This is a genomic window from Streptococcus sp. CM6 (assembly GCF_000526095.1).
Classification (GTDB): Bacteria; Bacillota; Bacilli; order Lactobacillales; family Streptococcaceae; genus Streptococcus; species Streptococcus oralis_BW.
In genome coordinates this window covers 57,672-109,429 of record NZ_JATS01000012.1, presented here as the reverse complement: position 1 = coordinate 109,429, position 51,758 = coordinate 57,672, and the positions used below count along the sequence as shown (strand labels likewise).

The window sequence follows — 51,758 nt, the reverse complement described above, 5'->3', positions numbered from 1 at the left end:
AGTACAAAAAAGACTGGGAAAAATTTTCAAAATCAGAAAAACGCATAAAATCAGATCTTCAAAAACCTTGATTCTATGCGTTTTATCATAGAAATATTTACTTTTTTCTTCCGAATACTCGTCAAAGATCTCTTTAAACCACATCAGTTTTATCAGTAATCTCAAAATAGTGTTTTGAGCTAATTTTGCCAGTTTTGTCTGCAACATCGAAGCTGTGTTTTACCAATCTGCGACTGGCTTCCTAGTTTGCTCTATGATTTTTATAGGGTATTAAATTGCGATTTTGCCAAGTTTCTTTATTCACTTAAAAGTAGAGTCTGTTCTAAGCGTCTAACGTACGAATTAGGTTGACCATTTCAATAGCTCCTTGTGCACACTCAGAACCCTTATTTCCTGCTTTAGTACCAGCTCGCTCTATGGCTTGTTCAATTGTATCTGTCGTTAGCACACCAAACATAACTGGGATTTCGCTATTTAAACTGATTTGGGCGATTCCCTTAGATACCTCGCTACATACATAATCATAATGACTTGTACTACCTCTAATGACAGCTCCCAAGCAGATAATTGCATCATATTTGTTACTTTTTGCCATTTTTGATGCAATCAGTGGTATTTCAAAAGCTCCTGGAACCCAGGCTACCTCGATATCTTTCTCGTTTACATTCTCTCTTTTGAGATTATCTAGTGCTCCAGATAATAATTTTGAAGTTATAAATTCATTAAATCTCGCTACAACAATGCCTATTTTAATATTGTTCGCTACTAAATTACCTTCATAAGTCTTCATTTATTTTTCCTCCATATTTAAAATGTGCCCCATTCGATTTTTCTTTGTCTTTAAATAAAAACTGTCGTAAGGATTAGCTTCTATTTCGATTGGTATTCTACTGGAAATGGTAATTCCATATTTTTCTAACTGTTCAACCTTGTCAGGATTATTTGTCAGTAAATGCAGTGACTGTAGTCCCAGGTCTTTAATCATTTGTGCTCCAATGTGATATTCTCTTAAATCACCTTCAAATCCTAACGCAAGATTGGCATCAAGCGTATCCATTCCTTGATCTTGTAAATGATAGGCTTTTAATTTATTGATAAGTCCAATTCCTCGTCCCTCCTGTCGCAAGTAAAGTAAGACACCCGAACCATTCTCAGCAATCATTTTCATAGCTTTATCAAATTGCTGTCCACAATCGCACCGTAAAGAGCCTAAAACATCTCCTGTTAAACATTCAGAGTGGACCCGACATAATACATTGGTTCCATCCTCTATATTTCCCATAATAAGAGCAAGGTGATGTTCCCCATTTAGTTTATCTATATAGCTAATTGCTTTAAAATTACCGTATCTAGTAGGCATATTGACAGTTGAAACTCGTTCTACCAGCTGATCATATACTTTTCTATATTCTTGTAATTCTTTGATGGTAATTAATGGAATGTTGTGTTTCTTAGAGAACTGAATTAAATCATCTGTTCTCATCATTTTGCCATCATGATTCATTATTTCACAACATAGGCCACACTCTTTTAGTCCTGCTAATTTTAATAGATCAACAGTTGCTTCTGTGTGTCCATTTCTTTCTAGAACACCACCGTTTTTCGCAATTAAAGGAAACATGTGTCCTGGCCTGCGAAAATCAGAGGGTCTTATATCTTCGGAGACACACATACGTGCGGTCAATCCTCTTTCCTCGGCAGAAATACCTGTGGTCGTTTCCTTATAATCAATTGAAACTGTAAAAGCAGTCTTATGATTATCTGTATTGTTTTCAACCATAGGTGAAAGCATTAATTGATTAGCTAAACTTTCGCTCATAGGCATACAAATTAATCCTTTGGCATAAGTAGCCATGAAATTAACATTTTCTGTTGTAGCTGCTTGTGCGGAACAAATTAAGTCTCCTTCGTTTTCTCTATCCTTGTCGTCTATAACAAGAACAAGTCGTCCCTTCTGCAATGCTTCTAATGATTCTTGTATTTTTCGATATTCCATTGACTGATCATCCTTTCTGCTAAAATCCATTTTGGTATAATAGTTCCTTAGATATCTCTGACTTCGGAGAGTTATCCATTAGTTTTTGCACATATTTACCTAATATATCATTTTCAAGATTTACTGTACATCCGACTTGTTTACTCTTAAGAATAGTTTGTTCCAAAGTATGAGGGATAACAGATACTGAAAAGTTTAGTTTGGAGACTTTAGCGACAGTCAGACTAATGCCGTCAATTGTAATAGATCCTTTTTCAACTATTAAATCTAAAATTTCTTTTTGTGTGTTGATTTTATACCATACAGCATTATCATCTTTTTTTATTGACGAGATTTTTCCTGTACCATCAATGTGTCCTGTAACGACGTGACCTCCAAGTCGACTGTTGACAGATAAGGCTCTTTCTAGATTTACCTCACTTCCATGTTTTAATAGTGTAAGAGCTGTTCGGCTCCATGTTTCATTCATTACATCAACTGTAAAGGATTGATGATTGAAATGAGTAACTGTAAGACAGATACCATTTACTGCTATACTATCGCCTAAATGGATATCCGTTAATACTTTTGAGGCTTTAATTGATAGTTTGCAATTACGAGAGTCTTTCTGTATTCTTTCAACTTTTCCGATTTCTTCAATTATTCCTGTGAACATGGATAAATCACCTCACTTTCTATGAGATAGTCATCTCCTATTTGAGAAAAAGCATAAGGCTTCAAGCTAATAGCGTCATTTGGCAAAGAAATACCTTCACCTCCGACAGGAAACTTGGCACTGCCTCCAAAAATTTTTGGTGCAATATATATTTTCAGCTCATCAACAATTTGTTGTTCCAAAGCACTCCAATTCATTAGACTGCCCCCTTCTAGAAGTAGGCTATCAATCTGCATATTTCCTAGATGTTGCATTAAACTTGATAAGTCTATATGATTGCCTTTTTTCTTTATGGGAAGTATTTCACAGCCATGATTTTGATATAGCTTCATTTTATTTTTGTCTTCAGAGGAAGTGGCAATGTAAGTTTTAATATCATTTGCTGTTTTTACGATTTTAGAGGTAAGAGGAGTTCGTAAATGTGTATCGCATATGATACGGATAGGATTTTTCCCTTCCTCCAATCTACATGTCAGCAAAGGATCGTCTTGAATAACAGTATTGACTCCCACCATAATCGCACTAACATGGTGTCGTAACTGATGTACATGCTTTCTTGCCTCTTCTCCAGTAATCCATTTGGATTGATTTGTTTTAGTGGCTATTTTTCCATCCATTGTCATTGCATATTTCATAAAAACATAGGGTACATGCTGGGTAATATACTTTCTAAAACTTTTTATTAAGTTAAGACACTCATTTTCTAAAACTCCAACAGTAACTTGAAGATTATTTTCCTCAAGTATCTTTACTCCTTTTCCAGATACAATAGGGTTACAGTCTAGGCTTCCAATGACTACTCTTGTAATACCACTATCGATTATAGCGTCTATACAAGGAGGTGTTTTCCCGAAGTGACAACAGGGTTCAAGTGTTACATAAAGCGTTGCTCCGACAGGGGATTCTCTACAGTTTTTTAGAGCATTTCTCTCAGCATGTGGGCCACCAAAAAACTCATGATAACCTTGTCCGATAATGTGATTATCTTTTACAATAACTGCGCCAACCATAGGATTGGGATTGACGTAACCAGCTCCTTTTTGTGCCAATTTTATTGCTAATTTCATATATTTTGAGTCGCTCATCTCACTACCTCCAAAAAAAATACCTTGAATAGGGGACTATTCAAGGCATACAAAAGAAAACTTATGCGATTAACAAAAATGCTCTGAAATGACAAGTAATCATTTCAGAGCACGCAAAAAGCACAAATATACTTTTATCTTCTTTCATCCAGACTATACTGTCGGCTTTGGAATTTCACCAAATCATGCCTTTCGGCTCGTGGGCTATACCACCGGTAGGGAATTTCACCCTGCCCTGAAGATAGTTATTCAATTACAGGTGATTATAGTACTTAATTTTCAATATGTCAATAGATAAGCATAAATTATTTTTGATATACTGTATTTGTGATAGTCGATTCTCACTCCTCGGATAAAGAAAATATGATATACTAGATAAACGAAATAAGAGAAAAGGAAAACTATGTACGAATATTTAAAAGGAATCATTACCAAAATTACTGCCAAATACATTGTTCTTGAAACCAACGGTATCGGTTATATCCTGCATGTAGCCAATCCCTATGCTTACTCGGGACAGGTCAATCAAGAATCTCAAATTTATGTGCATCAGGTTGTGCGTGAGGACGCCCATCTACTTTATGGATTTCGCTCAGAAGATGAGAAAAAGCTCTTTCTCAGTCTGATTTCGGTATCTGGGATTGGGCCTGTGTCAGCTCTTGCTATTATCGCTGCTGATGACAATGTTGGCTTGGTTCAAGCCATCGAAAGCAAGAACATCACCTACTTGACCAAGTTTCCTAAAATTGGCAAGAAAACAGCCCAGCAGATGGTGCTGGACTTGGAAGGCAAGGTAGTTGTGGCTAGTGATGACCTTCCTGCTAAGGTGGCAGTGCAAGCAAGCATTGAAAACCAAGAACTGGAAGAAGCCATGGAAGCCATGTTGGCACTGGGCTACAAGGCGACCGAGCTTAAGAAAATCAAGAAATTCTTTGAAGGGACGACGGATACAGCAGAGAACTATATCAAGTCGGCCCTTAAGATGTTGGTCAAATAGGAGTATAATATGCCAAAACGCTGTGGTTGGGTAAAAATGAATAATCCCTTATATGTAGCCTATCATGATGAGGAGTGGGGGCAACCCCTTCATGATGACCGCGCTCTTTTTGAACTGCTCTGTATGGAGACTTATCAGGCTGGTCTGTCTTGGGAAACGGTACTCAACAAACGCCAGGCTTTCCGAGAAGCATTTCATGGCTATCAAATTCAAGCGGTCGCGGAAATGACAGATGGGGAGTTGGAAGCCTTGTTAGAGAATCCAGCCATCATCCGAAATCGTGCCAAGCTCTTTGCGACACGCTCCAATGTCCAAGCATTTTTACAAGTTCAGGAAGCATATGGCTCCTTTGATGCCTATCTCTGGTCTTTTGTTGAGGGAAAAACGATCGTGAATGATGTTCCTGACTATCACCTAGCACCTGCTAAAACAGCCTTGTCTGAAAAGTTGTCTCAAGATCTCAAAAAACAAGGCTTCAAGTTTACAGGTCCAGTCGCAGTTTTGTCTTTTCTACAGGCGGCAGGCCTGGTTGATGACCACGAGAATGATTGCGAGTGGAAAAACGGAAATTAGTGAGTCCAAGCGTCTAACTATCTGAGAAAATAGAAAAAGCTGAGAAAATTATCTCAGCTTTTTGATTATATGCTAGTAACTTTTATAGTGCAGTAAGAAATGTCAGTCCACCTAAGACAACGCCAGCTGAGTTTGGAATAATTAGTATCCAATCCTTCTTAGGCTCTTTTGTCCATCCGTAAATAACCCAAATTAAACAAGATACTGCTGCGGATAAAGGCTGGAATGGTTGAGCTTTGTTGCCTTGTAAATTGGCAAAAATTTGTGGGATGTAGGCGATAAATACAACAATCCCGATAAAGGCTCCAATTGAACCGACAATTTGATTTATTTTTTGTTTAGTCATATACACCTCCTTTAAAAAGATATCATAGAAATAAGCAAAATGCAATAAATTCAGACACAAATTGTAACGAAAATCAATACCAAAGCACAAAAATGGAGAAATTGTTTATTTTTTGTTATAGTCAAAGCGAATGACTTGCTTCTGTGTATCCACATAAGCGTGAACGCCAAAGGGCACAATGGCTCTTGGAGTTGCGTGACCGACATTCAGATTATAGACAATCGGGATATTGTTATCAATGATATCCAATAGTGCTTCCTTATAGTCGTCATAGAAGGTTTCATCCATTGGCTTTCCGACCAAGAGTCCACTGATGACCTCAAATACCCCAGTTTCTTTCAAAGCCAGCACCATCTTTTTGAAGTTTTCCGGCTCAGGTTTTTCTTCGCTTGTTTCTAACAAAAGAATCTTTCCTTCCCAGTCGGATAAGTCAGGGAAGAGTTTGTACTTTTGGCAGAGCTCCGTGCTGTCTGCGTATCGAGAGTTGTCAAAGATATCATAGAGAGATTCAAGGCAACCACCGAGAATTTCTCCCTCAAACTGAGCATTTCCTTGTAGCAAGTCAAAACCAGTATTTGTATGACTGATACGAGCTGTTCCCAGGGCCTTGGGACTAAAGTCAATCCGTTCCTCATACCAAAGGTCGCTAGGGCGGATTTCTGAGATTCTCCCAGTCTCGATCAGTTCTTTAAAGTAGTGAAAGCTATAGGGCAACATCTCCTTGTCCAATTCACAAATGTCTGCTAGAAAGGATTGCCCATAAAAAGTCTTGACCCCTAGTTTGTGCAACATAAGGTGGTTCATAGTGGTATCCGAGAAGCCAAGAAAAATCTTTTGTTGGATAACCTTTTGAAGCTGGTCGTTCTCAAAAAGGTAGGGCAACAAACGATAGGTATCGTCTCCACCAATGGCACATAGGATCGTGTCGATGCTATCGTCCGAAAAGGCCTGCATCAAATCCTCTGCACGTGCCTCCGGATGGTCCTTGATAAAGTCTAACCCTTTTAGCGAATGGGGCAAAAAGACAGGATTGAGTCCCAAATCCTTGAGACGTTGGAGACCCAAATCGACTTCGTGTTTGACAAAATCCTCTCCGATAACACCACTAGACAAGCTCACGATACCAATAGTAGAAATCATATCTCATCCTCCTGCAAATAGATTTAGCCTATTTTATCATAAAAGATGAGAGAAAACTACAAGAATGAGACTCAGAAGTTCTATTGGATCTCAAGAAAGCAAGTGAAAAAGCAACCGCCTTAGCAGTTGCTTTTCGTTTTTCTAATCTAACCAGATATGAGTTACTTGGTTAACTCTTGATTATAGGAGAGGGCTAAATCAATCCAGTAAGGAAGTTCTTTTTGACCTTCGATATCTAGGTCTATATAGCCATGATAAGGTCGACCTCTCATCAATGTAGTATGAGCTCCTGTTCGGGGTAGAACTTGCTTTTCCATTTCTTTGCCAATTCTGACCATAACCAGCTCGTCCTTTCTGGAACTGACTGTAAGGACCATTTTCCCACGAATCATAAAGGCCAGGCCACCAAACAGTTTCTTTTCTTCTAACTCTTCTTCGAAAATTTGGGGAGGAAGTTTGAGTGCTAGAATTTTTCGAATCTGCTGTGCTAAGGATTGACTATATGCCATAGCGTTTCACTTTTCTTAATAACGTGATGGGCCCGCGCTTGCACTTCGGATATTGAAGCGTTTCTTGAGATAGAAGCGAAGGGCGAGAAGGGCCGCTCCTAGGACAGCCAAAGGCAGTGGAGCAAGAATTGGATTGAGAGCTGCTGGTAGGAAGCTTGTTGCGAAGAAGACAGCCAACCAGAGAACCATAGCAGCGAGGATGACGAGGATTGATTTCCAGAAAGGAGGGCGCTGGCTACGATCTGTGTCTGGTCCATAGTACTGGTAGACAAAGTAGTACATCAAGTAGAAGGCAAGTCCTCCTACAAGTCCAACCAACAAGAGGGTAATCAACCCATAGCCAATAGCCTGATCTGTAGAGAAGAAGGTAGTCAGAGCGCTAACCAATGCAAAGAGACTGGTGATAAAAAGGGCTGAGTCCATAATCATGAGTTTTGGATCATCATTTTCTTTTGGATGCTCTTTTTCATATTGCTCTTTGACAGTGAAGCTATGAGCCCAGTGGGTTGGAGCCCCGTAGAGGGAACGTGCAGTCGTTCCTTTGGCTTGCTCTTCAAGGATTTTAGGAATGACTTCCTCAAAGATAGCCTTGATTTCAGCGTCTGTTTTACCATCTTTGATAAATTGTTGGGTAGCGATGTGGATAAACTCTTGGTTTTTCTTAGTTAATTTTTGTAAATCAATCTGAGACATAGGGATTCCTCTTAGAACCATTTTTTATGGATGAGATAGAGAGTGAGCGAAACACTCAGAGCAAAGGCGATAAAGACGATTAACCAGAAGGCGTGAGGCTCACCGTTTAGAGGGATTTCATTATCCTTAAAGTTCATCCCGTAGGCTGAGAAGATCATGGTTGGGATAGACATAACGATGGTCACGAGAGCCAGGGTCTTCATGATGTTGTTCTGGTTATTGGAAATGATAGAGGCAAAGGTCTCTGTCATAGAGTGAAGGACGTTTCCATAAATATCTGCCATCTCAATGGCCTGTTGGGTTTCAATCAGAGTGTCTTCGAGTAGGTCTTCGTCTTCTAGGTATTTCTTGATATTGCTAGTTGCGCTGGTCAATTTCTTAATCACGCGCTCGTTCGTCTTAAGTGAGGCCTTGAAATAGACGATGGTCTTTTCCAATTCCATGAGCTCGATCAGCTCTTCGTTTCGAGTAGACTTGTGAAGTTGACTTTCGATTTGTTCACTCTTACGGTCGATCGAACGAAGGGCCGTAAGGTAAAGTTCGGCGTTGCGGTAGAGAATCTGGAAGATAAAGCGTGAACGCATGAAGGTGTAAAAGTTGCGCAGTCTACGGTTGATAAAGACATCGAGAACGGGGAGGGATTCCAAGCAGGTGGTGATAATGGTTTCCTCGGTGATGATAATCCCCAGCGGAATCGTAACGTAGTAGGTACGATTGTTTCTTTCCTCTGTGATGGGAACGTCCACGATGATCAAAGTGTACTCATCTTCGATGGTAATACGGGACATTTCTTCCGCATCGAGTGGTGCTCGAAGGTCGGCAATGTCAATGTCGAAGGCGTTAGCGATTTCCAGCGATTCATTTTGTGTAGGATTGACGAGGTTGATCCAAGTACCCGGTTCAAGCGTGTCGATCTCTTTAAATTCAGTTGTTGTTGAGAGAAAAACTTGTTTCATATCCCCTATCCTTTCCTACTATTCAGTGATTCATTTTTTGCACCGTACTATTATACTATAAAAACAGCTTTTTGGGTAATAGAATTTCACATTTTTTGGTATAATGGAAAGCAATAATGGACTAGAAAGAACAAAGATGCAAGATAAAATTGTGATTCATGGGGCGCGTGCCCATAACTTAAAAAATATCGATGTGGAGATTCCGCGAGACAAGCTAGTTGTTGTGACTGGTTTGTCAGGGTCTGGGAAATCCAGTCTGGCCTTTGATACCCTCTATGCGGAGGGACAACGTCGCTATGTAGAGAGTCTATCAGCCTATGCTCGTCAGTTTTTGGGAAATATGGAAAAACCAGATGTAGATGCTATTGATGGTCTCAGCCCAGCTATTTCCATCGACCAGAAAACCACCAGCAAAAACCCTCGTTCGACCGTGGGAACCACAACTGAAATCAATGATTATCTGCGTCTCCTCTACGCACGTGTGGGGACGCCTTACTGTATCAACGGACATGGGGCTATCAAGGCTTCTTCTGTGGAGCAAATTGTGGATAAGGTTTTGGAGTTGCCAGAACGCCAACGCTTGCAGATTTTGGCCCCTGTCATCCGCAAGAAAAAAGGACAACACAAGAGCGTCATTGAAAAAATTCAAAAGGATGGCTATGTTCGTGTCCGAGTGGATGGGGAAGTCTATGATGTGACCGAAGTGCCAGAGCTGTCTAAGAGCAAGCAACACAATATCGATGTTGTGGTAGACCGTATTGTCATCAAGGAGGGCATTCGTAGCCGTCTCTTTGATTCCATTGAGGCTGCCCTTCGTATCGCAGAAGGTTATGTGATTATCGACACTATGGACGATTCTGAGTTGCTCTTTTCTGAGCATTATGCCTGTCCAGTTTGTGGTTTTACAGTACCAGAGTTAGAGCCTCGTCTCTTCTCCTTCAATGCTCCTTTTGGCTCATGCAGTGAGTGTGACGGTTTGGGTATCAAGCTAGAAGTGGATACTGATTTGGTAGTGCCAGACGCCAGCAAAACTTTGCGTGAGGGAGCCTTGGCACCTTGGAATCCTATCTCATCTAACTACTATCCAAACATGCTAGAGCAGGCCATGACAGCCTTTGGAGTAGATATGGATAAGCCTTTTGAAGACTTGTCAGAAGAAGATAAGAACTTGATTCTTTACGGCTCAGATGGCAAGGAATTCCATTTCCACTATGAGAATGAATTTGGCGGTGTGCGCGATATTGACATTCCTTTTGAGGGGGTTGTCAATAATATCAAGCGTCGTTACCATGAGACTAACAGTGATTACACACGCACCCAAATGCGTCTCTACATGAATGAACTAACCTGCGGAACTTGCCATGGCTACCGTCTCAATGACCAGGCCTTGTCTGTCCGTGTGGGTGGGGAGCAAGGACCACATATCGGTGAAATCTCAGACCTGTCTATCGCAGACCACTTGGCTTTGGTGAGCCAGTTGACTCTGTCTGAAAATGAAGCCATTATCGCCCGTCCTATTCTCAAGGAAATTAAGGATCGCTTGACCTTCCTCAATAATGTGGGACTCAACTATCTGACTCTGTCGCGTTCGGCAGGAACCCTTTCAGGTGGGGAGAGTCAGCGTATTCGCTTGGCAACCCAGATTGGATCCAACCTATCAGGTGTCCTCTATATCCTGGATGAGCCGTCGATTGGTCTTCACCAGAGGGATAATGACCGCCTGATTGCTAGTCTGAAAAAGATGCGCGACTTGGGCAATACTCTCATCGTGGTGGAACACGACGAAGATACTATGCGCGAGGCGGATTACCTGATTGACGTTGGTCCCGGTGCCGGTGTTTTTGGTGGGGAGATTGTTGCCGCAGGAACCCCCAAGCAGGTGGCTCGTAACAGCAAGTCTATCACAGGACAGTATCTATCAGGAAAACGCGCGATTCCTGTACCGTCAGAACGCCGTGTTGGCAATGGTCGCTTTATCGAAGTGACAGGTGCGCGTGAGAACAACTTGCAAAATATCACCGCTCGCTTCCCACTCGGGAAATTCATTGCGGTAACAGGCGTTTCTGGCTCAGGGAAATCAACCTTAATCAACAGCATCCTCAAAAAAGCCATTGCCCAGAAGCTTAACCGCAATTCAGACAAACCTGGTAAGTTTAAGACGATTACAGGGATTGAGCATGTAGACCGCTTGATTGACATTGACCAGAGCCCGATCGGACGAACGCCGAGGTCCAACCCGGCTACCTATACGGGGGTCTTTGACGATATACGTGACCTTTTTGCCCAGACAAATGAGGCTAAGATTCGTGGTTACAAAAAGGGGCGTTTCAGTTTCAACGTCAAGGGTGGTCGTTGCGAAGCCTGTTCAGGTGACGGGATTATCAAGATCGAGATGCACTTTTTGCCTGATGTTTACGTGGCTTGTGAAGTCTGCCATGGGACTCGCTACAACAGTGAAACCCTAGAAGTGCACTACAAGGAAAAAAATATCTCGCAGGTTTTGGACATGACCGTCAACGATGCGGTGGAATTCTTCCAACATATTCCAAAAATTCAACGCAAACTTCAGACCATCAAGGATGTGGGGCTGGGCTATGTAACGCTAGGTCAACCGGCTACCACCCTTTCTGGGGGAGAAGCCCAGCGTATGAAGTTGGCTAGCGAACTCCATAAACGCTCGACAGGAAAATCTTTCTACATTCTGGATGAGCCGACGACAGGGCTTCATACCGAGGATATCGCTCGCTTGCTTAAAGTCTTGGCTCGCTTTGTCGACGATGGCAATACCGTCCTTGTTATCGAGCACAATCTAGATGTTATCAAGACAGCAGACCATATTATTGACCTAGGACCTGAGGGCGGTGTCGGTGGTGGAACCATCATCGCAACAGGAACTCCAGAAGAAGTAGCGGCCAACGAAGCCAGCTACACAGGACACTATTTGAAAGGAAAGTTACATCATGAATAAACGTGTACAAGCATTTCTAGCTAAAATGCAAGAAAAAGAACTAGATGGCATCATTATCAATAACCTTAAAAATGTTTACTACTTGACTGGTTTTTGGGGCTCAAACGGAACAGTCTTCATCAGCCGTGACCGTCAGGTTTTGGTGACAGACTCTCGCTATATCATTGCTGCTAAGCAAGAAGTAACAGGTTTTGAGATTGTGGCTGACCGCGATGAATTGGCTGTTATTGCAGGCATTGTTAAGGATATGGGCTTGTCTCGTATCGGTTTTGAGGACGAGATTTCGGTCTCTTATTACCACCGCATGCAGGCAGCGTTTGCAGGGATCAACTTGCTTCCACAGACTCAGTTTGTAGAAGCACTTCGTATGATTAAGGATGAAGCGGAGATTGCGACTATTCGTAAGGCATGTTCCATCTCAGATCAAGCTTTTCGCGATGCGCTTGACTTTATCAAACCTGGAAAGACTGAGATCGAAATTGCCAACTTCCTTGACTTCCGCATGCGGGAGCTAGGAGCATTTGGCTTATCCTTTGATACAATCCTAGCAAGCGGTATCAACTCTTCCAAACCTCATGCTCATCCAATGCACAAACCGGTTGAAGCAGGAGAAGCCATCACCATGGACTTCGGCTGTCTCTACGACCACTATGTCAGCGATATGACACGGACCATCTATCTAGGCCATGTCAGTGACGAGCAAGCAGAAATCTACAACACAGTTTTGAAAGCCAACCAAGCTCTGATTGACCAAGCCAAGGCAGGTCTAGGTTTCCGTGACTTTGACAAAATTCCTCGTGATATCATTGTGGAAGCAGGCTATGGAGAATACTTTACACATGGTATCGGACACGGTATCGGACTGGACATCCACGAAGAACCCTACTTTAGCCAAACTTCCAAAGAAGTCATTAAATCTGGTATGGTCTTGACTGATGAACCAGGTATTTATATTGAAGGAAAATACGGCGTTCGTATTGAAGATGATATCTTAATTACAGATAACGGTTGCGAATTGTTGACTCTAGCACCGAAGGAATTAATTGTTATTTAAGAAAATTATGATAAATCATTGACTTTTATATTTTAAAGGTTTATACTGATAGACGAAAACGGTAGGTGAGGCTACCATAGGGATACGGATGACTACCGCAAAGCAGTGGAGACACTACTCGTTGGTCAACAGTCCTGGTCGCGAAGGCCAAGACTAAGCTCATTTCATTGCCCTATGGAGTTAAAGCTTGAACGAAAAAACAGATAATTAGTTTTTTAATCCTGCCATTTTATGGCAGGATTTTCTACTGTTTTAGAACAGGAAAAGGAGACAGATGATGCAAATTGACGACCACCCAGAACCGCATATACACAGCCAATCGCTGATTTGTGTCGTTCTGCCCTTATAAAGTGATTGGTCTCTGTGTATGAAACACATCATTCATACAGATAGGAGAAACCAATGAAAACTACAAAAGAAAGATTAGCAGCAGCTATTCGCACACCTTTAAACGAAACTCTATCTTTTTATAAGACAAGTCTGACAGGCTTGACTGAGGAGCAGGTGGAGGAAAATCGTGATCTATATGGCGAAAACACCATCACCAAGGGTCAAGAAGACAGTATCCTTAAAAAGATTTACGAATCTATTATCAATCCATTTACAATCATCCTTCTTGTCATCGCTATGATTTCCATGGTGACCAATGTCTGGTTGGCGAAGCCTGGACAAGAAGATCCGACGACCTCTATCATCATCGTTGTCCTAGTCCTCATTTCTGGTGGCATTCGATTTGTCCAAGAACTGCGGAGTGACAAAGCTGCGACCAATCTTTCAAAAATGATTGTGAATACAGCTACGGTTATTCGCGAAGGCCAGAGTTTAGAGATCGCAATTGAAGATTTGGTCGTTGGAGATATAGTCAAGTTAAGTGCTGGGGATATGATTCCAGCAGACCTCCTTTTGATTGAATCACGTGATTTCTTTGTCCAACAGTCTGGCTTGACGGGTGAAAGTGATTCGGTTGAGAAACTAGCCTTGTCAAAAATGAGTCAGTCAAATTTTGATAGTCTGCTAGAAGCAGAAGCGCTCGCCTTCATGGGAACCAACGTGATATCAGGAAGCGCCAAGGCTTTGATTCTAGCGGTCGGTGATGACACCATGATGGGAGAGATCGAGCAGACTCTCAATACTTATGACGAGCCCACCTCTTTCGAACGGGATATGAACAGTATCTCCTGGCTTTTAATCCGTTTGATGTTGGTCATGGTTCCCATCGTATTTCTTTCCAATGGTTTGACGGATGGAGATTGGTTAGAGGCTGGCGTATTTGCTTTGAGCGTGGGTGTCGGGCTTACACCTGAGATGCTTCCCATGATCATCACGGCCAGTCTAGCAAAAGGCTCCATTATCATGGCCAAGGAAAAAGTCGTTATCAAAAAACTCAATGCCATACAAGATCTAGGTGCTATTGATATCCTGTGTACGGATAAAACTGGAACCCTTACCCAAGACGAAATTGTCCTTGAATATCCTTTGGATATACATGGGGATTTGGATTTATCTGTGTTGAGACGAGCCTATCTCAATTCCTATTTTCAAACCGGTTTGAAAAACTTGATGGACCGTGCCATTATCAGTAGAACTGAAAAAGAAGCTAAAGAACACGCTATTCTACAAAATTTGGATACTAGCTTTCAAAAAATAGATGAATTGCCCTTTGATTTTGAACGTAGACGGATGAGTGTCATCGTCAAGGATGAAAACGAAGTTGTTAGTTTGGTAACCAAGGGTGCCCTAGAGGAAATGCTTGCGATTTCAACCCATGTGGAATATCAAGATCAGATTAGCCCTCTGACGGATGATATCCGAGTGGAAATCTTAAAAGAAGTAGACCAACTTAATCAACAGGGATTGCGAGTCTTAGGAGTCGCCTATAAAACAGGCTTAAAGGAAGGTTTTGCTTACTCTGTTGAAGATGAAAAGGAGATGATTCTAACAGGATATCTTGCCTTTTTAGATCCACCAAAACCATCTGCAGCCCCTGCTATCCAAGCTTTATTAGAGTATGGTGTTCAAACCAAGATCTTGACTGGGGATAATGAGAAGGTAACCCAAGCAGTGTGCGAAAAAGTTGGTTTGGACGTTGATCAAATCTTGTTGGGCTCTGATATTGATGCCATGACGGACGAAGAGTTGGCCCAAGCGGTCGAGAAGGTGACTGTCTTTGCTAAACTCTCTCCGGATCAAAAAGCACGAATCATTTTACAAATCAAATCTAATGGGCACTGTGTCGGCTATATGGGAGATGGGATCAATGATGCCCCTTCTATGAAAGTAGCAGATGTGGGGATTTCTGTTGATACAGCAGTAGATATTGCCAAAGAGACAGCTGATGTCATTTTGCTAGATAAGGATTTGATGGTGCTTGAAAAAGGTCTGGTTGAAGGACGAAAAGTCTATGCCAATATGACCAAATATATCAAGATGACGGTCAGCTCTAATTTCGGGAATATTCTGTCACTCTTAGTGTCTGGTATCTTTCTACCTTTCCTTCCTATGGCTCCGATTCACTTGATTGTGTTAAACCTCGTCTACGACCTTTCTTGCATTGCCTTGCCATTTGATAATGTGGATGAAGACTTTTTGAAGCATCCTCATAAGTGGGAAGCCAAGTCTATTACTCGCTTTATGATTTGGATGGGTCCGATTTCGTCTGCTTTTGATATTTTGACCTTTATCTTGCTCTATTTTGTCATTGTCCCAATGACGACAGGTCAAGCCTATGTTCACGGAGCAGAGTCTGCAACGGGCTTTATCATCCTGTTCCAGACAGGTTGGTTCATTGAATCCATGTGGTCCCAAACCATGGTCATCCATATGCTTCGTTCAGCAAAACTCCCTTTCTTACAAAGCCGTCCGTCATGGTTGGTTCTTGGGACAACCTTGCTAGCAGCCAGTTTTGTGACCTTCCTTCCCTATTCTTCAATTGCTGGCCTGCTTCATTTAACCCCTTTGAAACCAATTTATTTCCTCTTTTTGCTTTTGATAATTATTCTTTATATGATAAGTGTTACAGTTGTGAAACGAATCTATATCAAAAAATTTAGAAGTTGGTTATAAATTGAATTTGTCAAGAAAAAAGTACGAAAATCGCGAAAAAAGTTAAATTTTTTTAAAAATAGGTCGCAAGTCGGATGCTTTTTATGGTATAATAGACTAAACTGATAGTAACATGTAGCGAAAGGGGTAGGTACATGATCAAAATTTATACAGTCTCAAGTTGTACTAGCTGTAAAAAAGCGAAAACCTGGCTCAATGCCCACCAGTTAAGTTATAAAGAACAAAATCTCGGTAAAGAAGGAATTACAAGAGAAGAGTTATTAGATATTCTCACGAAAACAGATAATGGAATTGCCAGTATCGTTTCGTCAAAAAACCGCTACGCTAAGGCACTTGGAGTTGACATCGAGGATTTGAGTGTCAATGAAGTGCTCAACTTAATCATGGAAACACCACGGATCTTAAAGAGTCCGATTCTCGTTGATGAGAAGCGCCTGCAAGTCGGCTATAAAGAAGATGATATCCGTGCCTTCTTGCCACGCTCTGTCCGTAATGTAGAAAATGCAGAAGCACGTCTACGTGCAGCTCTATAAAACATCAAGGCTGGGAGTGACTCCTGGCCTTGTTTGCTCTTTTGTTTTAAAATCATGTGAGGAATTATGAAAAAGTTACTAATTGCTAGTTTTGCTCTCCTCTTTTTGCTTGCGGGATGTGGGCAAAAAAAGGAAACCCCTGCTGCTTCTACAACAGCATCTGACCCCATCCAATCAAACCTTCCCGTTTTGGACAATGCCGAAAAGAATACGGTTGTTACCAAGACCTTATTGATGCCGAAGTCAGAAAATGGAACGCAGCAGATTCAGACTATTACCTATAAAGGTAATCAATTTTTGACCTTGACCATTCAGCAAAAACGACCTGTCGGGGATGAACTCAAGAACTTTATCTCTGAAAATGGCCTAGAGGAGACGCAAAAAGCGCTTCAAGAAGCTGAAGAGAAGGATGAGACCATCCAAGAGGCACGCAAACTAGCAGGATTTACACTGGAAACCAAGCTACTCAGCGAGACCGAAATCCAGACAACAACGACTTATGATTTTCAAGTATTGGATGTCAAAAAGGCATCTCAGATCGAATATTTAAAAAATATAGGTCTTGAAAATCTCTTAAAAAACGAACCTAGCCAATATATTGCAGACAGAGTGGCAAATGGGGCGACAGAACAATAGAAAATCCAAATTAATAGACTGACTTATTTGTAGAACGTCAGGGAATGTGCTATAATAGTACTATTCTAAGGAAAGAGGGTGTTAGAATGGGATTTACTGAAGAAACTGTACGGTTTAAATTGGATGATTCCAATAAGAAAGAAATTAGCGAAACGTTGACAGATGTTTATGCTTCTTTGAATGACAAGGGCTACAATCCGATTAACCAGATCGTCGGTTATGTATTGAGTGGAGACCCTGCCTACGTTCCTCGTTACAACAATGCACGAAATCAAATCCGTAAGTATGAGCGTGATGAGATTGTTGAAGAACTGGTACGCTACTACCTTAAAGGACAAGGAGTCGATCTATAATCTATGAGAATTATGGGATTGGACGTTGGTTCAAAAACAGTAGGGGTGGCGATTAGTGATCCACTAGGCTTCACCGCTCAGGGACTTGAAATCATCCAGATCAATGAGGATCAGGGCCAGTTTGGTTTTGACCGTATCAAGGAATTGGTTGACAGCTATAAGGTGGAACGCTTTGTAGTAGGTTTGCCAAAGAACATGAACAATACCAGCGGTCCGCGAGTAGAAGCCAGTCAAGCCTATGGTGCCAAGCTAGAAGAACTCTTTGGTTTGCCAGTAGACTATCAGGATGAGCGTTTGACAACGGTCGCTGCGGAACGTATGTTGATTGAACAAGCAGATATCAGCCGTAACAAACGCAAGAAAGTTATTGATAAGTTGGCTGCTCAGCTGATTTTGCAAAATTATTTAGATAGAAAATTTTAAGACAGAGGAGAAACTATGTCACACGATCACAACCATGACCACGAAGAACGTGAATTGATTACACTAGTAGATGAGCAAGGAAATGAAACCTTGTTTGAAATTCTTTTGACCATTGATGGGAAAGAAGAATTTGGTAAAAACTATGTTCTGCTAGTGCCAGTTAACGCAGAAGAAGATGAAAATGGTGAAGTTGAAATCCAAGCTTACTCATTCATCGAAAATGAAGACGGAACAGAAGGCGAATTGCAACCAATCCCAGAAGACTCAGAAGATGAATGGAACATGATTGAAGAAGTCTTCAACAGCTTTATGGAGGAGTAAAAATGTTCAGTGAACATTTTTACCCTTACGCTAAAAATAAAGACCGTAAGTAAGTCCGGGGGATATTTTTACCCCAGTTCCTTGAAATAAGAGAGAACTGGTAAGTCTGGGAGACTGTATCACCCCAACTCTTAGAAACTAGAAAGAGTTGGAATGTCCGGGGGGTGTTTTTAGCCCACGCTGAAATTCATAGTAGCTAGTGATTAGCTAACCAGGTAAGAGGTCGGGATTTTAGTCCCGACCTCGTTTTTTATTTGTAATCATACTTTGATGCTGTAGTTGATTGAACTTTTGTTAAGGAGACATGTATGTTTGAAGTAGAAGAATGGCTGCATAGTCGGATTGGTTTAAACTTTAGATCTGGTCTTGGACGAATGCAGCGAGCTGTGGATTTGCTGGGGAATCCAGAGAGGACTTATCCTATTATCCACGTAACAGGGACTAACGGTAAAGGGTCAACTATTGCCTTTATGAGGGAGCTGTTTGTTGCTCATGGTAAAAAAGTTGGTACTTTTACCTCTCCTCATATCATCGGCATCCATGATCGAATCTGTATCAATGGACAGCCGATCGCGGAGGAAGACTTTGTTCGTATAGCTAACCAAGTCAAGGAGATGGAAAAGACGCTTTTGCAAACCCATGACCAGTTGTCCTTTTTTGAATTACTGACTCTGATTGCTTTGCTTTACTTTAAAGAGCAGGGAGTGGATCTAGTCCTGCTAGAAGTGGGGATTGGTGGTTTACTTGACACCACTAATGTCGTAACAGGAGAGATTGCAGTTATTACTTCCATTGGGCTAGATCATCAGGAGACCTTGGGCGATAGTCTGGAGGAAATAGCCGAGCAGAAAGCTGGTATTTTCAAGGCTGGCAAGAAGGCAGTCATTGCCAAGCTTGCTCCAGAAGCGGAGCTTGTCTGTCAAAAAAGAGCAAGAGAGTTAGCTGTTGAACTTTATCAAGCTGGGCAAGACTTCACCTTGAAAACTGGAAATTTCTCAAGCAGCCTAGCAAGCTTTTCCCAGCTTGAAATCGGTTTGGAAGGTGTTTATCAGCAAGAAAATGCCGCCTTGGCTTTAGAAACTTTTCTTCTGTTTATGGCATCAAGAGGTGAAAGGGTCGAAGAAGAGTTTGTCAGACGGGCTTTGAAGGAGACACATTGGGCAGGTCGATTGGAACGGATTCGTCCGCAAATCTACCTAGATGGGGCTCACAATCTGCCAGCCTTGACTCGTCTAGTAGAGTTTATCCAGGGGAAAATCCAGCAAGGATACCAGGCTCATGTCCTTTTTGGCGCTCTTAAGCGCAAGGATTACCAAGGGATGTTAGCCTATCTAACAGAGCAGTTGCCTCAGGTGGAACTTAAGGTAACAGGCTTTGACTACCAAGGATCTCTAGAAGAAAGCGATGTTTCTGGTTATAAACTGGTTGACTCTTATCGCGATTTTATCAGCGAATTTGAAGAAAATGCCAACAATCAGGACTTGCTTTTTGTGACGGGCTCTCTCTATTTTATCTCGGAAGTACGAGCGGGTTTGGTGGGAGATCATGAGAATAGTTGACCTTCTAGACTTAAGTTGCTATACTGGGGATAGGAAAACTCGAAAACGATTTCAGAAATACACTAGCACAAAAGAAAGGAAGTCGCTATGAAAACGAAAACATTCACACTTTCTATTGCTTCTTTAGCAATTCTTAGTCTTTTAGTAGCTTGTGGACCTAAGGAACAAGCATCTACCCAGCCATCTGCTCAACAATCATCTACTCAACAAGAATCATCTTCTAGTGCGGCTACCAGTGCTAGTCAACCACAGGCGTCCTCAAGCCAGGACACTACTGCGGCAGCTCAACCGACTAATATTGATGGTACCTATACTGGAAAAGATGAGAACGACCAGATCACTCTTGTTGTAACAGGCAAAACTGGTACATGGACTGAGGTCGAAGCAGATGGAGATAAGGAAATTAAGCAAGTCACCTTTGAGCCAGAAAATCAACGTGTCATTATCGGAGATGATGTTAAAATTTACGCGGTTAATGGTAATCAAATGATTATCGATGACATGGACCGAGAGGCAGCTGACCGAGTAGTCTTAACGAAGCAATAATGATTAAGTAAAAGTTCCAATGAGATGAAAGATATCTTTTTGGAGCTTTTTTTCTTGGAAAAGTAGCTGGCCGTTCTTTACTAACTTTTTACTTAAAACGCTTACAAATATTTGTAAAACTTCTTATAAGGTCGTATACTTATGGTAAATAATCAAATAGCGCAGAGGCGCAGGAGGAAAAGCATATGGCTACATTTTACGTTCCATCAGTTAACCTTATTGGTAAAGGTGTTGTAAATGAAGTAGGTCCGTATATCAAGGAACTGGGGTATAAGAAGGCCCTTTTGGTGACAGACAAGTTCATCGAGGGCAGCGATATTTTACCTAAGGTTCTAAAACCACTAGATGCTGAAGGGATCGAATATGTGATCTTTAGCGATGTGGAGCCAAATCCGACTTGCAAGAACGTCACAGACGGAGTGGCTGCCCTGAAAGAGCATGGATGTGACTTCATCATCAGTCTTGGAGGAGGATCTCCTCAGGATGCGGCTAGCTGTATCTCTATCATCGCTACAAATGGTGGAAAACCACAGGACTATGAGGGTCTCCACAAGTCTGCTGAAAAAGGGTTGCCAGTGGTTGCGATCAATACAACAGCTGGAACTTCTGCAGAAATTACGATTAACTATGTCATTACTGACGAAGAACGCAAGGTCAAGATGGTAATGGTTGATAAGAACAGCCTCGCCCTCATCTCTGTCAATGATCCAGAACTTATGCTTTCAAAACCGAAAGGATTGACAGCGGCGACAGGTATGGATGCTCTTACTCACGCTGTTGAAGCCTTGGTAACACCAGGTGCTTATAATGTGACTAAGAAACTCTCTATCGGAGCTATTGAACTCATCAAGGAGTATCTTCCTCGTGCTGTGGCAAATGGCCAAGATATTGAAGCGCGTGAGGCGATGGTCAATGCCATCTTCCTCGGTGGTATGAGCTTTAACAATGCTGGTTTGGGATATGTTCATTCTATGGCTCACCAACTCGGTGCGGTATATAACTTGCCACATGGTGTCTGCTGTGCCATGCTTCTTCCAGTTGTAGAGCGTGAAAATGCCAAGCGTGTACCAGAAGCTTTTCGCAATGTGGCCAAGGCCTTGGGACTCCATGTTGAAGGGAAAACAGACCAAGAATGTGCTGACTATGCTATTGCTGAAATTGAGAAACTGTCTGAAACAGTAGGTATTCCGAAGAAACTAACTGAACTCGGTATCCAAGAAAAAGACTTTGACTTTGACTACCTTTCTAAGAATGCTTTGATCGATGCCTGTGCACCTGGAAATCCATTTATGCCAACCTTAGAAGAAACTATTGCACTATACAAAGAACTCTTCTGATTCATAAAGTGAGAAAGAAGCTAAATAATGCTGGAAAGAACTATCATTTTGGTAGTTCTTTTTTTAAAAATTTGCTATCCTAGACATATGAGAAAAATCAAAATTGATGTGGTTGTAGTGCCCTTAAGTGGGCATCTATTCCCGACCCTGAATTTACTCGCACCCTTGTTGAAGGATCCCTTGTATGAGATTCGATTATTTACAGGACCGCAACGAAAAGCTGTCGCAGAGGAGATGGGCTTCCGGGTGATTCCCATTTTAGAAAATTGTGTAGATGAGTTTGAGCGTGTAGCCAACAATGAAGGGCAGTTAAACCTTATTTCTGCTTATCGACAGTTGTCAGCTAGTCTTGATTTGATCAATGTGGTTTCAGATCAATTAGTGCAAGAGTGGCAGGAAAATAGACCGGATATTGTGATTGCGGACTTTATAACCCTCTCTGGAGGACTTGTAGCGGAACAGTTGAATATTCCCTGGATTACCACAATGGCGACACAGTTTGCCATTGAAACGACAGATGGACCGCCTTGTTTCTTTGGAGGAATGGGCAGTCCAAAAACATCTTTCCAATCTGGTCTGCAATGGCTAGGAAGAAAAGGGACTCGTTTAGGGAAACGAATCGTAAGCTTTTTATTGAGAGAACGATTGAAACGTTACGATTTTAGGCTCTACAATAAGAAAGGTCAGGAAACCATCTATTCGCCCTATTCCATCTTGGGAATTGGGATGAAAGAGTTGGAGCTGAAAAGTGGTTTTCCAGAGCACTACCTTTGGGTGGGACCTTTTGGGTCTTCGATTGAGAGGGCAGAAAATTATCCCCTCGATTTGTCTCCTTATGCAGATTATAAGAAGGTCCTTGTCTCCTGTGGCACTCAGCTAGCATGGGCCAAAGACAATCTCCTCTATCAGACACAACAATTGGCAGAAGCACATCCAGATTGCCACTTCTTTGTGACTCTGGGGTTTGGCGGACAAGACTTCCAATGTGAAGAGCTCATGGACAATGTTTCTGTGGTATCTTATCTTCCCTATAAGGAATACATTCCCCAGATGGACTATGTGATTCATCATGGCGGTGCGGGCATTTTTTACCAATGTATCATCTATGGCAAGCCTGCCTTGATTCTCCCCCATGACTATGATCAGTATGACTATGCGGTTCGTGGCTTAGAGGCAGGGATTGCCCTGACTGCTAAACGAGAGGATACAGAAGCGATTGGACGCGCTTTTGATGAGTTGTTGGATAGAGATGATTGGTCAGACTTGAACAAACTCAGTCGCGCAGCTCAAATCTATCAGCCAACAGAGATTCTGAAGAGCGAAATACATCGACTCTTAGGGGACAAGGAGAAGTAAAAAATGAAGAAAGTATTGGTAACAGGTGCTACGGGCTTTCTAGGTAAGTATGTTGTTGAAGAGCTCAGTCAGTCGAGCTATCAGGTACGCGCTTTTGGACGCAATCGCAAGATGGGTCAGTCTTTAGAAACTTCTACTGTGGCATTTTTTCAGGGAGATTTGACCAAACAAGAGGACTTAGCTCAGGCTTGTCAAGAGATGGACATGGTTGTGCATGCGGGTGCTCTTTCTACCGTTTGGGGACCTTGGGAGGACTTCTACCAGACAAATGTCTTGGGAACCAAGTATGTTCTGGATGCTTGTCGGGAGGCGGGGATTCAGCGTTTGGTTTATGTATCATCGCCGAGCATCTATGCTGCTCCTCGAGATCAGCTAGCTATCAAAGAAAGCGATGCACCTCAGGAAAATAATCTGAACAACTACATTCGTAGTAAGCTGGCTTCGGAGAAGCTGTTTAAGGATTATCCCGATGTTCCGAGCATTATCTTACGACCTCGTGGGCTTTTTGGGATTGGGGATACCAGTATTTTGCCCCGAGTTCTCAAACTCAGTCAGAAGATTGGTATTCCCTTGATAGGGGACGGTCGTCAGCTCATGGATATGACCTGTGTGGAAAATGTCGCTCTGGCAATTCGCTTGGCTCTAGAGGCTCCTCAAGCTAGTGGCGAAGTCTATAATATTACCAATGGGGAACCAAGAGCCTTTAAGGATTTGATAGAAGAAACCCTGAGAGGACTGGGCTATCCGATAACATACAGAAAAGTGCCAGCTCCTCTTATTTCAGTTATTGCCAGTAGTTTAGAGTTTCTTTATAAGACCTTGAAACTTAAAGGTGAGCCGGCTCTGACACGCTATACCTATTATTTGCTGCGGTATAGCCAGACGCTGGACATCAGCAAGGCGGAGCTAGACTTGGGGTATCGCCCTCAAATCAGTATTTCGGAAGGGATTGAACAATATGTCCAAGATTATCGAAAGCATTGATTATTTCCCAGCAGGCTACTGTACTAGCTATACAGGTTTGCTATTCAAGGGAGTCAAGAATAAAAAGATGACTTTTCCAGCTGGTGTCTTTCTGATTAAACACAGAGACAAGGGCTATTTGCTATATGATACTGGCTATCACTATGATATTAAGACGAAGCTTCGCTATGGTTTTTATCGTCTAGGAACACCTGTTCAAATGACGGAAAAGGACCAGATTTCATATTTGCTAGAAGCGAAGGGAATCAAACCAGAAGAAATTAACTATGTCCTTCTATCTCATTTACATCCAGATCATCTGGGAGGAGCTAGCTTCTTTCCTCATGCAACCTTTATCCTGACAAAAGAAGTGTATGAAGTTTATCAAAAACCCAAGTTGAAAGACCTGATTTTCAAGGAATTTCTACCAACTTCTTTTGAAAAAAATCTAACCATTATCAGAGCTGACCAGCAAGATTCAACCTTTCCCTATCGTCCGATTTGTGATCTTTTTGGAGATGGCAGTATCCTAGTTGCTTCTGTTGACGGGCATGCTAGGGGGCAAGCCTGTCTGTATCTTCCAGACTTTAACCTCCTCATTGCAGCAGATCTTTGTTGGGGAATTGACCTTTTGCCTTACACCAAACAGATGCATCTGATTCCTTCCTTGGTTCAAGATAACAAGGTGGACTATATCAAGGGGACAGAGTTTCTAGAGGAAGTCTTAAAGGACAGTATTGAGGTGCTTGTTAGTCATGACCCTGTGGAAAGGATAGAGTCAATCTTATATGAAAAAAATAACCTTTCTTAAAACCTTTATCCAAACTCGTTGGCTTCATAACTTCAAATCTCGAGAGGCTGTAGAGAGCTATCAGAAAAAGCAATTAGCCAACTATATGGATTTTTTAAAGCGAGAGTCTCCCTACTTTAAAAATGGGGTGCCTAGCGACTTTGACCATATGGACAAAGCTTTTATGATGGAACATTTCAACGAACTCAACACCCAAGGAGTGGATCGTGAAGAAGCCTTATCCTTAGCTATTGAAAGTGAGAAAACCCGTGATTTCAGTGAACTTAAAGGCGAAGTAGCAGTCGGTCTGTCTTCAGGGACATCTGGACATCGGGGCCTCTTTATCACAACAGAGAAAGAGCGAAGTATGTGGGCGGGAGCTATCTTGGCAAAGATGTTGCCAAAGGGGCAGCTTTTTGGACACCGCATCGCCTTTTTCCTGAGAGCCGATAATGAACTCTATCAGACCATCAATACGGCGCTCATTCGTCTAGAGTATTTTGATATTTTCAAACATACAGATGAGCATATAGAGCGTCTCAATAGCTACCAACCAACTATTGTGGTGGCGCCAGCCTCTATGTTGATTGAATTGAGCAAGCGCCTCAAGGATGGAGAGTTAGCTATTCACCCACAAAAAATCGTTTCGGTGGCGGAAATCTTGGAAGATAGTGATAGGGAACGCATCGCAGAGGCCTTTTCTCTGTCCATCATTGACCAAGTTTATCAGGCAACTGAAGGTTTCCTAGCCTGCACTTGCTCAGCGGGCAATCTGCATCTCAACGAAGACATTATCTTTGTAGAAAAGCAGTATCTAGATGACCGCCGTTTTTATCCAGTGATTACGGACTTTAAGCGAAGTAGTCAGCCTGTTTATCGCTACCAGCTCAATGATATCTTGGTTGAAAATCCGGAGCCTTGTCCCTGTGGCTCCTACTATACACGGATTGACAAGGTCGAAGGACGTTCTGATGATATCTTCTACTTTGAAGGGCAGAATGGGGGGCAGGTAACGATCTATCCAGACTTTATCAGGCGTTGTATCCTCTTTGTGGAGAATGTAGGAGATTATCAAGTTAAGCAACATTCCGAGAAATTAGTGGAAGTTTGTCTAAGCCGACGAGATGAGGACGTAGAGACAGCAATTTTAGCACAGTTCCAACTCTTGGCCCAGCAAAAAGAGTTCATAGTTCCTCAAATCCAATTTTCAGATTATCACTGGGATACTAGTCGTAAACTCAAACGTATCCAACGTTTATGAAAGGAAGAAAGACAATGACAGAAGTAAAAAGACATGTAGAAATCGCAGGTTATGGCATTTGCCTTCCAAAGCATACAGTTCAATTTAAAGACCAAACCCGTTATCGTGTAGTTGAAAATGAAGAAACGCAACTCGACTTGGCAGAAGGAGCTATCCACCGTGCACTTGAACATGCAAATTTGGATATTAAAGATATCGATTGCCTTGTATCAGCTAGTGCAGTTGGTGTTCAGCCTATTCCTTGTACGGCTGCCTTGATTCATGAGCGCGTGGCAAAAGGACTCTCAATTCCAGCAATGGACATCAATACGACCTGTACCAGCTTTATTTCTGCTCTATCGACTATGTCCCACTTGATTGAGGCGGGCGAATACGGTCGTGTCTTGATTGTATCCAGTGAGGTTGGTAGTTTAGGGCTCAATCCCAAGCAAAAAGAAAGTTTTGAACTCTTTAGTGATGGGGCGGCAGCCTTTATTTTCCAAAAAAGTCATCAGGAAAAAGGGGTCATTGCTAGTCTCCAACGTACTTGGTCGGAAGGAGCTCACGATACGGAGATTCGTGGAGGTCTGACTTCTTTTCAACCAAAAGAGTACTCTGAAGCGACTAAGACCAACTATATGTTTGACATGAAGGGGAAGAAAATCCTCCTCTTGTCTGCTCGCAAGATCCCAGTCATGTTTGAAGAGTTTCAAGAAAAAACACGGCTAGCCTTGGCAGACGTGGACTATATCATTCCTCACCAAGCAAGTCGTGCTCTTCCTCTGGTCATGGAAAAACTAGGTGTGGCCGAGGATCAGTACCTCAATCTCGTCACTGACTATGGAAATATGGTGTCAGTCTCTGTACCGTTTGGATTGGCTTATTCTTTAGATCATGGGCTGGTCAAGGAGGGAGATGTCATCTACCTTATGGGGACTGCAGCTGGTATGACGGTCAATATGTTGGCTCTGAAATTGTAACAATCATCTAAACACGGAACGGCTGGAACTTTAGAAAAGGTAAAAGGTTGCCATCTACCCTTGAACTGAGGTATACTAGTAGAAAGATTAGTTTATCAAGCAGTTAAGGAGAATGTTAGAAAAGGAAAGGAATGTATGACAGTTAGAAAAATACAGCTACTCATGTCCAAATATGGTTTTAGCATTACCATCATGTTGGCAGAGTTGTTTATCGTCTTTGGTTTGTTTCTCTATCTAGGTCAGATGGCTCCAATTCTCTGGATTATCCTAGTTATTTTGATGAGTATGGCGACCATTGTATCGATTGTCAATCGTTCTATGAATCCAGAAAGCAAGGTAACTTGGCTGTTAGTAGCCTTTGTTCCAGTATTTGGTCCCTTGCTCTATATCATGTTTGGAGAACGCCGTTTATCTAAAAAAGAAATGAAGCAACTAAAGCAGCTCCAATCAATGGTTCGCCGAGAGGATAATAGCAGAGCTCTCCGTTTGGAGTTAAAGGAACAAGACAAGTCGGCTTACGGGGTTATCAAATCTCTCCTCAGCATGGACACGAATGCCGATGTCTATAATCGAACAGATACCCATTTTTTCCCTTCAGGGGAAAGCATGTGGCACCAGATGCTAGAGGATCTCAGGAAAGCGGAGAAATTTATCTTTCTTGAGTACTATATCATCGAAGAAGGCTTGATGTGGAATAGTATTTTGAAAATTTTGGAAGAAAAGGCGGCTCAAGGGGTAGAAGTGAAGCTTCTCTATGATGATATTGGTTGTATGGCAACCTTGCCTGGTGATTATACCATCCAGCTTCGTAGTCGAGGGATTGAAGCCCATAAATTTAACAAGGTAATTCCACGATTGACCGTTGCCTATAACAATCGTGATCACCGTAAAATCATGATTATCGATGGGCAGATTGCTTATACAGGTGGTGCCAATCTAGCAGATGAGTATATCAACCATATCGAACGCTTTGGTTATTGGAAGGATAGCGGTATTCGCCTAGATGGATCAGCGGTTAAGGCTTTTACTAGACTCTTTTTGTCAACCTGGTATATCAACCGTGGGGAAATTAGCGACTTTGACCAATACCATCTCGAAAATCAACCAAAAGATGGGATGGGGCTCTGTATTCCCTACAGTAGCGGGCCAAAACCTATCTACCGAGCCCAGGTTGGAAAAACGGTCTATCAAAATCTTATCAATCAAGCTACAGATTATGTTTACATCACGACTCCCTACCTGATTGCTGACTATGATTTAACAGAAAGTATCAAAAATGCAGCTCTGAGAGGGGTAGATGTGCGAATTGTAACGCCGTGTATACCAGATAAGAAGGTTATTCAGTTAGTTACTAGAGGAGCCTATCCAGACTTGTTATCTGCAGGGGTTCGAATTTATGAGTATAGCCCGGGATTCCTTCATAGTAAGCAAATGCTTGTCGATGGAGAGGCAGCTACTGTGGGAACCATCAATTTTGACTATCGGAGTTTGCTTCACCACTATGAAAATGCCGTCTTGCTTTATAGGACGCAGTCCATCATCGATATTGAAAGGGACTTCGAAGAGATTTTTAAAGTTTCTCAAGAAATTTATCCCCACACCATCAAAACAAGCTGGTATCAAAGCCTGATCAAGGAAATTGTCCAGTTGTTTGCACCTATGCTCTAACTATCCATCAAGATCTAGCCCAAGGCTGGATCTTTTTTGTCTTCTTACGAATAGATAAGTAAAGGAGAAAAACATGCTTAATCTAGAAGATGATGATTTTATCAGAGAGTATAGAAATAGTCTATTTCACCGTTTTCGTGAAATCGAACGCTTTGCGATATTGGATAAGAAATTCAGCAAATATCAATCCCAAGCTGACATTCCTGTAAGATTTTGATATACTAAAACAGATAAACTTAGAGGAGAAATTGAATGAATGTATACGGGAAAATAGATGAGAAACAAGAAAAATCTCATTACCAAGACTGGTCCGTTCCAGAAAAGCGAGAAGGAGCTCCGATTCCCTTTTTTAGTATCTTGCTTTGGAGTTTAGTGGCTACAGCTATTTCTGTGGTTATCCCCCTTATTTTTGGTTTAGTAAGCCCGCAACAAACTCAGGATCTTTATACTGGTTGGGCCTTGCATCAAAATGGTCAAATGTATACCGATTATTTTGGGACGGAGGGATTGCTCTATTACCTGCTTGCCTATCTTTCACAAGGCAGTATTCTGATTGCTTTGGTTGAGTGGTTGGCCTTGTTTGGAGCAGGTGTTTTTCTTTTTAAATCTGCGGATACTCTTACAGGCCGTGTAGAAGAAGCCAAGCAGCTTGTGTTTGTGTTTAATTTGTTGGTAGCAGGTCTCGCTTTTGGTGGTGGCTATGCTCTCTTGCTAGCCTTGCCTTTCTTATTTTATTCACTTAGCATTGTTACGAACTATCTAGCTTATCCAAACGATGACAAAGGATTTTTACGTGTTGGTATGAGCCTTGCACTTGCTTTCTTCCTTTCGCCAATCCCAACAGCCTTATTTGCAGCTACACTAGCCTTGGGAATTATCGGTTTTAACTTAGGCAAAGGTCACTTTGTTCATGGCTTATATCAATTCTTTGCGTCAGCCTTAGGGTTCTCACTCTTATTCTATCCTTTGGGCTACTATACAGTATTAACAGGTAGTTTTGGGGATGCCATTAGCCAGACCTTGTATCCAGTAAATACTCTTAGCCTCTTTTCAAATGCACATTTGCTTGAAAATGCAGCCTTCTACGGCTTACTTGCCATTGGGCTAGGTTCCCTTACTTTGCTCTTTTCTGGTTTGTTCCAGTCAAAACCAGCTAAGCAGTATTCCCTATCAATTGCTGCTAGTTTGGGCTTATTGCTTTCTTTGGGGCACTTGATTTTCTCAAAAGAACCTGTCAACGGTACTCATCTCGTTGCTCTCCTTCCTTTCTTGACTTTGCTCCTTCTGACAGGGATCAAAGAAAATGTTTCTGATGGAGGCAGTCCTCGTAGAAGAAGACGTGAGAAAAAAGCCTCTTTCCTCAAAGGAAATTTCTATCTACCACTGATTGCCCTTGTCTACCTCATTGTTCTCCCTATCGCGAGTCGCTACCTTTCGCACCCGGTAACTTATCAGGAGAGAGAGCGACTTGCTAGCGTAGTCAAACAACAAACGAGTTCTGAAGATCGTGTCTATGCATGGGATGATCGTCCAGATTTCTATCGTACAAGCGAACGCTTGGCACCGACCTCTCTAGTGACGCCAACACTTTATACTGCAAATGACGAAAATAAAACCAAACTGATGAATGACCTGAAAGAGAATGAACCGAAGATGATTATGGTCAATCAAAAAGTTGCCTTGTGGTCAGATGTAGAGAGCTGGCTCAGTGAAAACTATGAGCTTGTTCAGACAGATACTAGCGAGTTCAAACTTTATAAATCAAAATAACAAAAAATCAATATCTTGTGGAATTTTAAAAATTTTAGGATTTTTGACACAAGATATTGATTTTTATTTTTAGAGTGGTATAATACTTCATAGAACAACATTTTAGAAAAGAGCATGGATATGATTGTATTAGAAGAAAAGCTTGCAACCGTTCCCACCTTGTTCGTTGAAAAACGAGATGGTAGACGTGTAGTATTTGATGTAGACAAGATTGACAAGGCTCTCCACAAGGCGGCGGAAAAGGTTATGGACGTTACGCCTCTAGTAGAAAAACGCCTAAATGGTCTAGTTGAAAGAATCGTTACCGAAATTCATAGTCGTTTCCCTAAAGGTGTGAAGATTTATGAGATTCAGAATATCGTAGAACATGAACTTCTCGAAGCCAAAGAATATGCCTTGGCTGAAGAGTATATCACTTATCGGACACAGAGGGATTTTGAGCGCTCAAAAGCGACAGATATCAACTTTAGCATTCATAAACTTCTCAATAAAGATCAAGCAGTTGTCAATGAAAATGCCAATAAAGACAGCGATGTCTTTAACACTCAACGTGATTTGACAGCAGGGATTGTTGGGAAATCAATAGGATTGCAAATGCTTCCTAAGCACGTAGCTAATGCTCACCAAAAAGGGGATATCCACTATCATGACTTGGACTACAGCCCCTACACTCCGATGACCAACTGCTGTTTGATTGATTTTAAAGGCATGTTGGAAAATGGCTTTAAAATTGGTAATGCAGAGGTAGAGAGTCCCAAGTCTATCCAGACTGCGACCGCTCAGATTTCACAAATCATTGCCAATGTTGCTTCTAGCCAGTACGGGGGCTGTTCAGCTGACCGTATCGATGAAGTTTTGGCGCCTTATGCAGAGAAGAATTACCAAAAGCACCTCAAAGATGCGGAAGAGTGGGTCTTGCCTGAGAAACGGGAAGATTACGCTTGGAAGAAAACTCAAAAAGACATCTACGATGCCATGCAATCTCTTGAGTATGAAATCAACACCCTCTTCACTTCAAATGGACAAACACCTTTTACTTCACTAGGTTTTGGTCTAGGAACTAGTCGTTTTGAACGGGAAATTCAAAAAGCTATCTTGACCATTCGTATCAAGGGGCTTGGTTCAGAACACCGCACAGCCATCTTCCCAAAACTTATCTTTACGCTTAAAAGAGGCCTTAACTTGGAAGAGGGAACTCCAAACTATGACATCAAACAGTTGGCCCTCGAGTGTGCAACCAAGCGGATGTACCCAGATGTCTTGTCCTATGATAAGATTATTGAACTGACAGGTTCCTTCAAGGTTCCTATGGGTTGTCGCTCCTTCCTCCAAGGATGGAAGGATGAGAATGGCGTAGAGGTCAATTCAGGTCGGATGAATCTAGGTGTTGTGACGGTCAATTTGCCTCGTATTGCCCTTGAGTCTGAGGGCGACATGAATAAGTTCTGGGAAATCTTCAACGAGCGGATGAATATCGCAGAAGATGCTCTAGTTTACCGTGTTGAACGGACCAAGGAAGCAACACCAGCAAACGCCCCTATTCTCTATCAGTACGGGGCCTTCGGACGCCGTCTTGGAAAAGACGAGAGCGTTGATCAGCTCTTTAAGAATCGCCGTGCGACAGTTTCATTGGGCTACATCGGTTTGTACGAAGTGGCTACAGTCTTCTTTGGAAATAGCTGGGAACACAATCCAGAAGCCAAGGAATTCACGCTGGATATCATTCGTGATATGAAACGTCGGGTAGAAGAGTGGTCTGACCAATATGGCTACCATTTCTCTATCTACTCGACACCGTCTGAAAGTCTAACAGATCGCTTCTGTCGCTTGGATACAGAAAAGTTCGGTTCTATTCCTGATATTACAGACAAGGAATACTACACCAACTCGTTCCACTACGATGTTCGTAAAAATCCAACACCGTTTGAAAAATTGGACTTTGAGAAGGCTTATCCAGAAGCAGGTGCAACAGGTGGTTTCATCCACTACTGTGAGTATCCAGTTCTCCAACAAAATCCAAAAGCCTTGGAAGCTGTCTGGGACTACGCCTATGATCGTGTAGGGTATCTAGGGACCAATACTCCGATTGACCATTGTTACAAGTGTGACTTTGAAGGGGATTTTGAACCAACTGAAAGAGGATTTGCTTGTCCGAACTGTGGCAATAGTGACCCTAAAACAGTAGACGTTGTCAAACGGACGTGTGGTTATCTGGGCAATCCTCAGGCTCGTCCGATGGTCAACGGGCGCCATAAGGAAATCGCTGCGCGTGTGAAACATATGAATGGTTCAACCATTAAGACACCTGGACATAAAGTAACAAACTAGAAAGAGACGGAATGGGGAAATACCAATTAGATGATAAGGGACGCGCTCAAGTGACCCGTTATCACGAGAAACACTCGAAAGGTGGAACAGGCAAAAAAGAACGCTTGCTTAACCTCAGAGAACAGTTTTTAAACAAGAACAAGAAAAAATAAAAGTGAGAGTTCGCTCTCGCTTTTCTCTTAGGTGGGAGGTAAGGATGGAACTACGTAGACCGATATTGGCGGATAAGGAAGCTGTTTTAGAGATGATGGCAGAATTTGAAAAGAGCCAATCAGCCCATGATGGGGGATTTTGGGATACAGAGAACTTTGTGTATGAAGAGTGGTTAAAAAACAATCAGGATCATGAAATGGGGATTAATTTGCCTGAAGGGTGGGTGCCTGATATTCAGTTAGTCGCTTTTTCGAAAGATGGACAAGCCGTAGGATTTCTCAATATCCGCTTGTGCCTCAATGACTTCTTATTGGAAGAAGGTGGCCATATTGGCTACTCCATTCGTCCATCTGAAAGAGGTAAGGGGTATGCCAAAGAATCCCTCCGACAAGGTCTACAAGTTGCTAAGGAAAAGAACATCAAAAAAGCACTTGTGACCTGTAGTACGGAAAATCCTGCTAGTAGGGCGGTGATTGTGGCAAATGGCGGACTCTTTGAGGATGTTCGCAATGGCGTAGAACGTTACTGGATAGATTTGGAGTAGAAGGATGACATGGAATACACCAAAACCAGGTGAATGGAAAAGTGAGGAGCTTAGTAAAGGGCGAATCATTGATTACAAGGCTTTTAACTTTGTCGATGGAGAAGGTGTGCGAAACTCTCTCTATGTATCAGGTTGCATGTTTCACTGCGAGGGATGCTATAATGTTGCGACTTGGTCTTTCAACGCAGGCATTCCCTATACGGCAGAATTAGAAGAACAAATCATGGAAGACCTTGCCCAACCCTATGTTCAAGGATTGACCCTACTAGGAGGAGAGCCCTTTCTTAATACGGGTATTCTCTTGCCGCTCGTTAAGCGAATCCGAAAGGAATTGCCAGACAAAGATATCTGGTCCTGGACGGGCTACACGTGGGAAGAAATGATGCTGGAGACTCCAGATAAACTGGAACTTTTGTCGCTGATTGACATCCTTGTCGATGGACGGTATGATAAAAGCAAGCGCAATCTCATGCTCCAGTTTCGAGGTTCTTCCAATCAACGGATTATTGATGTGCAAAAATCTCTCAAAAGTGGGCAAGTGGTGATTTGGGACAAGCTTAATGACGGAAAAGAAAGCTATGAGCAGATGAAGAGAGAATGAAGAAAAAAGACCTGATAGAACAACTGGTTTCAGAAGTCGAAACGGGAAGAATTAGGACGCTAGGGATCTACGGTCATGGCGCTTCAGGTAAATCAACCTTTGCTCAGGAATTATATCAAGCCCTAGATCCTACAACAGTAAATTTGCTAGAGACAGATCCCTATATCACCTCAGAACGTCACCTGGTAGTACCAAAGCAAGCACCAGATCAAAAAGTGACAGCTTGTCTGCCTGTAGCGCATGAACTGGCAAGTTTACAGAGAGATATTCTCGCTTTGCAGGCAGGTATGGATGTCTTAACAATCGATGAACCGTGGAAGGCTAGTGAAATCTTGTCTGGAGCCAAGCCGATTCTGATTGTTGAAGGGATGTCTGTGGGCTTTCTACCCAAGGAACTCTTTGACAAAACCATCTGTTTCTACACGGATGAAGAAACAGAATTAAAGAGGCGTCTAGCTCGAGATACGACTATGAGAAATCGCGATGCATCTTTTGTATTAGCTAGCCATCAGACGAGACGGGAGCAGTATCTGCGGTACTATAGAGAAACCGAGTCTAAAGCGGACATTTTAGTAGATCAATCAGAAGATACATTCAAGGTCAAAATGACACACATTGACACACATTATATAGAAGAAAAGACGGTTTTTTATAGATATAAATCCGTAATCTTGGAAAGATGAAAATAGAAAACAGTTTCATCTTAAAAAAACGAAAAAAAGCTCACAAATCCCTTGCAATCGCAGGGGCTTTGTGTTATTCTATTATGGTGCTGTAAATTACAGCTTTAGCTGTGATGCAAGAGGTTGCGACACGCTCGGTTGCATTGCCACGCAACGCGCGTCGGTTTTCTTGTGGAGCTAGCCTATTATCTTAAATAGACGAAAAGGAGAAAAAGATGGCAAACAAAAAAATCCGTATCCGTTTGAAAGCTTACGAACACCGTACGCTTGACACAGCGGCTGCAAAAATCGTAGAATCAGCTACTCGTACAGGTGCACAAGTCGCGGGTCCAATCCCACTTCCAACTGAACGTAGCCTCTACACAATCATTCGTGCGACTCACAAATACAAAGACTCTCGCGAACAATTTGAAATGCGTACACACAAACGTTTGATCGATATCGTTAACCCAACTCAAAAAACAGTTGATGCGTTGATGAAATTGGATCTTCCAAGTGGTGTAAACGTAGAAATCAAGCTTTAATACAAAGTTTGAAACCTTGAGCATGAAAAACGCTCGTTAAAAACTTTTTGAATAAAAAAATATAGAAAAGGAACTATTTTCTCATGACAAAAGGAATCTTAGGGAAAAAAGTGGGAATGACTCAAATCTTCACTGAAGCTGGCGAATTGATCCCTGTGACAGTTATTGAAGCAACTCCAAACGTTGTTCTTCAAGTTAAAACTGTAGAAACAGACGGATACAACGCTATTCAAGTTGGTTTTGATGACAAACGCGAAGTATTGAGCAACAAACCTGCTAAAGGACATGTAGCGAAAGCTAACACGGCTCCTAAGCGCTTCATTCGTGAATTCAAAAACGTTGAAGGCTTGGAAGTTGGTGCTGAAATCACAGTTGAAACATTCGCAGCTGGAGACGTTGTTGACGTAACTGGTACTTCTAAAGGTAAAGGTTTCCAAGGTGTTATCAAACGCCATGGACAATCACGTGGACCAATGGCTCACGGTTCTCGTTACCACCGTCGTCCAGGTTCTATGGGACCTGTTGCACCTAACCGCGTGTTTAAAGGTAAAAACCTTGCAGGACGTATGGGTGGCGACCGCGTGACAATTCAAAACCTTGAAGTTGTACAAGTTGTTCCAGAAAAGAACGTTATCCTTATCAAAGGTAACGTACCAGGTGCTAAGAAATCTCTTATCACTATCAAGTCAGCAGTTAAAGCTGGTAAATAATAAGGAAAGGGGAATACAGTCAAAATGGCAAATGTAACATTATTCGACCAAACTGGTAAACAAGCTGGCGAAGTTGTTCTTAACGATGCAATCTTTGGTATCGAACCAAACCAATCTGTTGTGTTTGATGTGATCATCAGCCAACGTGCTAGCCTTCGTCAAGGAACTCACGCAGTCAAAAATCGCTCAGCTGTTTCAGGTGGTGGACGCAAACCATGGCGTCAAAAAGGAACTGGACGTGCTCGCCAAGGTTCTATCCGCTCTCCACAATGGCGTGGTGGTGGAACTGTCTTCGGACCAACTCCACGTAGCTATGCGTACAAACTTCCTCAAAAAGTTCGTCGCCTTGCGCTTAAATCTGTTTACTCAGAAAAAGTTGCTGAAAACAAATTTGTAGCCGTTGATTCTCTTGAATTTACAGCTCCAAAAACTGCTGAATTTGCAAAAGTTCTTGCAGCTTTGAGCATCGATTCTAAAGTCCTTGTTATTCTTGAAGAAGGAAACGAATTCGCAGCTCTTTCAGCTCGTAACCTTCCAAACGTGAAAGTTGCGACCGCTACAACTGCAAGTGTTCTTGACATCGCAAATAGTGACAAACTTCTTGTTACTCAAGCAGCTATCTCTAAAATCGAGGAGGTTCTTGCATAATGAATTTGTATGATGTTATCAAAAAACCTGTTATCACTGAAAGCTCAATGGCTCAACTTGAAGCAGGAAAGTATGTATTTGAAGTTGACACTCGTGCACACAAACTTTTGATTAAGCAAGCTGTTGAAGCTGCTTTTGAAGGTGTTAAAGTTGCAAATGTCAACACAATCAACGTAAAACCAAAAGCGAAACGTGTTGGACGTTACACTGGTTTTACTAACAAAACTAAAAAAGCTATCATCACTCTTACAGCTGATTCAAAAGCAATCGAGTTGTTTGCTGCTGAAGCTGAATAATCTAAGGAGGAAATATCGTGGGAATTCGTGTTTATAAACCAACAACAAACGGTCGCCGTAATATGACTTCTTTGGATTTCACTGAAATCACAACAAGCACTCCTGAAAAATCATTGCTTGTTGCTTTGAAGAACAAGGCTGGTCGTAACAACAACGGTCGTATCACTGTTCGTCACCAAGGTGGTGGGCACAAACGTTTCTACCGTTTAGTTGACTTCAAACGCAACAAAGACAACGTTGAAGCAGTTGTTAAAACAATCGAGTACGATCCAAACCGTTCTGCAAACATCGCTCTTGTACACTATACAGACGGTGTGAAAGCATACATCATCGCTCCAAAAGGTCTTGAAGTTGGTCAACGTATCGTTTCAGGCCCAGAAGCAGATATCAAAGTCGGAAACGCTCTTCCACTTGCTAACATCCCAGTTGGTACTTTGATCCACAACATCGAGTTGAAACCAGGTCGTGGTGGAGAATTGGTCCGTGCAGCTGGAGCTTCTGCTCAAGTATTGGGTCAAGAAGGTAAATACGTTCTTGTTCGTCTTCAATCTGGCGAAGTTCGTATGATTCTTGGAACTTGTCGTGCTACAGTTGGTGTTGTCGGAAACGAACAACATGGACTTGTAAACCTTGGTAAAGCAGGACGTAGCCGTTGGAAAGGTATCCGCCCAACAGTTCGTGGTTCTGTAATGAACCCTAACGATCACCCACACGGTGGTGGTGAAGGTAAAGCACCAGTTGGTCGTAAAGCGCCATCTACTCCATGGGGCAAACCTGCTCTTGGTCTTAAAACTCGTAACAAGAAAGCGAAATCTGACAAACTTATCGTTCGTCGTCGCAACGAGAAATAATAGTAAACTAGTCGCTTAAGCAACTAGGAAATTCCGCCAGCTCGGTAGCGCTCAATGTGAGCGCAAGCCGCTGTGGTACAATATTTAAAGGAGAAAACATAAAAATGGGACGCAGTCTTAAAAAAGGACCTTTCGTCGATGAGCATTTGATGAAAAAAGTTGAAGCTCAAGCTAACGACGAAAAGAAAAAAGTTATCAAAACTTGGTCACGTCGTTCAACGATCTTCCCAAGTTTCATTGGTTACACTATTGCAGTTTATGACGGACGTAAACACGTACCTGTTTACATCCAAGAAGACATGGTAGGTCACAAACTTGGTGAATTTGCACCAACTCGTACTTACAAAGGTCACGCTGCAGACGACAAGAAAACACGTAGAAAATAAGGAGAACATAAATGGCAGAAATTACTTCAGCTAAAGCAATGGCTCGTACAGTACGTGTTTCACCTCGTAAATCACGTCTTGTTCTTGACAATATTCGTGGTAAAAGCGTAGCCGACGCTATTGCAATCTTGACATTCACTCCAAACAAAGCTGCTGAAATCATCTTGAAAGTTTTGAATTCAGCTGTAGCTAACGCTGAAAACAACTTTGGTTTGGACAAAGCTAACTTGGTAGTATCTGAGGCATTCGCAAACGAAGGACCAACTATGAAACGTTTCCGTCCACGTGCGAAAGGTTCAGCTTCACCAATCAACAAACGTACAGCTCACATCACTGTAGCTGTTGCAGAAAAATAAGGAGGTAACATCGTGGGTCAAAAAGTACATCCAATTGGTATGCGTGTCGGCATCATCCGTGATTGGGATGCCAAATGGTATGCTGAAAAAGAATACGCGGATTACCTTCATGAAGATCTTGCAATCCGTAAATTCGTTCAAAAAGAACTTGCTGACGCAGCAGTTTCAACTATCGAAATCGAACGCGCAGTGAACAAAGTTAACGTTTCACTTCACACTGCTAAACCAGGTATGGTTATCGGTAAAGGTGGCGCTAACGTTGATGCACTCCGTGCAAAACTTAACAAATTGACTGGAAAACAAGTACACATCAACATCATCGAAATCAAACAACCTGATTTGGATGCTCACCTTGTAGGTGAAGGAATTGCTCGTCAATTGGAGCAACGTGTTGCTTTCCGTCGTGCACAAAAACAAGCAATCCAACGCGCAATGCGTGCTGGAGCTAAAGGAATCAAAACTCAAGTATCAGGTCGTTTGAACGGTGCAGATATTGCCCGTGCTGAAGGATACTCAGAAGGAACTGTTCCACTCCACACACTTCGTGCAGATATCGATTACGCTTGGGAAGAAGCAGATACTACATACGGTAAACTTGGTGTTAAAGTATGGATCTACCGTGGTGAAGTTCTTCCAGCTCGTAAAAACACTAAAGGAGGTAAATAACCAATGTTAGTACCTAAACGTGTTAAACACCGTCGTGAATTCCGTGGAAAAATGCGCGGTGAAGCAAAAGGTGGAAAAGAAGTAGCATTCGGTGAATACGGTCTTCAAGCTACAACTAGCCACTGGATCACTAACCGCCAAATCGAAGCTGCTCGTATTGCCATGACTCGTTACATGAAACGTGGTGGTAAAGTTTGGATTAAAATCTTCCCACACAAATCATACACTGCTAAAGCTATCGGTGTGCGTATGGGATCTGGTAAAGGGGCACCTGAAGGTTGGGTAGCACCAGTTAAACGTGGTAAAGTGATGTTCGAAATCGCTGGTGTATCTGAAGAGATTGCACGTGAAGCGCTTCGTCTTGCTAGCCACAAATTGCCAGTTAAAACTAAATTCGTAAAACGTGAAGCAGAATAAGGAGAAGGCATGAAACTTAATGAAGTAAAAGAATTTGTTAAAGAACTTCGTGGTCTTTCTCAAGAAGAACTCGCGAAGCGCGAAAACGAATTGAAAAAAGAATTGTTTGAACTTCGTTTCCAAGCTGCTACTGGTCAATTGGAACAAACAGCTCGCTTGAAAGAAGTTAAAAAACAAATCGCTCGTATCAAAACAGTTCAATCTGAAGCGAAATAATAGACTAGGGAAGGAGAAATTTCAATGGAACGCAATAATCGTAAAGTTCTTGTTGGACGTGTTGTATCTGACAAAATGGACAAGACAATCACAGTTGTAGTTGAAACAAAACGTAACCACCCAGTCTATGGTAAACGTATTAACTACTCTAAAAAATACAAAGCACATGATGAAAACAATGTTGCCAAAGAAGGCGATATCGTACGTATCATGGAAACTCGCCCGCTTTCAGCTACAAAACGTTTCCGTCTTGTAGAAGTTGTTGAAGAAGCGGTTATCATCTAATCAAGCCTGAAAGGAGAAAACTGAAATGATTCAAACAGAAACTCGTTTGAAAGTCGCAGACAACAGCGGTGCACGCGAAATCTTGACTATCAAAGTTCTTGGTGGTTCTAAACGTAAATTTGCGAACATCGGTGATGTCATTGTGGCATCTGTAAAACAAGCTACTCCTGGTGGTGCGGTTAAAAAAGGTGACGTTGTAAAAGCTGTTATCGTTCGTACTAAATCAGGTGCTCGTCGCGCTGATGGTTCATACATCAAGTTTGACGAAAATGCAGCTGTTATCATCCGTGATGACAAAACTCCTCGCGGAACACGTATCTTTGGCCCAGTTGCACGTGAATTGCGTGAAGGTGGCTTCATGAAGATCGTGTCACTTGCTCCAGAAGTACTTTAATTTTTAGAAACAAACTAGTCCCCTAGCTTCAAGCTAGGGTGCCCTTGTGGGCGTAAGAAAAATTAAGGAGAAACCTAATGTTTGTAAAAAAAGGCGACAAAGTTCGCGTAATCGCTGGTAAAGATAAGGGAACAGAAGCTGTTGTCCTTACTGCCCTTCCAAAAGTAAACAAAGTTATCGTTGAAGGTGTTAACATCGTTAAGAAACACCAACGTCCAACTAACGAGCTTCCTCAAGGTGGTATCATCGAGAAAGAAGCAGCTATCCACGTATCAAACGTCCAAGTTTTGGACAAAAATGGTGTAGCTGGTCGTGTTGGTTACAAATTTGTAGACGGTAAAAAAGTTCGCTACAACAAAAAATCAGGCGAAGTGCTTGATTAATCACGAAGGAAAGGAGAAGTATAATGGCAAATCGTTTAAAAGAAAAATATCTTAATGAAGTAGTTCCTGCTTTGACAGAACAATTCAACTACTCATCAGTGATGGCTGTGCCTAAAGTAGATAAGATCGTTTTGAACATGGGTGTTGGTGAAGCTGTATCAAACGCTAAAAGCCTTGAAAAAGCTGCTGAAGAATTGGCGCTTATCTCAGGTCAAAAACCACTTATCACTAAAGCTAAAAAATCAATCGCCGGCTTCCGTCTTCGTGAAGGTGTAGCGATCGGTGCAAAAGTTACCCTTCGTGGGGAACGTATGTACGAATTCTTGGATAAATTGGTTTCAGTTTCACTTCCACGTGTGCGTGACTTCCACGGTGTTCCAACAAAATCATTTGATGGACGCGGAAACTACACACTTGGTGTGAAAGAACAATTGATCTTCCCAGAAATCAACTTTGATGACGTTGACAAAACTCGTGGTCTTGACATCGTTATCGTAACAACTGCTAACACTGACGAAGAGTCACGTGCATTGCTTACAGGCCTTGGAATGCCTTTTGCAAAATAATATAGGAGGTAAATCTAATGGCTAAAAAATCAATGATTGCTAAGAACAAACGTCCAGCGAAGTTCTCTACTCAAGCTTATACTCGTTGTGAAAAATGTGGTCGTCCGCATTCAGTTTACCGCAAATTTAAACTTTGCCGTGTTTGCTTCCGTGAATTAGCTTACAAAGGACAAATTCCTGGTGTAACAAAAGCATCTTGGTAATTTAAGATATCAAGGGCGTCAAAACTCCAGGTGAAAATAGGAAACTTGACGAAGAAACTGAAGTTTCTAGGAAAGTTTATCTTTTTCACGCAGAGTTTAGCCCGGGTTCAGTTGGGCTTGCCGATTTGAACACGAGCTACAGCTTTGGCAAAAAAGACCAATTTGCTTTGGAGCATCGCTCCTGCATCAAATTGCCTATTTTTGCTCTTGCTGTTACGCTCTTTGTATCATGTGTTAACTAGCAAGTGCAACTTGCAAACTACTAGTAAGAGGAGAAGAACAAAATGGTTATGACTGACCCAATCGCAGACTTCCTAACTCGTATTCGTAACGCTAACCAAGCGAAACACGAAGTACTTGAAGTACCTGCATCAAACATCAAAAAAGGGATTGCTGAAATCCTTAAACGCGAAGGTTTTGTAAAAAACGTTGAAATCATCGAAGATGACAAACAAGGCATCATCCGTGTATTCCTTAAATACGGACCAAACGGTGAAAAAGTTATCACTAACTTGAAACGTGTTTCTAAACCAGGACTTCGTGTCTACAAAAAACGTGAAGATCTTCCAAAAGTTCTTAACGGACTTGGAATTGCTATCCTTTCAACTTCTGAAGGTTTGCTTACTGATAAAGAAGCACGCCAAAAGAATGTTGGTGGAGAAGTTATCGCTTACGTTTGGTAATATTTAGCTCACAATTTCTTTGTGACTCTTCGTTATCGTCTCTTGCCTAACCCAAAGTTATGCCTGCGAGACGATGCCTAGATTCACTTTGAAATTGAAACCTAAATGTTCCTTCAAATCGAGAAATCGATTTAACCCCGTGAAAACTGGCCGTCAAGGCCTGACAATTTAACAGGAGAAAATAAACATGTCACGTATTGGTAATAAAGTTATCGTGTTGCCTGCTAGTGTTGAAGTCACTAACAATGACAACGTAGTAACTGTAAAAGGACCTAAAGGAGAACTTACTCGTAAGTTCTCAAAAGATATTGAAATTCGCGTGGAAGGTACTGAAGTAACTCTTCACCGTCCAAACGATTCAAAAGAAATGAAAACTATCCACGGAACTACTCGTGCCCTTTTGAATAACATGGTAATTGGTGTATCAGAAGGATTTAAGAAAGAACTTGAAATGCGTGGGGTTGGTTACCGTGCACAACTTCAAGGATCAAAACTTGTTTTGGCTGTTGGTAAATCTCATCCAGATGAAGTTGAAGCTCCAGAAGGAATTACTTTTGAACTTCCAAACCCAACAACAATTGTTGTTAGCGGAATTTCAAAAGAAGTGGTTGGGCAAACAGCTGCTTACGTACGTAGCCTTCGTTCACCAGAACCTTACAAAGGTAAAGGTATTCGTTACGTTGGAGAGTACGTTCGTCTTAAAGAAGGTAAAACAGGTAAATAATGTTGAGTGGTTGATTTTCAACCACCAACCTATTTTCCAACTTTGTGCATAGCACGCGATTTAAAACTAAAGAGGTGAAAACTGTGATTTCTAAACCAGATAAAAACAAACTCCGTCAAAAACGCCACCGTCGCGTTCGCGGAAAACTCTCTGGAACTGCTGATCGCCCACGTTTGAACGTATTCCGTTCTAATACAGGCATCTACGCTCAAGTGATTGATGACGTAGCGGGTGTAACGCTCGCAAGTGCTTCAACTCTTGACAAAGAAGTTTCAAAAGGAACTAAAACTGAACAAGCCGTTGCTGTCGGTAAACTCGTTGCAGAACGTGCAAACGCTAAAGGTATTTCAGAAGTGGTGTTCGACCGCGGTGGATATCTATATCACGGACGTGTGAAAGCTTTGGCTGATGCAGCTCGTGAAAACGGATTGAAATTCTAATAGGAGGACACTAGAAAATGGCATTTAAAGACAATGCAGTTGAATTAGAAGAACGCGTAGTTGCTGTCAACCGTGTTACAAAAGTTGTTAAAGGTGGACGTCGTCTTCGTTTCGCAGCTCTTGTTGTTGTCGGTGACCACAACGGTCGTGTAGGATTTGGTACTGGTAAAGCTCAAGAAGTTCCAGAAGCAATCCGCAAAGCAGTAGAAGATGCTAAGAAAAACTTGATTGAAGTTCCTATGGTTGGAACAACAATCCCACACGAAGTTCTTTCAGAATTCGGTGGAGCTAAAGTATTGTTGAAACCTGCTGTAGAAGGTTCTGGAGTTGCCGCTGGTGGTGCGGTTCGTGCCGTTGTGGAATTGGCAGGTGTGGCAGATATTACATCTAAATCACTTGGTTCTAACACTCCAATCAACATTGTTCGCGCAACTGTTGAAGGTTTGAAACAATTGAAACGCGCTGAAGAAGTTGCTGCCCTTCGTGGTATTTCAGTTTCTGATTTGGCATAAGAAAGGGGATAAAATGGCTCAAATTAAAATTACTTTGACTAAGTCTCCAATCGGACGCATTCCATCACAACGTAAAACTGTTGTAGCACTTGGACTTGGCAAATTGAACAGCTCTGTTATTAAAGAAGATAACGCTGCTATCCGTGGTATGATCACAGCAGTATCTCACTTGGTAACAGTTGAAGAAGTAAACTAATGATTTTTAGGGGATGTGCAGTATACCATCCCCTAAAACTAGATATAGTCATCTGTGATGACGTCGTATAGGCGAGTTGATAAGGGAGACAACCTTTTCTCTCTTATCGGCGCTAGCATTTTACAAAAGAGGAGAAAATAATAATGAAACTTCATGAATTGAAACCTGCAGAAGGTTCTCGTAAAGTACGTAACCGTGTTGGTCGTGGTACTTCATCAGGTAACGGTAAAACATCTGGTCGCGGTCAAAAAGGTCAAAAAGCTCGTAGCGGTGGCGGAGTTCGCCTTGGTTTTGAAGGTGGACAAACTCCATTGTTCCGTCGTCTTCCAAAACGTGGATTCACTAACATCAACGCTAAAGAATACGCAATTGTAAACCTTGACCAATTGAACGTCTTTGAAGATGGTGCTGAAGTGACTCCAGTTGTGCTTATCGAAGCAGGAATTGTGAAAGCTGAAAAATCAGGCGTTAAAATTCTTGGTAACGGTGAATTGACTAAGAAATTGACTGTTAAAGCGGCTAAATTCTCTAAATCAGCTGAGGAAGCTATCACTGCTAAAGGTGGTTCTGTAGAAGTCATCTAAGAGAGGTGACCCATGTTTTTTAAATTATTAAAAGAAGCTCTCAAGGTTAAACAAGTTCGATCAAAAATTCTCTTTACAATTTTTATCATTCTTGTTTTCCGTATTGGGACAAGTATTACTGTTCCAGGGGTGAATGCAAAAAGTTTAGAAGCTCTCAGTGGTTTATCTTTCTTAAACATGCTTAGTCTTGTTTCAGGGAATGCCATGAAGAACTTCTCCGTTTTTGCACTTGGTGTAAGTCCGTACATCACTGCTTCTATCGTTGTTCAATTGCTACAAATGGATATTTTACCGAAGTTTGTAGAATGGGGCAAACAAGGGGAAGTAGGACGGAGAAAACTAAACCAGGCTACTCGTTATATTGCACTGGTGCTTGCATTTGTTCAATCTATCGGGATTACAGCAGGGTTTAATACTCTATCTGGAGCGAAATTATTAACGACAGATTTAACTCCACAAGTCTTTGTGACCATTGGGATCATCCTAACAGCAGGTAGTATGATTGTAACTTGGCTTGGGGAACAAATTACAGATAAAGGATATGGTAACGGTGTTTCTATGATCATCTTTGCAGGTATTGTCGCTTCAATTCCTGAGATGATTAAGGGTATCTATGTTGACTACTTTGTCAATATCCCAAGTAGCCGATTGACTTCATCTATTATCTTTGTTGTTATTTTGATTATCGCTGTCTTGTTGATTGTTTACTTTACAACATATGTTCAACAGGCAGAATATAAAATCCCAATCCAATATACAAAAGTTGCTCAAGGAGCCCCATCAAGTTCATACCTCCCTTTGAAGGTAAACCCAGCAGGGGTTATCCCAGTTATCTTTGCAAGTTCCATTACAGCAGCACCTGCAGCCATTCTTCAATTTTTGAGTGCTACAGGTCATGATTGGGCTTGGGTACGTACAGCACAGGAAATGTTATCTACAACGTCTCCGACAGGTGTTGCTATGTATGCCTTGTTGATCATTCTCTTTACATTCTTCTATACGTTTGTACAGATCAATCCAGAGAAGGCAGCAGAAAACTTGCAAAAGAGTGGAGCCTACATTCATGGGGTCCGTCCTGGTAAAGGGACAGAAGAATACATGTCGAAACTTCTTCGTCGTCTTGCTACTGTCGGCTCTCTCTTCCTAGGTGTTATTTCTATCTTACCTATCGTAGCTAAAGATGTATTTGGCCTTTCAGAAGTTGTTGCTTTTGGGGGAACAAGTCTACTAATCATTATCTCGACAGGTATTGAAGGAATTAAACAATTGGAAGGGTATCTATTGAAACGTAAGTATGTTGGTTTCTTAGACACAACAGAATAGTTGTAATAGGAAATAAAATTGACTATTGCTCAGAGAGTGGAGTGTAAAAATCGAAGACGTTGTCAGATTTTTATCTCCTCTCTTCTATTTTGTTTTTAAATAGGGGTTGAAATAGATTTCTGCTTCTATTTAAATACAAAATAAGGAGATCCTATCATGAATCTTTTGATTATGGGCTTACCTGGAGCAGGTAAGGGAACGCAAGCAGCTAAAATTGTGGAGAAATTCCATGTTGCACATATCTCAACAGGCGATATGTTCCGTGCTGCAATGGCTAATCAAACTGAAATGGGTGTACTCGCAAAGTCATATATTGACAAAGGTGAGTTGGTCCCAGACGAAGTTACAAATGGTATTGTTAAAGAACGCCTTTCACAGGACGATATCAAAGAAACAGGTTTCTTGTTAGATGGTTACCCACGTACGATTGAACAAGCTCATGCCTTGGATGAAACATTGGCTGAACTTGGTATTGAACTTGAAGGAGTAATCAACATCGAAGTGAATCCAGACTGTCTCTTGGAACGCTTGAGTGGCCGTATCATTCACCGCAAAACAGGTGAAACTTTCCACAAAGTTTTCAATCCACCAGTTGACTACAAAGAAGAGGATTACTACCAACGCGAAGATGATAAACCTGAGACAGTGAAGCGTCGTTTGGATGTGAATATTGCACAAGGTGAACCAATCATTGCTCACTATCGTGCTAAAGGTTTAGTTCATGATATCGAAGGAAATCAAGATATCAATGATGTGTTCAAAGACATCGAAAAAGTATTGACAAATTTGAAATAAAGCGTTTTTCATACTTGCAAAAAATCGCGACAAATGTTATACTGAGATAGTCTGACTTATAATTGTTGCCTCTGTGTCTTGAGGCATCGAATCGAAATTTATGGAGGTGCTTTTGCGTGGCAAAAGACGATGTGATTGAAGTTGAAGGCAAAGTAGTCGATACAATGCCGAACGCAATGTTTACGGTTGAACTTGAAAATGGACATCAGATTTTAGCAACAGTTTCTGGTAAAATTCGTAAAAACTATATTCGTATTTTAGCGGGAGATCGTGTTACTGTCGAGATGAGTCCATATGACTTGACACGTGGACGTATCACTTACCGCTTTAAATAATCGAAAAACTTGGAGGGATAAGAAATGAAAGTAAGACCATCGGTCAAACCAATTTGCGAATACTGTAAAGTAATTCGTCGTAATGGTCGTGTTATGGTAATTTGCCCAGCAAATCCAAAACACAAACAACGTCAAGGATAAGATAGAAAGGAGAAAACATGGCTCGTATTGCTGGAGTTGACATTCCAAATGACAAACGCGTAGTAATCTCATTGACTTACGTTTATGGTATCGGACTTTCAACATCTAAGAAAATTTTGGCTGCTGCTGGAATCTCAGAAGATGTTCGTGTACGTGACCTTACATCAGATCAAGAAGATGCTATCCGTCGTGAAGTGGATGCAATCAAAGTTGAAGGTGACCTTCGTCGTGAAGTAAACTTGAACATTAAACGTTTGATGGAAATCGGTTCATACCGTGGTATTCGTCACCGTCGTGGACTTCCTGTCCGTGGACAAAACACTAAAAATAACGCTCGCACTCGTAAAGGTAAAGCTGTTGCGATTGCTGGTAAGAAAAAATAATATAGGAGGTAAAAGTCTTGGCTAAACCAACACGTAAACGTCGTGTGAAAAAGAATATCGAATCTGGTATTGCTCATATTCACGCTACATTTAATAACACTATTGTTATGATTACTGATGTGCATGGTAATGCAATTGCTTGGTCATCAGCTGGTGCTCTTGGTTTCAAAGGTTCTCGTAAATCTACACCATTCGCTGCTCAAATGGCTTCTGAAGCTGCTGCTAAATCTGCACAAGAACACGGTCTTAAATCAGTTGAAGTTACTGTAAAAGGTCCAGGTTCTGGTCGTGAGTCAGCTATTCGTGCGCTTGCTGCCGCTGGTCTTGAAGTAACAGCAATTCGTGATGTGACTCCAGTGCCACACAATGGTGCTCGTCCTCCAAAACGTCGCCGTGTATAATCATCGCATTACACTGCTTTTCGTTTAAGAGGGAGTAACTAAATGATTGAGTTTGAAAAACCAAATATAACAAAAATTGATGAAAATAAAGATTATGGCAAGTTTGTAATCGAACCACTTGAACGTGGCTACGGTACAACTCTTGGTAACTCTCTTCGTCGTGTACTACTAGCTTCTCTACCAGGGGCAGCTGTGACATCTATCAACATTGATGGTGTGTTACATGAGTTTGACACAGTTCCAGGTGTTCGTGAAGACGTGATGCAAATCATTCTGAACATTAAAGGGATTGCAGTGAAATCATACGTTGAAGACGAAAAAATCATTGAGCTTGACGTTGAAGGTCCTGCTGAAATTACAGCTGGAGATATTTTGACTGACAGTGATATTGAGATTGTAAATCCAGATCATTATCTCTTTACAATCGGTGAAGGTTCTTCTCTAAAGGCGACAATGACTGTTAACAGTGGTCGTGGATATGTGCCTGCTGATGAAAACAAAAAAGATAATGCGCCAGTTGGAACACTTGCTGTAGATTCTATTTATACACCAGTTACAAAAGTCAACTATCAAGTTGAACCTGCTCGTGTAGGTAGTAACGATGGTTTTGACAAATTAACCCTTGAAATCTTGACAAATGGAACAATTATTCCAGAAGATGCTTTAGGGCTTTCAGCACGTATCTTGACAGAACATCTTGATTTGTTTACAAATCTTACAGAGATTGCTAAATCTGCAGAAGTGATGAAAGAAGCTGATACTGAATCGGATGACCGTATTTTGGATCGTACGATTGAGGAACTGGACTTGTCTGTGCGTTCATACAACTGTTTGAAACGTGCCGGTATCAACACTGTGCATGATTTGACAGAAAAATCTGAAGCAGAGATGATGAAAGTACGAAATCTTGGACGCAAGAGTTTGGAAGAAGTGAAACTCAAACTCATTGACTTGGGTCTTGGATTAAAAGATAAATAAAGGAGGAATACATGGCTTACCGTAAACTAGGACGCACTAGCTCACAACGTAAAGCAATGCTTCGCGATTTGACAACTGACCTTTTGATCAACGAATCAATCGTGACAACTGAAGCTCGTGCTAAAGAAATCCGTAAAACTGTTGAAAAAATGATTACTCTAGGTAAACGTGGTGATTTGCATGCACGTCGTCAAGCAGCTGCTTTCGTACGTAATGAAATCGCATCTGAAAACTATGATGAAGCAACTGATAAGTACACTTCTACTACAGCACTTCAAAAATTGTTCTCAGAAATCGCACCTCGTTATGCTGAACGTAACGGTGGATACACTCGTATCCTTAAAACTGAACCACGTCGTGGTGATGCTGCGCCAATGGCAATCATCGAATTAGTATAAAATCATCAATTTTGTTGAGTGTTATGATGATGGAGTCTTGTGCTCTTAGTCTAGCTCTGGTCTACCGCTGGGACTTTGGTCCTAGCGGGAACACTCATCATCATTTGATAGGGTAGACGCTTGTTTACGAAATTGTTTTTTTCTTAAGAACAACTTCGTAAGCAGGCGTTTTTTAGTATTTTTTTCGGAAATATGCTATACTAGGAAAAAAGAAAATCAAAAACGTTCAGGTTTTCTAATAATCGTAGAAATGGGGTATAAGAATGAAGGCTATTATTACAGTGGTTGGTAAGGACAAGGCTGGGATCGTTGCAGGCGTGTCTACTAAGATTGCAGAGTTGGGTTTGAATATTGACGATATTTCTCAGACGGTGTTGGATGAATACTTTACCATGATGGCGGTCGTCTCTAGTAACGAAAAACAGGATTTCACTTATCTGCGAAATGAGTTTGAAACTTTTGGTCAGACCTTGAATGTTAAAATCAATATTCAGAGTGCAGCGATTTTTGATGCTATGTACAATATCTAGGAGGTTATCATGGATATTAGACAAGTTACGGAAACCATTGCCATGATCGAAGAGCAGAACTTCGATATCAGAACCATCACCATGGGGATTTCCCTTTTGGACTGTATTGATCCAGATATTGAACGTGCTGCTGAAAAAATTTACCAAAAAATTACTACTAAAGCTGCAAATCTAGTGGCTGTAGGAGATGAAATTGCTGCAGAACTTGGTATTCCTATTGTCAATAAACGGGTATCGGTGACTCCGATTTCCTTGATTGGTGCTGCGACTGATGCGACGGACTATGTCGTTTTGGCAAAGGCTCTTGACAAGGCTGCCAAGGAGATTGGTGTTGACTTTATCGGTGGATTCTCAGCTTTGGTACAAAAAGGCTACCAAAAAGGAGATGAAATTCTCATCAATTCTATCCCACGCGCTCTAGCTGAGACAGACAAGGTTTGTTCGTCTGTTAATATTGGCTCAACCAAGTCAGGTATCAACATGACTGCGGTTGCAGATATGGGACGTATCATCAAGGAGACAGCGAACTTATCAGATATGGGAGCGGCTAAGTTGGTCGTATTTGCTAACGCTGTTGAGGACAATCCTTTTATGGCGGGGGCCTTCCATGGTGTCGGTGAAGCAGATGTCATCATCAATGTTGGTGTTTCAGGTCCTGGTGTTGTCAAACGCGCCTTGGAGAAAGTTCGTGGTCAGAGTTTTGATGTAGTAGCGGAAACAGTCAAGAAAACAGCCTTCAAGATTACTCGTATCGGTCAGCTGGTCGGTCAAATGGCGAGCGAACGCCTTGGAGTTGACTTTGGGATTGTAGACCTAAGTTTGGCACCAACTCCTGCAGTTGGAGACTCTGTGGCACGTGTCCTTGAGGAAATGGGATTAGAAACAGTTGGTACGCATGGGACGACGGCTGCCCTCGCTCTTTTGAATGACCAAGTTAAGAAGGGTGGAGTGATGGCTTGTAACCAAGTCGGTGGCTTGTCAGGTGCTTTTATCCCCGTTTCTGAAGATGAGGGGATGATTGCTGCGGTGCAAAATGGCTCTCTGAATTTAGAGAAACTAGAAGCCATGACAGCTATCTGTTCTGTTGGACTGGATATGATTGCCATTCCAGAAGATACGCCTGCTGAAACCATTGCAGCTATGATTGCGGATGAGGCGGCCATCGGTGTTATTAACATGAAAACAACGGCTGTCCGTATTATTCCAAAGGGCAAAGAAGGCGATATGATTGAGTTTGGTGGCTTGCTAGGAACAGCTCCAGTGATGAAAGTTAACGGGGCTTCGTCTGTTGATTTCATCTCTCGCGGTGGCCAAATTCCTGCGCCAATCCATAGTTTTAAAAATTAATAAAAAGTGAGAGGATTTAAGTTGAGTTTAAGGATGACGGTGTATACTATAATCATTAAATAAAGACCTCCTAACTTTATTTAATAGAAATCCTAAATTTTTTCATAATAATCTCCTAGGGAAGCTACCATGAGGGTAGCTTTTCTTTTGGATAATTTACAAATGTTGGCTTTGCTTTTGAAAGCCGAATATTTCTTTGATCCATGATATAATAGAAGAAATGGAGGATAGAAAATGTCTAAAGTAAGATTGTACTTGGTCCGTCATG

General features: G+C 41.8%; 67 protein-coding genes and 2 riboswitches (1 of these 69 only partly in view). Of the genes, 58 read left to right on the top strand and 9 right to left on the bottom strand.

All coding sequences use genetic code 11. From position 1 onward, the window contains the following. Positions 1 to 322 precede the first annotated feature (322 nt). From ribH to ribD, 4 genes are read right to left on the bottom strand one after another with little or no spacing between them, the layout of a single operon-like run. A complete protein-coding gene (gene ribH, locus HMPREF1516_RS04155) occupies positions 323 to 790 on the bottom strand; it encodes a 6,7-dimethyl-8-ribityllumazine synthase (protein WP_000860624.1) in 468 nt (155 codons plus the stop codon). Beyond that, positions 791 to 1,996 (bottom strand): bifunctional 3,4-dihydroxy-2-butanone-4-phosphate synthase/GTP cyclohydrolase II, encoded by a 1,206-nt coding sequence (locus tag HMPREF1516_RS04150; protein WP_025169579.1) that lies wholly within the window; start codon positions 1,994 to 1,996, stop codon positions 791 to 793. A gap of 19 nt (positions 1,997 to 2,015) precedes the next feature. Next, entirely contained in the window at positions 2,016 to 2,651 is a 636-nt protein-coding gene (gene ribE, locus HMPREF1516_RS04145; RefSeq protein ID WP_033605861.1) for a riboflavin synthase, read from the bottom strand. Next, on the bottom strand, positions 2,636 to 3,736 hold the full coding sequence (ribD, locus tag HMPREF1516_RS04140; RefSeq protein ID WP_033605860.1) for a bifunctional diaminohydroxyphosphoribosylaminopyrimidine deaminase/5-amino-6-(5-phosphoribosylamino)uracil reductase RibD: 1,101 nt from the start codon (positions 3,734 to 3,736) through the stop codon (positions 2,636 to 2,638). The genes ribE and ribD overlap by 16 nt, the downstream gene beginning before the upstream one ends. Positions 3,737 to 3,868: 132 nt before the next feature. Beyond that, positions 3,869 to 3,983, bottom strand: a riboswitch (FMN riboswitch). Positions 3,984 to 4,139: 156 nt separating this feature from the next. On the opposite strand from ribD, the gene ruvA reads away from it, so the two are divergent. Together ruvA and HMPREF1516_RS04130 are read left to right on the top strand one after the other, a co-directional pair. After that, complete coding sequence (gene ruvA, locus HMPREF1516_RS04135) at positions 4,140 to 4,733, top strand: Holliday junction branch migration protein RuvA (RefSeq protein WP_033584805.1); 594 nt, start codon at positions 4,140 to 4,142, stop codon at positions 4,731 to 4,733. A 9-nt stretch (positions 4,734 to 4,742) separates the two neighbouring features. Next, positions 4,743 to 5,306 (top strand): DNA-3-methyladenine glycosylase I, encoded by a 564-nt coding sequence (locus tag HMPREF1516_RS04130; protein WP_001126060.1) that lies wholly within the window; start codon positions 4,743 to 4,745, stop codon positions 5,304 to 5,306. 82 nt (positions 5,307 to 5,388) lie between these two features. Here the strand turns inward: HMPREF1516_RS04130 and HMPREF1516_RS04125 are convergent, their stop codons facing one another. The 5 genes from HMPREF1516_RS04125 to HMPREF1516_RS04105 form a co-directional block, all read right to left on the bottom strand. Next, positions 5,389 to 5,652 carry a SemiSWEET family transporter gene (locus HMPREF1516_RS04125; RefSeq protein WP_000166113.1) on the bottom strand — a complete coding sequence of 88 codons (264 nt, stop codon included), beginning with the start codon at positions 5,650 to 5,652 and terminating at the stop codon, positions 5,389 to 5,391. Between the two features lie 105 nt (positions 5,653 to 5,757). Next, a complete protein-coding gene (locus HMPREF1516_RS04120) occupies positions 5,758 to 6,792 on the bottom strand; it encodes a S66 family peptidase (protein WP_000626040.1) in 1,035 nt (344 codons plus the stop codon). A gap of 161 nt (positions 6,793 to 6,953) precedes the next feature. Beyond that, entirely contained in the window at positions 6,954 to 7,301 is a 348-nt protein-coding gene (locus HMPREF1516_RS04115; protein ID WP_000331825.1) for a TfoX/Sxy family protein, read from the bottom strand. A 15-nt stretch (positions 7,302 to 7,316) separates the two neighbouring features. Then, entirely contained in the window at positions 7,317 to 7,994 is a 678-nt protein-coding gene (locus HMPREF1516_RS04110; RefSeq protein ID WP_033605859.1) for a DUF1129 domain-containing protein, read from the bottom strand. Positions 7,995 to 8,005: 11 nt separating this feature from the next. Beyond that, positions 8,006 to 8,950, bottom strand: a complete 945-nt coding sequence (locus tag HMPREF1516_RS04105) for a magnesium transporter CorA family protein (RefSeq protein WP_033605858.1) — start codon at positions 8,948 to 8,950, stop codon at positions 8,006 to 8,008. A 136-nt stretch (positions 8,951 to 9,086) separates the two neighbouring features. Between HMPREF1516_RS04105 and uvrA the strand changes: the two genes are divergently transcribed. The 56 genes from uvrA to HMPREF1516_RS03830 all read left to right on the top strand — a co-directional run. Then, positions 9,087 to 11,918 (top strand): excinuclease ABC subunit UvrA, encoded by a 2,832-nt coding sequence (gene uvrA, locus HMPREF1516_RS04100; RefSeq protein WP_033605856.1) that lies wholly within the window; start codon positions 9,087 to 9,089, stop codon positions 11,916 to 11,918. Then, the gene (locus tag HMPREF1516_RS04095; protein WP_001042870.1) at positions 11,911 to 12,972 is read left to right on the top strand and encodes a M24 family metallopeptidase; all 1,062 of its coding nucleotides are present in this window, start codon (positions 11,911 to 11,913) and stop codon (positions 12,970 to 12,972) included. Before uvrA ends, HMPREF1516_RS04095 begins: the two co-directional genes overlap by 8 nt. 55 nt (positions 12,973 to 13,027) lie before the next feature. Then, positions 13,028 to 13,179: riboswitch (M-box (ykoK) riboswitch) on the top strand. Between the two features lie 195 nt (positions 13,180 to 13,374). Then, positions 13,375 to 16,035 (top strand): magnesium-translocating P-type ATPase, encoded by a 2,661-nt coding sequence (gene mgtA, locus HMPREF1516_RS04090; RefSeq protein WP_033605854.1) that lies wholly within the window; start codon positions 13,375 to 13,377, stop codon positions 16,033 to 16,035. Positions 16,036 to 16,169: 134 nt separating this feature from the next. After that, positions 16,170 to 16,568: a transcriptional regulator Spx gene (gene spx / locus HMPREF1516_RS04085; RefSeq protein ID WP_000591165.1), complete on the top strand. Its 399-nt coding sequence runs from the start codon at positions 16,170 to 16,172 to the stop codon at positions 16,566 to 16,568. A 66-nt stretch (positions 16,569 to 16,634) separates the two neighbouring features. Next, the gene (locus HMPREF1516_RS04080) at positions 16,635 to 17,204 is read left to right on the top strand and encodes an SP0191 family lipoprotein (protein WP_007518958.1); all 570 of its coding nucleotides are present in this window, start codon (positions 16,635 to 16,637) and stop codon (positions 17,202 to 17,204) included. Positions 17,205 to 17,290: 86 nt separating this feature from the next. After that, the gene (locus HMPREF1516_RS04075) at positions 17,291 to 17,557 is read left to right on the top strand and encodes an IreB family regulatory phosphoprotein (RefSeq protein ID WP_000507059.1); all 267 of its coding nucleotides are present in this window, start codon (positions 17,291 to 17,293) and stop codon (positions 17,555 to 17,557) included. Positions 17,558 to 17,560: 3 nt separating this feature from the next. After that, positions 17,561 to 17,980, top strand: coding sequence for a Holliday junction resolvase RuvX (ruvX, locus tag HMPREF1516_RS04070; RefSeq protein ID WP_002876031.1), 420 nt, complete (start codon positions 17,561 to 17,563; stop codon positions 17,978 to 17,980). 15 nt (positions 17,981 to 17,995) lie between these two features. Then, on the top strand, positions 17,996 to 18,301 hold the full coding sequence (locus HMPREF1516_RS04065; protein WP_000017624.1) for a DUF1292 domain-containing protein: 306 nt from the start codon (positions 17,996 to 17,998) through the stop codon (positions 18,299 to 18,301). Between the two features lie 308 nt (positions 18,302 to 18,609). Continuing rightward, the gene (locus HMPREF1516_RS04060; protein ID WP_000464350.1) at positions 18,610 to 19,860 is read left to right on the top strand and encodes a bifunctional folylpolyglutamate synthase/dihydrofolate synthase; all 1,251 of its coding nucleotides are present in this window, start codon (positions 18,610 to 18,612) and stop codon (positions 19,858 to 19,860) included. A gap of 87 nt (positions 19,861 to 19,947) precedes the next feature. After that, entirely contained in the window at positions 19,948 to 20,406 is a 459-nt protein-coding gene (locus tag HMPREF1516_RS04055; RefSeq protein ID WP_000853139.1) for an SP_0198 family lipoprotein, read from the top strand. A gap of 185 nt (positions 20,407 to 20,591) precedes the next feature. Beyond that, positions 20,592 to 21,743: an iron-containing alcohol dehydrogenase gene (locus tag HMPREF1516_RS04050; RefSeq protein ID WP_000190430.1), complete on the top strand. Its 1,152-nt coding sequence runs from the start codon at positions 20,592 to 20,594 to the stop codon at positions 21,741 to 21,743. Between the two features lie 87 nt (positions 21,744 to 21,830). Next, a complete protein-coding gene (locus tag HMPREF1516_RS04045) occupies positions 21,831 to 23,099 on the top strand; it encodes a glycosyltransferase (RefSeq protein ID WP_025169578.1) in 1,269 nt (422 codons plus the stop codon). A gap of 3 nt (positions 23,100 to 23,102) precedes the next feature. Then, on the top strand, positions 23,103 to 24,083 hold the full coding sequence (locus HMPREF1516_RS04040; RefSeq protein WP_000757312.1) for an NAD-dependent epimerase/dehydratase family protein: 981 nt from the start codon (positions 23,103 to 23,105) through the stop codon (positions 24,081 to 24,083). Then, a complete protein-coding gene (locus HMPREF1516_RS04035; protein ID WP_000034628.1) occupies positions 24,058 to 24,873 on the top strand; it encodes an MBL fold metallo-hydrolase in 816 nt (271 codons plus the stop codon). Before HMPREF1516_RS04040 ends, HMPREF1516_RS04035 begins: the two co-directional genes overlap by 26 nt. Then, positions 24,851 to 26,113, top strand: a complete 1,263-nt coding sequence (locus tag HMPREF1516_RS04030) for a F390 synthetase-related protein (protein ID WP_033605853.1) — start codon at positions 24,851 to 24,853, stop codon at positions 26,111 to 26,113. The genes HMPREF1516_RS04035 and HMPREF1516_RS04030 overlap by 23 nt, the downstream gene beginning before the upstream one ends. A gap of 14 nt (positions 26,114 to 26,127) precedes the next feature. Beyond that, positions 26,128 to 27,072, top strand: a complete 945-nt coding sequence (locus tag HMPREF1516_RS04025; protein WP_033585841.1) for a 3-oxoacyl-[acyl-carrier-protein] synthase III C-terminal domain-containing protein — start codon at positions 26,128 to 26,130, stop codon at positions 27,070 to 27,072. 135 nt (positions 27,073 to 27,207) lie between these two features. Then, positions 27,208 to 28,740 (top strand): cardiolipin synthase, encoded by a 1,533-nt coding sequence (gene cls / locus HMPREF1516_RS04020; protein ID WP_002877899.1) that lies wholly within the window; start codon positions 27,208 to 27,210, stop codon positions 28,738 to 28,740. Positions 28,741 to 28,813: 73 nt separating this feature from the next. Continuing rightward, positions 28,814 to 28,957, top strand: coding sequence for a hypothetical protein (locus HMPREF1516_RS10045; protein WP_000933181.1), 144 nt, complete (start codon positions 28,814 to 28,816; stop codon positions 28,955 to 28,957). A gap of 35 nt (positions 28,958 to 28,992) precedes the next feature. Then, positions 28,993 to 30,510 (top strand): hypothetical protein, encoded by a 1,518-nt coding sequence (locus HMPREF1516_RS04015; RefSeq protein ID WP_033605852.1) that lies wholly within the window; start codon positions 28,993 to 28,995, stop codon positions 30,508 to 30,510. A 120-nt stretch (positions 30,511 to 30,630) separates the two neighbouring features. Then, on the top strand, positions 30,631 to 32,838 hold the full coding sequence (gene nrdD, locus HMPREF1516_RS04010) for an anaerobic ribonucleoside-triphosphate reductase (protein ID WP_000636177.1): 2,208 nt from the start codon (positions 30,631 to 30,633) through the stop codon (positions 32,836 to 32,838). Between the two features lie 11 nt (positions 32,839 to 32,849). After that, the gene (locus tag HMPREF1516_RS04005) at positions 32,850 to 32,990 is read left to right on the top strand and encodes a hypothetical protein (RefSeq protein ID WP_000521625.1); all 141 of its coding nucleotides are present in this window, start codon (positions 32,850 to 32,852) and stop codon (positions 32,988 to 32,990) included. A 44-nt stretch (positions 32,991 to 33,034) separates the two neighbouring features. Further along, positions 33,035 to 33,535, top strand: coding sequence for a GNAT family N-acetyltransferase (locus tag HMPREF1516_RS04000; RefSeq protein ID WP_000423390.1), 501 nt, complete (start codon positions 33,035 to 33,037; stop codon positions 33,533 to 33,535). A 4-nt stretch (positions 33,536 to 33,539) separates the two neighbouring features. Beyond that, positions 33,540 to 34,136 (top strand): anaerobic ribonucleoside-triphosphate reductase activating protein, encoded by a 597-nt coding sequence (gene nrdG, locus HMPREF1516_RS03995; RefSeq protein WP_000220158.1) that lies wholly within the window; start codon positions 33,540 to 33,542, stop codon positions 34,134 to 34,136. Beyond that, positions 34,133 to 34,819 (top strand): uridine kinase family protein, encoded by a 687-nt coding sequence (locus HMPREF1516_RS03990; RefSeq protein WP_000725980.1) that lies wholly within the window; start codon positions 34,133 to 34,135, stop codon positions 34,817 to 34,819. The genes nrdG and HMPREF1516_RS03990 overlap by 4 nt, the downstream gene beginning before the upstream one ends. A gap of 215 nt (positions 34,820 to 35,034) precedes the next feature. Further along, positions 35,035 to 35,343 (top strand): 30S ribosomal protein S10, encoded by a 309-nt coding sequence (gene rpsJ / locus HMPREF1516_RS03985; RefSeq protein ID WP_001284513.1) that lies wholly within the window; start codon positions 35,035 to 35,037, stop codon positions 35,341 to 35,343. An 83-nt stretch (positions 35,344 to 35,426) separates the two neighbouring features. After that, a complete protein-coding gene (gene rplC, locus HMPREF1516_RS03980; RefSeq protein ID WP_000160197.1) occupies positions 35,427 to 36,053 on the top strand; it encodes a 50S ribosomal protein L3 in 627 nt (208 codons plus the stop codon). A gap of 24 nt (positions 36,054 to 36,077) precedes the next feature. After that, on the top strand, positions 36,078 to 36,701 hold the full coding sequence (rplD, locus tag HMPREF1516_RS03975) for a 50S ribosomal protein L4 (protein ID WP_000024550.1): 624 nt from the start codon (positions 36,078 to 36,080) through the stop codon (positions 36,699 to 36,701). Then, a complete protein-coding gene (locus HMPREF1516_RS03970; protein ID WP_001055347.1) occupies positions 36,701 to 36,997 on the top strand; it encodes a 50S ribosomal protein L23 in 297 nt (98 codons plus the stop codon). Before rplD ends, HMPREF1516_RS03970 begins: the two co-directional genes overlap by 1 nt. Positions 36,998 to 37,014: 17 nt before the next feature. Then, positions 37,015 to 37,848: a 50S ribosomal protein L2 gene (rplB, locus tag HMPREF1516_RS03965; RefSeq protein WP_000512915.1), complete on the top strand. Its 834-nt coding sequence runs from the start codon at positions 37,015 to 37,017 to the stop codon at positions 37,846 to 37,848. Positions 37,849 to 37,952: 104 nt separating this feature from the next. Further along, a complete protein-coding gene (gene rpsS / locus HMPREF1516_RS03960; protein WP_000533766.1) occupies positions 37,953 to 38,234 on the top strand; it encodes a 30S ribosomal protein S19 in 282 nt (93 codons plus the stop codon). Positions 38,235 to 38,245: 11 nt separating this feature from the next. Next, positions 38,246 to 38,590 carry a 50S ribosomal protein L22 gene (gene rplV / locus HMPREF1516_RS03955; RefSeq protein WP_000818137.1) on the top strand — a complete coding sequence of 115 codons (345 nt, stop codon included), beginning with the start codon at positions 38,246 to 38,248 and terminating at the stop codon, positions 38,588 to 38,590. 12 nt (positions 38,591 to 38,602) lie between these two features. Continuing rightward, positions 38,603 to 39,256, top strand: a complete 654-nt coding sequence (rpsC, locus tag HMPREF1516_RS03950) for a 30S ribosomal protein S3 (protein ID WP_000529936.1) — start codon at positions 38,603 to 38,605, stop codon at positions 39,254 to 39,256. A 3-nt stretch (positions 39,257 to 39,259) separates the two neighbouring features. Continuing rightward, on the top strand, positions 39,260 to 39,673 hold the full coding sequence (rplP, locus tag HMPREF1516_RS03945) for a 50S ribosomal protein L16 (protein WP_000960947.1): 414 nt from the start codon (positions 39,260 to 39,262) through the stop codon (positions 39,671 to 39,673). 9 nt (positions 39,674 to 39,682) lie between these two features. Next, positions 39,683 to 39,889 (top strand): 50S ribosomal protein L29, encoded by a 207-nt coding sequence (gene rpmC, locus HMPREF1516_RS03940; RefSeq protein WP_000772918.1) that lies wholly within the window; start codon positions 39,683 to 39,685, stop codon positions 39,887 to 39,889. 24 nt (positions 39,890 to 39,913) lie between these two features. Beyond that, positions 39,914 to 40,174 carry a 30S ribosomal protein S17 gene (rpsQ, locus tag HMPREF1516_RS03935; RefSeq protein ID WP_000440801.1) on the top strand — a complete coding sequence of 87 codons (261 nt, stop codon included), beginning with the start codon at positions 39,914 to 39,916 and terminating at the stop codon, positions 40,172 to 40,174. Positions 40,175 to 40,199: 25 nt separating this feature from the next. Then, on the top strand, positions 40,200 to 40,568 hold the full coding sequence (gene rplN / locus HMPREF1516_RS03930; RefSeq protein ID WP_000616547.1) for a 50S ribosomal protein L14: 369 nt from the start codon (positions 40,200 to 40,202) through the stop codon (positions 40,566 to 40,568). A 77-nt stretch (positions 40,569 to 40,645) separates the two neighbouring features. Then, positions 40,646 to 40,951 carry a 50S ribosomal protein L24 gene (gene rplX, locus HMPREF1516_RS03925; protein ID WP_000497691.1) on the top strand — a complete coding sequence of 102 codons (306 nt, stop codon included), beginning with the start codon at positions 40,646 to 40,648 and terminating at the stop codon, positions 40,949 to 40,951. Between the two features lie 23 nt (positions 40,952 to 40,974). Then, positions 40,975 to 41,517: a 50S ribosomal protein L5 gene (gene rplE / locus HMPREF1516_RS03920; protein WP_000013542.1), complete on the top strand. Its 543-nt coding sequence runs from the start codon at positions 40,975 to 40,977 to the stop codon at positions 41,515 to 41,517. Positions 41,518 to 41,534: 17 nt separating this feature from the next. After that, complete coding sequence (locus HMPREF1516_RS03915) at positions 41,535 to 41,720, top strand: type Z 30S ribosomal protein S14 (RefSeq protein ID WP_001085697.1); 186 nt, start codon at positions 41,535 to 41,537, stop codon at positions 41,718 to 41,720. Positions 41,721 to 42,004: 284 nt separating this feature from the next. Further along, positions 42,005 to 42,403, top strand: coding sequence for a 30S ribosomal protein S8 (gene rpsH / locus HMPREF1516_RS03910; RefSeq protein ID WP_000245504.1), 399 nt, complete (start codon positions 42,005 to 42,007; stop codon positions 42,401 to 42,403). 187 nt (positions 42,404 to 42,590) lie between these two features. Continuing rightward, positions 42,591 to 43,127: a 50S ribosomal protein L6 gene (gene rplF / locus HMPREF1516_RS03905; RefSeq protein WP_033605851.1), complete on the top strand. Its 537-nt coding sequence runs from the start codon at positions 42,591 to 42,593 to the stop codon at positions 43,125 to 43,127. Positions 43,128 to 43,210: 83 nt separating this feature from the next. Further along, positions 43,211 to 43,567: a 50S ribosomal protein L18 gene (gene rplR / locus HMPREF1516_RS03900; protein ID WP_000624044.1), complete on the top strand. Its 357-nt coding sequence runs from the start codon at positions 43,211 to 43,213 to the stop codon at positions 43,565 to 43,567. A gap of 17 nt (positions 43,568 to 43,584) precedes the next feature. After that, complete coding sequence (gene rpsE, locus HMPREF1516_RS03895; RefSeq protein ID WP_000874204.1) at positions 43,585 to 44,079, top strand: 30S ribosomal protein S5; 495 nt, start codon at positions 43,585 to 43,587, stop codon at positions 44,077 to 44,079. Positions 44,080 to 44,092: 13 nt separating this feature from the next. Next, complete coding sequence (rpmD, locus tag HMPREF1516_RS03890) at positions 44,093 to 44,275, top strand: 50S ribosomal protein L30 (RefSeq protein WP_000057241.1); 183 nt, start codon at positions 44,093 to 44,095, stop codon at positions 44,273 to 44,275. 143 nt (positions 44,276 to 44,418) lie between these two features. After that, positions 44,419 to 44,859 carry a 50S ribosomal protein L15 gene (gene rplO / locus HMPREF1516_RS03885; protein WP_000766089.1) on the top strand — a complete coding sequence of 147 codons (441 nt, stop codon included), beginning with the start codon at positions 44,419 to 44,421 and terminating at the stop codon, positions 44,857 to 44,859. A gap of 12 nt (positions 44,860 to 44,871) precedes the next feature. After that, a complete protein-coding gene (gene secY, locus HMPREF1516_RS03880; RefSeq protein WP_000465390.1) occupies positions 44,872 to 46,182 on the top strand; it encodes a preprotein translocase subunit SecY in 1,311 nt (436 codons plus the stop codon). Positions 46,183 to 46,338: 156 nt separating this feature from the next. Continuing rightward, positions 46,339 to 46,977, top strand: a complete 639-nt coding sequence (locus tag HMPREF1516_RS03875; RefSeq protein ID WP_001050426.1) for an adenylate kinase — start codon at positions 46,339 to 46,341, stop codon at positions 46,975 to 46,977. Positions 46,978 to 47,093: 116 nt separating this feature from the next. Then, on the top strand, positions 47,094 to 47,312 hold the full coding sequence (infA, locus tag HMPREF1516_RS03870) for a translation initiation factor IF-1 (RefSeq protein ID WP_001029883.1): 219 nt from the start codon (positions 47,094 to 47,096) through the stop codon (positions 47,310 to 47,312). A 24-nt stretch (positions 47,313 to 47,336) separates the two neighbouring features. Continuing rightward, complete coding sequence (gene rpmJ, locus HMPREF1516_RS03865; RefSeq protein ID WP_001808836.1) at positions 47,337 to 47,453, top strand: 50S ribosomal protein L36; 117 nt, start codon at positions 47,337 to 47,339, stop codon at positions 47,451 to 47,453. 17 nt (positions 47,454 to 47,470) lie between these two features. Further along, positions 47,471 to 47,836 carry a 30S ribosomal protein S13 gene (rpsM, locus tag HMPREF1516_RS03860; RefSeq protein ID WP_000090786.1) on the top strand — a complete coding sequence of 122 codons (366 nt, stop codon included), beginning with the start codon at positions 47,471 to 47,473 and terminating at the stop codon, positions 47,834 to 47,836. A gap of 17 nt (positions 47,837 to 47,853) precedes the next feature. After that, the gene (gene rpsK, locus HMPREF1516_RS03855) at positions 47,854 to 48,237 is read left to right on the top strand and encodes a 30S ribosomal protein S11 (RefSeq protein WP_001118385.1); all 384 of its coding nucleotides are present in this window, start codon (positions 47,854 to 47,856) and stop codon (positions 48,235 to 48,237) included. A gap of 42 nt (positions 48,238 to 48,279) precedes the next feature. Next, the gene (locus HMPREF1516_RS03850; RefSeq protein ID WP_000568983.1) at positions 48,280 to 49,215 is read left to right on the top strand and encodes a DNA-directed RNA polymerase subunit alpha; all 936 of its coding nucleotides are present in this window, start codon (positions 48,280 to 48,282) and stop codon (positions 49,213 to 49,215) included. Between the two features lie 11 nt (positions 49,216 to 49,226). Continuing rightward, positions 49,227 to 49,613 (top strand): 50S ribosomal protein L17, encoded by a 387-nt coding sequence (rplQ, locus tag HMPREF1516_RS03845; protein WP_000331493.1) that lies wholly within the window; start codon positions 49,227 to 49,229, stop codon positions 49,611 to 49,613. Positions 49,614 to 49,876: 263 nt separating this feature from the next. Then, positions 49,877 to 50,143 carry an ACT domain-containing protein gene (locus HMPREF1516_RS03840; RefSeq protein ID WP_000644114.1) on the top strand — a complete coding sequence of 89 codons (267 nt, stop codon included), beginning with the start codon at positions 49,877 to 49,879 and terminating at the stop codon, positions 50,141 to 50,143. A gap of 9 nt (positions 50,144 to 50,152) precedes the next feature. After that, positions 50,153 to 51,490 (top strand): PFL family protein, encoded by a 1,338-nt coding sequence (locus HMPREF1516_RS03835; RefSeq protein WP_000354874.1) that lies wholly within the window; start codon positions 50,153 to 50,155, stop codon positions 51,488 to 51,490. 234 nt (positions 51,491 to 51,724) lie between these two features. After that, a protein-coding gene (locus HMPREF1516_RS03830) for a histidine phosphatase family protein (protein ID WP_000049278.1) crosses the window boundary here: on the top strand, positions 51,725 to 51,758 show its beginning. 659 nt of this gene lie beyond the right edge of the window; only the first 34 of its 693 coding nucleotides appear in the window; its start codon is at positions 51,725 to 51,727; its stop codon lies off the right edge, out of view.

Excerpts from the sequence above, each read along its gene's own strand:
- ribD (WP_033605860.1), bottom strand. The coding sequence starts at position 3,736 with ATGAGCGACTCAAAATATATGAAATTAGCAATAAAATTGGCACAAAAA.
- HMPREF1516_RS04050 (WP_000190430.1), top strand. The coding sequence starts at position 20,592 with ATGGCTACATTTTACGTTCCATCAGTTAACCTTATTGGTAAAGGTGTT.
- HMPREF1516_RS04005 (WP_000521625.1), top strand. The coding sequence starts at position 32,850 with ATGGGGAAATACCAATTAGATGATAAGGGACGCGCTCAAGTGACCCGT.
- secY (WP_000465390.1), top strand. The coding sequence starts at position 44,872 with ATGTTTTTTAAATTATTAAAAGAAGCTCTCAAGGTTAAACAAGTTCGA.
- HMPREF1516_RS03990 (WP_000725980.1), top strand. The coding sequence starts at position 34,133 with ATGAAGAAAAAAGACCTGATAGAACAACTGGTTTCAGAAGTCGAAACG.
- uvrA (WP_033605856.1), top strand. The coding sequence starts at position 9,087 with ATGCAAGATAAAATTGTGATTCATGGGGCGCGTGCCCATAACTTAAAA.
- HMPREF1516_RS04045 (WP_025169578.1), top strand. The coding sequence starts at position 21,831 with ATGAGAAAAATCAAAATTGATGTGGTTGTAGTGCCCTTAAGTGGGCAT.
- HMPREF1516_RS04060 (WP_000464350.1), top strand. The coding sequence starts at position 18,610 with ATGTTTGAAGTAGAAGAATGGCTGCATAGTCGGATTGGTTTAAACTTT.
- rpsH (WP_000245504.1), top strand. The coding sequence starts at position 42,005 with ATGGTTATGACTGACCCAATCGCAGACTTCCTAACTCGTATTCGTAAC.
- rplE (WP_000013542.1), top strand. The coding sequence starts at position 40,975 with ATGGCAAATCGTTTAAAAGAAAAATATCTTAATGAAGTAGTTCCTGCT.
- rplF (WP_033605851.1), top strand. The coding sequence starts at position 42,591 with ATGTCACGTATTGGTAATAAAGTTATCGTGTTGCCTGCTAGTGTTGAA.
- HMPREF1516_RS03850 (WP_000568983.1), top strand. The coding sequence starts at position 48,280 with ATGATTGAGTTTGAAAAACCAAATATAACAAAAATTGATGAAAATAAA.
- HMPREF1516_RS03970 (WP_001055347.1), top strand. The coding sequence starts at position 36,701 with ATGAATTTGTATGATGTTATCAAAAAACCTGTTATCACTGAAAGCTCA.
- ruvX (WP_002876031.1), top strand. The coding sequence starts at position 17,561 with ATGAGAATTATGGGATTGGACGTTGGTTCAAAAACAGTAGGGGTGGCG.
- HMPREF1516_RS04120 (WP_000626040.1), bottom strand. The coding sequence starts at position 6,792 with ATGATTTCTACTATTGGTATCGTGAGCTTGTCTAGTGGTGTTATCGGA.
- HMPREF1516_RS04000 (WP_000423390.1), top strand. The coding sequence starts at position 33,035 with ATGGAACTACGTAGACCGATATTGGCGGATAAGGAAGCTGTTTTAGAG.
- ribH (WP_000860624.1), bottom strand. The coding sequence starts at position 790 with ATGAAGACTTATGAAGGTAATTTAGTAGCGAACAATATTAAAATAGGC.
- HMPREF1516_RS04125 (WP_000166113.1), bottom strand. The coding sequence starts at position 5,652 with ATGACTAAACAAAAAATAAATCAAATTGTCGGTTCAATTGGAGCCTTT.
- rpmD (WP_000057241.1), top strand. The coding sequence starts at position 44,093 with ATGGCTCAAATTAAAATTACTTTGACTAAGTCTCCAATCGGACGCATT.
- HMPREF1516_RS03835 (WP_000354874.1), top strand. The coding sequence starts at position 50,153 with ATGGATATTAGACAAGTTACGGAAACCATTGCCATGATCGAAGAGCAG.
- HMPREF1516_RS03875 (WP_001050426.1), top strand. The coding sequence starts at position 46,339 with ATGAATCTTTTGATTATGGGCTTACCTGGAGCAGGTAAGGGAACGCAA.
- rpmC (WP_000772918.1), top strand. The coding sequence starts at position 39,683 with ATGAAACTTAATGAAGTAAAAGAATTTGTTAAAGAACTTCGTGGTCTT.
- HMPREF1516_RS04080 (WP_007518958.1), top strand. The coding sequence starts at position 16,635 with ATGAAAAAGTTACTAATTGCTAGTTTTGCTCTCCTCTTTTTGCTTGCG.
- ruvA (WP_033584805.1), top strand. The coding sequence starts at position 4,140 with ATGTACGAATATTTAAAAGGAATCATTACCAAAATTACTGCCAAATAC.
- HMPREF1516_RS04040 (WP_000757312.1), top strand. The coding sequence starts at position 23,103 with ATGAAGAAAGTATTGGTAACAGGTGCTACGGGCTTTCTAGGTAAGTAT.
- HMPREF1516_RS04075 (WP_000507059.1), top strand. The coding sequence starts at position 17,291 with ATGGGATTTACTGAAGAAACTGTACGGTTTAAATTGGATGATTCCAAT.
- HMPREF1516_RS04130 (WP_001126060.1), top strand. The coding sequence starts at position 4,743 with ATGCCAAAACGCTGTGGTTGGGTAAAAATGAATAATCCCTTATATGTA.
- rplN (WP_000616547.1), top strand. The coding sequence starts at position 40,200 with ATGATTCAAACAGAAACTCGTTTGAAAGTCGCAGACAACAGCGGTGCA.
- nrdD (WP_000636177.1), top strand. The coding sequence starts at position 30,631 with ATGATTGTATTAGAAGAAAAGCTTGCAACCGTTCCCACCTTGTTCGTT.
- rplD (WP_000024550.1), top strand. The coding sequence starts at position 36,078 with ATGGCAAATGTAACATTATTCGACCAAACTGGTAAACAAGCTGGCGAA.
- spx (WP_000591165.1), top strand. The coding sequence starts at position 16,170 with ATGATCAAAATTTATACAGTCTCAAGTTGTACTAGCTGTAAAAAAGCG.
- HMPREF1516_RS03840 (WP_000644114.1), top strand. The coding sequence starts at position 49,877 with ATGAAGGCTATTATTACAGTGGTTGGTAAGGACAAGGCTGGGATCGTT.
- rplO (WP_000766089.1), top strand. The coding sequence starts at position 44,419 with ATGAAACTTCATGAATTGAAACCTGCAGAAGGTTCTCGTAAAGTACGT.
- rpsJ (WP_001284513.1), top strand. The coding sequence starts at position 35,035 with ATGGCAAACAAAAAAATCCGTATCCGTTTGAAAGCTTACGAACACCGT.
- rplQ (WP_000331493.1), top strand. The coding sequence starts at position 49,227 with ATGGCTTACCGTAAACTAGGACGCACTAGCTCACAACGTAAAGCAATG.
- mgtA (WP_033605854.1), top strand. The coding sequence starts at position 13,375 with ATGAAAACTACAAAAGAAAGATTAGCAGCAGCTATTCGCACACCTTTA.
- rplX (WP_000497691.1), top strand. The coding sequence starts at position 40,646 with ATGTTTGTAAAAAAAGGCGACAAAGTTCGCGTAATCGCTGGTAAAGAT.
- cls (WP_002877899.1), top strand. The coding sequence starts at position 27,208 with ATGACAGTTAGAAAAATACAGCTACTCATGTCCAAATATGGTTTTAGC.
- rpsM (WP_000090786.1), top strand. The coding sequence starts at position 47,471 with ATGGCTCGTATTGCTGGAGTTGACATTCCAAATGACAAACGCGTAGTA.
- HMPREF1516_RS04035 (WP_000034628.1), top strand. The coding sequence starts at position 24,058 with ATGTCCAAGATTATCGAAAGCATTGATTATTTCCCAGCAGGCTACTGT.
- HMPREF1516_RS10045 (WP_000933181.1), top strand. The coding sequence starts at position 28,814 with ATGCTTAATCTAGAAGATGATGATTTTATCAGAGAGTATAGAAATAGT.
- HMPREF1516_RS04015 (WP_033605852.1), top strand. The coding sequence starts at position 28,993 with ATGAATGTATACGGGAAAATAGATGAGAAACAAGAAAAATCTCATTAC.
- ribE (WP_033605861.1), bottom strand. The coding sequence starts at position 2,651 with ATGTTCACAGGAATAATTGAAGAAATCGGAAAAGTTGAAAGAATACAG.
- rplC (WP_000160197.1), top strand. The coding sequence starts at position 35,427 with ATGACAAAAGGAATCTTAGGGAAAAAAGTGGGAATGACTCAAATCTTC.
- rpsE (WP_000874204.1), top strand. The coding sequence starts at position 43,585 with ATGGCATTTAAAGACAATGCAGTTGAATTAGAAGAACGCGTAGTTGCT.
- rpsQ (WP_000440801.1), top strand. The coding sequence starts at position 39,914 with ATGGAACGCAATAATCGTAAAGTTCTTGTTGGACGTGTTGTATCTGAC.
- rplP (WP_000960947.1), top strand. The coding sequence starts at position 39,260 with ATGTTAGTACCTAAACGTGTTAAACACCGTCGTGAATTCCGTGGAAAA.
- rpmJ (WP_001808836.1), top strand. The coding sequence starts at position 47,337 with ATGAAAGTAAGACCATCGGTCAAACCAATTTGCGAATACTGTAAAGTA.
- HMPREF1516_RS03915 (WP_001085697.1), top strand. The coding sequence starts at position 41,535 with ATGGCTAAAAAATCAATGATTGCTAAGAACAAACGTCCAGCGAAGTTC.
- HMPREF1516_RS04115 (WP_000331825.1), bottom strand. The coding sequence starts at position 7,301 with ATGGCATATAGTCAATCCTTAGCACAGCAGATTCGAAAAATTCTAGCA.
- HMPREF1516_RS04095 (WP_001042870.1), top strand. The coding sequence starts at position 11,911 with ATGAATAAACGTGTACAAGCATTTCTAGCTAAAATGCAAGAAAAAGAA.
- HMPREF1516_RS04025 (WP_033585841.1), top strand. The coding sequence starts at position 26,128 with ATGACAGAAGTAAAAAGACATGTAGAAATCGCAGGTTATGGCATTTGC.
- HMPREF1516_RS04065 (WP_000017624.1), top strand. The coding sequence starts at position 17,996 with ATGTCACACGATCACAACCATGACCACGAAGAACGTGAATTGATTACA.
- HMPREF1516_RS04110 (WP_033605859.1), bottom strand. The coding sequence starts at position 7,994 with ATGTCTCAGATTGATTTACAAAAATTAACTAAGAAAAACCAAGAGTTT.
- HMPREF1516_RS04030 (WP_033605853.1), top strand. The coding sequence starts at position 24,851 with ATGAAAAAAATAACCTTTCTTAAAACCTTTATCCAAACTCGTTGGCTT.
- HMPREF1516_RS04105 (WP_033605858.1), bottom strand. The coding sequence starts at position 8,950 with ATGAAACAAGTTTTTCTCTCAACAACAACTGAATTTAAAGAGATCGAC.
- rplV (WP_000818137.1), top strand. The coding sequence starts at position 38,246 with ATGGCAGAAATTACTTCAGCTAAAGCAATGGCTCGTACAGTACGTGTT.
- HMPREF1516_RS04150 (WP_025169579.1), bottom strand. The coding sequence starts at position 1,996 with ATGGAATATCGAAAAATACAAGAATCATTAGAAGCATTGCAGAAGGGA.
- HMPREF1516_RS04055 (WP_000853139.1), top strand. The coding sequence starts at position 19,948 with ATGAAAACGAAAACATTCACACTTTCTATTGCTTCTTTAGCAATTCTT.
- nrdG (WP_000220158.1), top strand. The coding sequence starts at position 33,540 with ATGACATGGAATACACCAAAACCAGGTGAATGGAAAAGTGAGGAGCTT.
- rpsS (WP_000533766.1), top strand. The coding sequence starts at position 37,953 with ATGGGACGCAGTCTTAAAAAAGGACCTTTCGTCGATGAGCATTTGATG.